Source organism: bacterium (assembly GCA_016124905.1).
In the GTDB taxonomy this organism is placed as follows: domain Bacteria; phylum Pseudomonadota; class Alphaproteobacteria; order Rickettsiales; family RI-342; genus RI-342.
This window is the reverse complement of sequence record WGMV01000018.1, coordinates 1-49,991: the sequence shown is the minus strand read 5'-3', so window position 1 is coordinate 49,991 and position 49,991 is coordinate 1. Positions and strand designations below refer to the sequence as shown.

Genomic DNA, 49,991 nt, shown 5'->3' with positions numbered 1-49,991 from the left:
GGAGCAGGTTGAAGCCGATGCCCAGGACGGCGGAAAAGATGAGCGGGTTGCCCGCTACCGCCCTGGCCACCTTTAGCGCACTCAGGGGGGTTCTGGCGGAATAACGCGCCATGACGATGACGGTGAGCATGTTGGAAAGCGGGATGGCCAGCGCGATCATGATGGCATAGGTCGCCACGCCCCTGGTATCGAACATGGACATGATGATGGGCAGGCCCACGTAATTGTTGAAGCGGATGGAGCCTTGAAAAAAGCTGGCGAAGCTTGGGCCGTCGAGCTCAAGCAACGGGCGCAGGGCAAAGGCGACGCCCCCCAGCAGGAGCATAGCCAAACCAAGTGCGGCCACCAGATGCATGACCATGGCGACATCGGTAAAATCGGCATCGGCAATGCTGTAGAAAAACAGGCTTGGCAGCAGGATGTAGTAGGTCAGCTTTTCCGATCGTTCCCAGAACTGGCCGCCGGGAAAATCGATACGCTTGAAATAAGCCCCGAGCGCAACGATGGAGATAACGGGCAGCAGCGCCGAGAGTATCGCCTGCATCCTAGCCGAAGACCTTCATGGTCTTGGGGCGCACCAGCACTTCCTCCCCCTTTTCAGGGCTGAGGGTTTCGGCCTCTGATTGAGGAATTTCCGCCTGCAGGAGGTTGCCGTTCTTACGTTCCAGCTCGATTTTCACCATCGGCCCGGCAGGGTTTAAGTGAATGATGCGGGCGGCGATGTATTCCTGCCCGGCTTCGGGGGTTTTGGTGACTTCCATTTCATGCGGGCGGGCGAATAGCGTCACCGGCGTGCCCTTGCCGCGCATGGGGCGGCGCTTGAAGGTGACCTGCGGACCTACGGGCGGAAATTCCGGCTGGCGGGCGGGCATGATGCGGCGAACAATGCTGCCGATTTCCGGATAACGGGCCAGAAGGCCGGCGGGGGTTTCCTCGGGGCGCTCCTCGATTTTGTGCATGTCGTATTCGGTGAGATGGAGGGCCCCTTTTTCGTCCTTCCATCCCTCGAACTCATTGTAGTTGCCGAGAAAATCATAAACAAAGGCGTTGGCGGGCTTGCCGTAGACTTCGCCCGGGGAGCCGACCTGCTCGATACGGCCCTGCCCCATCACCACCACGCGGTCGGCCACTTCCATCGCCTCCTCCTGGTCATGCGTGACGAAGACGGAGGTGATGTGGATCTCGTCATGCAGGCGACGCATCCAGCGGCGAAGCTCTTTACGCACTTTGGCATCCAGCGCGCCGAAGGGCTCGTCGAGCAGCAGTACCTTGGGTTCCACGGCCAGGGCACGGGCGAGCGCGACGCGCTGGCGCTGGCCGCCGGAAAGCTGGGCGGGGTAGCGGTCGAAGAAGCTTTCCAGATGCACCAGCTTGAGCAGCTCCATGACGCGGGCATGGATGGCGGCATCGGACGGGCGTGTTTCCTGGGGGCGGACGCGAAGGCCGAAGGCCACATTTTCAAACACGGTCATGTGCTTGAAGAGCGCGTAATGCTGAAAGACAAAGCCGACATTGCGCTTGCGGGCTTCCACCGTGCCGGCGTTGACGCCGTCGATGATCACCGTACCGCTATCGGCCTGATCAAGACCTGCAATGATGCGAAGAAGCGTTGTTTTGCCGGAGCCGGAGGGGCCAAGCAGGGCCACCAGCTCGCCGGAGGCGATTTCCAGATCAACCCCGCGCAGGGCGTGGAAATCCCGGTAGCTTTTTTTGACGTTCTGTACCTGAATGCCCATGTTTTGTTCCCCTTTAATGTCCGCGCCCGCGGCGGTTCATGCGCGCCTCGAGCAGGCATTTGAGCAGCAGCGTCACCAGCGCCAGCATGGTCAATACCGATGCCACCGCGAATGCCGCGACGAAATTATACTCGTTGTACAAAATTTCCACATGAAGCGGGATGGTGTTGGTCTCTCCCTTGATGTGGCCGGAGACGACCGAGACGGCGCCGAACTCACCCATCGCACGGGCATTGCAGAGCAGCACGCCGTAGAGCAAGCCCCATTTGATGTTGGGCAGCGTGACACGGGTGAAGCACTGCCAGCCGGATGCGCCGAGGAGGATCGCGGCCTCTTCCTCCTCCCTGCCCTGCTCCTGCATGAGGGGAATGAGCTCCCGCGCGATGAAGGGAAAGGTGACGAAGATGGTGGCGATCACGATGCCGGGCACGGCGAACATGACCTGTATATCGTGGTCGATCAGCCAGCGGCCGAGCATGGCGTGGCTGCCGAAGAGCAGCAGGTAGATCATGCCCGAGATAACGGGGGAAACAGAGAAAGGCAGGTCAATGAGCGTGATGAGAAAGCTTTTGCCGCGAAACTCGAACTTGGCGATGGACCAGCTGGCGGCCAGGCCGAAGACCAGGTTCATGGGCACCGCGATGGCGGCGACCAGCAGCGTGAGGCGGATGGCGGCAAGGGCATCGGGGTCCGCCAGGCTATCGATATACGTGTTCCAGCCTTTGCTGAAGGCCTCCAGAAAAACGGCCGCCAGCGGCACGCCGATGAGCAGAAGCACAAAACTCGCCGATACCAGAATCAACAGGGTTTTCACCCACCATGCTTCCTCGGTTACGCGGCTGACATTCAACATGGATCAGGCGTCCTTGCGCAACTGGTTGCGGCGTTGAAGCCAGTTGATAAGCATCAGCATGATGAAAGACGCCACCAGCATGACGCAGGCTACGGCGGTGGCGCCCGCATAGTCATATTGCTCAAGCTTGATGATGATGACGAGCGGGACGATTTCCGACACGCCGGGCATGTTGCCGGAAATGAAAACGACCGAGCCATATTCCCCCAGGCCGCGGGCAAATGCCATGGCAAAGCCGGTGACCAGCGCGGGAGCCATGTTGGGCAGCAGAATCTGAAAAAACACGCGCAGGCGGGATGCGCCGAGGGAGCTGGCGGCTTCTTCCACCTCGCGGTCCATATCCGCCAATACAGGCTGAAGCGTGCGCACGACGAAAGGCAGACCGATAAACATCAGCGCAATCGTGATGCCAAGCGGCGTGAAGGCAACCTTGATGCCCAGCGGATCCAGATACTGCCCAATCCACCCACCAGGCGCATAAAGCGTGGTGAGCGCAATGCCCGCCACGGCGGTGGGCAGCGCAAAGGGAATATCCACCATCGCATCCAGCAGCTGCTTGCCGGGAAAGCGGTAGCGCACCAGCACCCAGGCCAGAATCAGGCCAAAAAAAGCATCCACCATGGCCGCCAGCAGCGCGGTGCCGAAGCTGACCTTGTAAGCATGCAGCACGCGGGGCGAGGCTACGGCATGCCAGAATTCCGCCCAGTTAAGCGAGGCGGTTTTGATGAAGAGCCCGGCCAGGGGAACCAGAACGATCAGCAGCAGGTAAAAAAGCGTGAAGCCCAGGGTAAGGCCGAAACCGGGAAGGACATTCGGGCTGCGTTTGAGCGCGGCTTTGGGTGAGAGGGCTAGGCTGGTCACTGGGCGCCATAGATCTGATCAAACACCCCGCCATCGGCGAAGTGTTTCTGGTGGGCTGCCTTCCACCCGCCAAAATCGGCGATGCTCATCATGGGAATGGCGGGCATGGATTTATCCTCGGCTTCCGGCAGGCTGGGGCGGTAATGGTGTTTGGCGATGAGGAGCTGGGCATCTTTTTCATACAGGCCCTTCAGGTAGGTTTGGGCCAGCTCGGTGGTGCCCTTTTTCGCGGCGTTTTTTTCCACCACGGCCACGGGCGGCTCCGCCTTGATGCTGATGGAGGGGCTCACGATGTCGAACTTGTCCTTGCCCATCTGGTCCTGTGCGAGGTAGGCCTCGTTCTCCCAGGAAATGAGCACATCGCCCATGCCGCGCTGCACGAAGCTGGTGGTGGCGCCGCGCGCGCCGGTATCCAGCACGGGGACGTTTTTATAGAGTTTGGTGATGAATACGCGGGCCTTGGCTTCGTCGTTGTTATTCTGCTTCAAGGCATAGCCCCAGGCGGCCAGATAGTTCCAGCGCGCGCCGCCGGAGGTTTTGGGGTTGGGGGTGATGACCTTGACATCCGGACGGATGAGGTCGTTCCAGTCCTTGATGGATTTGGGGTTGCCCTTGCGCACCAGGAACACGATGGTGGAGGTATAGGGGCAGCTGTTATTGGGCAGTTTGGCCTGCCAGTCCGCCGGCAGGGCCTGTGATTTTTCGGCGATGGCGTCGATATCGTATGCCAGGGCGAGCGTAACCACGTCGGCGGAGAGGCCATCGATCACCGAGCGGGCCTGTTTGCCCGAACCGCCATGCGACTGACGGATATCAAGCTTGCCGCCCGGATGGGCCGCTTCCCACTTTTTGGTGAAAAGCCTGTTGTAGTCGTTATAGAGCTCACGCGTGGGGTCGTAGGAGACGTTCATCAGCTCCGCTTTTTCCGCGGCAGACGCGGCATGCGCGCAAAGGGCGATAAACCCAAGGCAGAATGCCGAAAAAACTCCCCGTATATGGCGCATAACATCCCCTTGCGGCGCGTGGCTTGCGTGTGACCAAGGTATGTTTAGGGGCTAAGTGCGCTGCTGTAAATGTACTTGCTGCTCGGGCATCGCCGAAGTGACCACATCGGGATGGTTAAGCGATTTATACTGCTGAATAAACTGGCTCAGCGCATCGGCCATGGAGGCGATGTCGCCGCAGGCGGTTTCGCTGGCCTGCCACATGTCGCCCGCGAATTTTCTGTTGCCCTCGGCCAGCACGCGCCGTGCCTCGCCGGTGGCGATCAGCGTGGCCGTCATGGCCGGGCCGAAAATGGGGATGATGTTCATCAGCACCGAGAAGCCGAATGCCTTGGCAGCCACGCCGGGATGCTCGCCAATGGCATCGGCGGCATTGTCCATGTTGCGCTTGAGGAAGGGTTCGTCGCGGTTGGCGTTCAGGCGCTCCTTATCCGCTTCGGCAAAAACACCGGCGATATAGCGCCAGATGATTTCCTGCTCGCTTGGTAAAAACAACAGCTGGCCATCGGGGCGCTTGTTCTGCGAACGCTCGACGAATGCCAAAAGGCCGTCGCCTTCCTTGATATTCTGCTTCATTTCCATCGCCAGCAGGATGGTGAGGAACGCCTTGGCCGCGCCTTCGGGCTGGGTATCGAGAAAGTCGCCGATGGCCTGCAGCATCTTTTGCTGGGGGTGGGGCTTCTGGATGATATTGCCGATAGCCTGCTGGAACTGCTGCAACATGGGGCTTCTCCTCAGGAAAGCAGCATATTAGCAGATAATGACAGCTCTGTGAATATCGGCGCTTCCCTGGGCTTCAGGCATGCAGAAGCTGATAGGCCTCATGCAGCGGCAGGCCGATGATGGCGCTTGGCGAGCCTGACATGCTGCGGATAAACGCCCCTGCCGCGCCCTGAAGGGCATAACCGCCTGCTTTTCCCTGCCATTCACCGGTGGCGATGTAGGCTTCGATTTCCTGTTTTGTCAGACGTTTGAAGCTCACGATGCTGGTGACGGTACGCTGGCGGAGCTTCCGGCCGGGCCATTGCACGCACATGGCGGTGGTGACACGGTGGCGTCGGCCGGACATGAGTTCCAGGCACAGGCGGGCATCGGCTTCGGTCTCGGCCTTGGGCAGAATGCGGCGGCCCATATGGACGACGGTATCGGCTGAAAGGATGACGGCATCGGGCCTTCGGGTGGCGATGGCCTCGCATTTTTCACGCGCCACACGTACGGCGTAAGGCACGGGCAGTTCATCTTTTTTCGGGGTTTCGTCAATATCGGCCGGCATGACGGCGGCAGGCACGATGCCGAGCTGCTTCAACAGCTCAAGCCGCCGGGGAGATGCGGATGCGAGGATGAGACTGCCTGCAAGAGGCGGCAGCATGTTACTGGGTCTGAGTCTGCTGGCCCGGCTTTTCCACATGGCGGAACATCACGCGGCCCTTGGTCAGGTCGTACGGGGACATTTCGATGGTCACCTTGTCGCCCGCCAGAACGCGGATGCGGTTTTTGCGCATTTTGCCGGAGGTATGCGCCAGAATCTCATGTCCATTCTCGAGCTTTACACGGAACATGGCGTTAGGCAGCTGTTCCATCACGGTGCCGGTAAATTCGAGCAGTTCTTCTTTAGCCATGGGATTCCTGAGAGGTGGTGATATTGATGCAGCGCTATAGCGCTTTTATCCACAGCTTGTCCAGAAGTTTTGGCACTCTTGGCTAGCTCGGTACGCTTGTGTCAGAACATATAGGCAACGGTGCTGCCGATACGGTGGTTCTGGTATTCGTAATTGATGATGTTGGAATCCACCATGCGGTACTGGTAGCTGAGGGTCCAGAGCAGGTTCCAGTCAGGAAACTGGCGGGCCAGGGTGGCGCCGAAGGTTTTTTCCACATCCTGACGGCTTTTGATGGGGTCGATGGTGAGTTCGGGCGCTTCGTAATTATATTCGCGGTAGCCGAAGGCCAGATTGCCCGACCATTCCGGCGTGATGATGCGCGTGTAGCCCAGGCTGTAGCCGATTTGCGTGTTCTCATAATAATCCACGCGGGCGCCTTCGTTACGCAGGGTTACGTCGGCGGTGACGATGTCGTTTTCGCTCCCGGCCCAGTTGATGCCGAATTTCATCTGCTGGGCATTGCCGTCGCGCAGGTCATAGATGGTGGTGGTTTCGGTGTTCTGGAAATTGCGGTTTTCCACCGTGGCATCGGCCGTGGCCTGCAGGGTGGGGGTGAGCATGTATTTGGCGTGGCCGTTGAGGCTGGCCACGCGCATGTAGGGGTGGTCGGCCAGGGTGATGTAGTTATACCCCACATCCGCCCCAAGAATGAGGCCGAGGTTCAGCTTCTGCCATTCCAGGCCGGAATTGAACCCATATAGTCTCAAATCCAGCGCATCCACGTCGCGCTGTTCGGCCATGTAGGCAATGCCGGAATTTTTCCAGAGCAGCTTGCTGCTACCGTCATCCGAACTCCAGGCGCGGTAATCGTAATTCAGGTTGGCAGCCGTGACGGTTTGCACATCATGCTGGGCGCTGGTGCTGCCATCGAGCGGAATGTTGACGTTGGTGCCGCCTGCATTCAGCTGGATCTGCCCGCCTGCGGGGGAGGCATTGGCGTTGGTGTCGAAATTCAAGCCCGCGATAAGCGCGCCGCTGATTTTGTGCGGGCTTTTTTCATCGTCGATACGGCGGATCATGCCATCGATATTGGCCGCAACGGCAGGAGGCGGATTGCTGGCCTTCACTTGCTCCAGCATGGATTTGGCCTCTTCGTATTGATGCCGCTGCAGTTGGAGCATGGCAAGGTCCAATTTCACACGCGGCAGGTCGTTGTTGACGGAAAGCATGTGGCGGTAGGCGGCTTCGGCTTCGTCCTGCCTGCCGAGCGCCAGCGATACGCGAGCATAGTCATACCACACATCCAGGTTGCGCGGATGCAGGCGGGATTCATTGCGAAGGCGGGAAAGGGACGCATCATCCACTTCCGGGTCCGCCGTGCGGGATGCCTCAGGCTGCTCGGATGATGATTCCGGGACGGCTGTCGGCATGGGCGCGGGGTCACGCACATCGGGTATGTTATCCGTGGTGACAGATTTTGGTTTGGCGGGCGGCAGGTATTGCTGCGCCCCGGCCATGCATGGAAGCATGACAGCCCCCGCGAGAGAGAGAGCCAGTGCGATGCGATGATTGGACATGTTACCCATGATGAATGGGTAGCGGCCAACGCTTAATAATTGGTTATTATCAACTCGGTTGGAGCAATTAAATCACGCCGAGTTTCTTGCCGACTTTCTCGAATGCGGCGAAAGCGCGCTCCATGTCGGCATCGGTCAGGTCCGCACAGATCTGGATGCGCAGGCGTGCCGTGCCTTCCGGCACCACGGGGTAGCCGAAGCCGGTGATGAAAATCCCCTCTTTCAGCATCTCCTCGCTCATGCGGATGGCGGCGGCGGTTTCGCCGACGATCAACGGAACGATGGCGGCTTCGCCGTCCAGCGGTTTGAAGCCGCGGGCTTTCAGGCCCTGGCGCATTTTTTCCACCAGCTTGTGCAGGCGTTCCACGCGCTCTGGCTCACGCTCCATCACGCGGATGGCTTCCAGCGAGCTGGCGGCCACCGTGGCGGGCAAGGCGTTGGAGAATATCTGCGGGCGGGAAACCTGGTAGAGATAGTCCGTTACTTCCTTGCTTGCGGCGATATAGCCGCCCGCTGCGCCGCCAAGCGCTTTACCGAGCGTGCCGCTGATGATGTCCACCTCGCCTTCCACGCCAAAATGCTCGGCGGTGCCGCGACCGTGCTTGCCCATCACGCCGACGCCGTGGCAGTCATCCATGAAGAGGGTGGCGCCGTATTTACGGCAGAGCTCGATGACATCCGGCAAGGGGGCGATGTCGCCTTCCATGGAGAAGACACCGTCCGTCACCACCAGAATGCGGCGGGCGTCCCTGGCGGCTTCGAGCTTCTCTTTCAAATCCGCCATGTCGGAATGTTTGTAGATGGCGCGTTTAGCCTTGCTCATGCGGCAGCCGTCAATGAGGGAGGCATGGTTCAGCGCATCGGCGATGATGGCGTCGCCCTCCCCCGTGATGGCGGGGATGGAGCCGGTGTTGGCCTGCCAGCAGGATGGGTAGGTGAGCGCGGATGGCGTGCGATGCAGCCTGGCGAGTTCGGCTTCCAGTTCATGATGGATGGAAAAAGTGCCGCAGATGAAACGCACGGATGCCGTGCCCGCGCCATAGGTATCCAGCGCCTTGTGGCCCGCTTTCACCACATCCGGGTGGTTGGCCAGGCCGAGGTAGTTGTTGGCGGAAAGCACCAGCACCTCGCCCTTGCCTTCCATGACCGTGTGCGGCTGCATGGGGGCCTGGAGCGTGCGCACGGCTTTGAAGGTGCCGCCTTGTTTCATTTTTTCCAGCTCAGCGGAAAGCTGGCTGTCCATGGCGGTTTGCGTGGCGCGGGGTTTGGGCTGTGCGGTCATGTGGATTACCTGAGAAAAATGAATCACGGCAAATTACAGCAATTGTGGCAAGGCGCAAGCCGCCTAGAGATTGCGGCTCTGTTCACCCGCCTGGCGAATGACCGCCATCAGGTCCTCCTCCACGGCGGATTTGGCTTCGGGGCTTTCCAGCAGGTTTAGGTCGGCATGCGTCATCCGGCTCCAAAGCGCCTCGACCCCCGCGCCAGCGGCGTATAACACCATGGCGGCGACCATTCCCGCCTGATTGGCGACCAGGTCGCGCAGGCTATCGCCCAGCTGCGTCACATCCCCGGTGAGAAGCTCAAACATTACCGATAACAGCCTGATATTGCCGTTAGATGACGCTCCAGTCGAGGACGACTTTGCCGGACTGTCCGGCTTTCATGGCGGTGAAGCCTTTTTCGAACTCATGATACGGCAGGCGGTGGGTGATGATGGGGTCGATATCCATGCCGTTTTGCAGCAGGGCGGTCATTTTGTACCAGGTCTCGTACATCTCGCGGCCGTAGATGCCTTTGAGCTTGAGGCCCTTGAAGATCACCTTGTCCCAGTCCAGCCCGGTGCCGGACGGCAGGATGCCGAGCAGCGCGATGCTACCGCCGTGGCGCATGTTGGCAACCATGGTCTGAATGCCGGACGGGTGGCCGGACATTTCAAGGCCCACGTCGAAGCCTTCGGTCATGCCGAGTTTGGCCTGCACATCCTCCAGCTTCTCGCTGGTGACGTTGACGGTGGCGGTGGCGCCGAGTTTTTTGGCCAGTTCAAGGCGGTAGGGGTTCACATCGGTGATGACGACGTGGCGGGCGCCGGCTTTGCGGGCAACGGCGGCGGCCATGGCACCGATGGGGCCCGCGCCGGTGATGAGCACATCCTCACCCACCAGATCGTAGGAAAGCGCGGTGTGGGTGGCGTTGCCAAGGGGGTCGAAAATCGCGTAGAGGTCGTCGGGGATGTCGGGGTGGCATTTCCAGACATTGCTTTCCGGCACGGAGACATATTCCGCGAAGCTGCCGGGGCGGTTGACGCCAATGCCCTTGGTGAAAGCGCACAGATGGCGGCTGCCCGCCATGCAGTTGCGGCAACGACCGCATACCACGTGGCCTTCGGCGGAGACGCGGTCCCCCGGTTTGACGGCGGTGACCATTTCGCCGACCTTATCGACGATGCCGACAAATTCATGCCCGACCACCATGGGGGTGGGGATGGTTTTCTGCGCCCATTCATCCCACAGATAGATGTGGAGATCGGTGCCGCAGATACCGGTTTTCTGCACGCGGATGAGCACATCGCCGGGGCCGATTTCGGGTACAGGAACATCCTGCAGCCAGAGGCCGGGTTCGTTTTTGGCTTTGACGAGTGCTTTCATTTTTTATCCTAGCTGAGGAGAAAGATGGTTGCGAGGCCGAGAAAGGCAAAGAACCCCATAGCATCGGTTATCGCCGTTAGGAAGACCCCAGATGAAATGGCCGGGTCCGCCCGCATGCGGCTGAGGAGGTAGGGAATGGACACGCCCGCCAGCCCGGCGCAAAGCAGATTGCCCATGATGGCGATGCCGAGCACCATGCCGAGATACCAGTCGCGCTGCCAGACCATGACGGCGGACATGGCGAGCGCGGCGAACATGGCGCCGTGCATCATGGATACGGCGAGCTCCTTGAACACCACGCGCCAGATGTTGACGCCTGTCAGCTCCCGGTTGGCAAGGGCGCGGACGGTCACGGTCATGGTTTGGGTGCCCGCGTTGCCACCGAGGGAGGCCACCACGGGCATGAGCGCGGCCAAGGCCACCAGATGCTGAATGGCGCCCTGGAAATGGGTGATGACGGTAACGGACATCACGGCGGTGATCATGTTGACGAAGAGCCAGGGGAAGCGGCGTTTCACCGTTTCGGACGCGCCGGTGTTGATGTCCTGCCCGGCGCTGATGCCGCCCATGCTGAGCAGATCCTCGTCGGCCTCTTCCTCGATCACGTCGATGATGTCTTCAATGGTGATCATGCCCAGGATACGCCCGTTGGGGTGCACCACGGGGGCGGAAACGAGATTGTATTTCTGGAAGAGCAGCGCGGCTTCCTCCTGGTCCATGCTGGCGGGGATGACGCGCAGCTCGGTGTTCATGAGGCTGCGTATCTTCTCGTGCCGTTTGGCGCGCAGCACCTTGCTGACCAGCAGCGTGCCGACGGGGCGGTTGCGGGCATCCACCACGAAGACGGAGTAGAACTCATCCGGCAGGTTGGGCTGGCTGCGCATGTAGTCGATGGTGTTGCCCACGGTCCAGAATTCCGGCACCAGCACGATGCGTTTCTGCATCAGACGGCCCACGCTCGAATCCGGGTAGCTGAGACCTTCTTCGACCTTCTGGCGTTTTTCGGCGGGCAGCGCGTCGAGGATGGCGCGCTGCAGGTCGTCCTCCATGTCCTCCAGCACCCAGACGGCCTCGTCGGGCTCGAGTTCGGCCACGAGCTTGCCGGCGCGCTCGGGGCCGAAGAAGGCCAGCACGTCGCAGGCGACGTCATGCTCCAGGTTTTCCAGCGTGGCGGGGTCGAAGTCATCGCCCAGCAGCACCATCATGTGATGGCGGGATTCGGCGGAAAGCATGTCCAGCACATAGGCGATATCGGCCGGGTGGAGGCCGCTGATCTGCTCGCGCACCTGGGCGTCGTGGCCTTCGATCAGCAGGCTGGAAAGGTTGCGGACGAAGCTTTCGTCGGCGATAAGGTTCTCGGAGAATTCGGTGCTGTGGTTGGATTCGGCCTCCAGCGCATAAGAACCGGCGATTTCCAGCTCGATCAATTCCGGCTCGATGGGTTTTTTGCTGGCAAGCTTTTTGGACGGGGCGGCCTTCAGCGCGGTTTTTTGCGCGGGGGTGACCTTGATTTTCTTTTTAGCGGCAAGGGTGGCGGCTTTGATGGGAGCAGGTTTTTTTTCTGGTTTTTTGGTCATTTACCAGCCCCTTTTTTACATCAACATTAACCGATAATCATTTACCCAGTTTCATTCCACATATGGTGCGGTCAAGAAGACTCGAACTTCCACGGGTTGCCCCACAGCGACCTCAACGCTGCGCGTCTACCAATTCCGCCATGACCGCACGCCTTGACAGATAGGAGGTGGGCTCTATCACAGTGTTTATGGCGAAGCAACCCAGATTAATATGCATGTTGCAATCAACCTGTCCGTCATTCCAGCGAAAGCTGGAATCCAGGCTGGCCGGGCAACCGGCATGGGCTGTGGGGGCTCTACGCCTGTTGGATTCCAGCTTTCGCTGGAATGACGGTGGTGGGGTGCCATGCAGGTAGAATACAGGTTCAGTAACGGCCTTGTTCCTTATGAAGAAGCGCTGGCCGCGATGGAAGCGCGGGTGGAAGCGATTGCGGCGGGTGAAAAGCCGCCGCTGCTGTGGTTTCTGGAGCACCCTCCCCTTTATACGGCGGGTACATCCGCCAAGGAGGGGGATTTGCTGGATGCGGGCGGGTTTCCGGTCTATCGCGCGGGGCGCGGGGGGGAATATACTTATCACGGGCCGGGGCAGCGGGTGGGCTATGTGATGATGCCGCTGGCGGACAGGCCGGGGTGCAAGGGCAAGGATATCCGTTGCTATGTGCGGGACCTGGAGCAATGGATCATCCTGGCGCTGAAGGATTTCGGCATTGAGGGGAATGTGCGCGAGGGGCGCGTGGGGGTGTGGGTGGAGACGCCTACCGGCGAAGCTAAGATTGCTGCCCTCGGCGTGCGGGTGCGGAAATGGGTGAGCTTTCACGGCATTGCGCTGAATGTGCAGCCGGAGCTGTCTCATTTCGGCGGTATCGTGCCCTGTGGCATCAAGGAATTCGGCGTGACCTCGCTGCAGGCGCTCGGCATCACGGCCAGCATGGCGGAGGTGGATGAGAGCCTGAAGCGGGCTTTTGCGAAGGTGTTTGACGCCACGCTCATGGGCACATAACCGTCATTCCAGCGAAAGCTGGAATCCAGAGGGCGGAAAGGCTGGATTCCAGCTTTCGCTGGAATGACAGAAATAAGGTTGAACGGACGCAACAAACTGGCTATAGGCGTGCCCTACCAGATGCGCGGGCGATTAGCTCAGCTGGTTAGAGCGCTACGTTGACATCGTAGAGGTCGATGGTTCGAGTCCATTATCGCCCACCATAGTTTTATACAAAATTCACACGCTGCACATATGGCCAATATGCGGTAATCATAAACCGGCAATCATCTAGTTTGAGATTTGGACTGTTCTGTTATTGGCTCCAGTATTTTTATAATATGGTTGTAGTCGTGTATTTTTTGCTCTTGTTCTGCAAGAATTTTAGATTTCGTATAAGCTTTGAGATTATGACGTGCGATATCCAAAGCGGTCAATTTTTGTTCTGGCATATCTTTGCATATATGCTGTTTGCCATTCCAATCGCATGTGCGCGTTGCTTCAATGGTGAGAACGGCATTGGGATTAGCACCTTTTTTAATTAATAAAGCAACCGTTTGCGGCAATGCGTAAGACGTTGCATTCAACAAAGGAGTCTGACCGTCTCGATTGCGCGATTCAATGTCAGCACCATAATCTAAAAGCATCGCAAGCATTTCTGGATTTTTGAGGGTCAAAAAAATAACCCCTTCTTCTTTATGATGAAAACAACCTTTGGATCGATACTTAGTATTCGCCAATTTATTACCTGACTCTTCCAGCAATCTTGAGGCGGTTGCATTGTCTTTTTTTGCCAAAGCTTGTGCAAGCTGCATACCGTCAACTGACTGATATGTTCTTCTTGTTGTAGAAAGGGTTGGCTCGCGAATTGGATATTCATCCTTAGTGGCAGACGTAACGGCAGGCTTGATACTGCACGCGCTAATAAGAAGAAGACTAAACGCTAACATGATGTGCGCTATTTTCATGCTAGCACTATAGCATATGGATTTTGCATATCGCTAAAAAACCACCCTGCTCTACCAGAATCAAATCCAACCTTATTTACTAGGTAAGACTATCCTTCTGCTGGCTATCCACATTATTTTGTCATAAGTCTGGGCATCCACATTACAATTTAGCATTATAATATAGGCATTAGATACAGTATGTTGAAGATTGGCATTACAGGCGCCACGGGGCGTATGGGCAAGGCGTTGGTGGCGGCGCTTTCTGGACAGCGGGATATGCGGCTAGGGGCGGCGATTACGAATAAGGGGGATGCGGCGCTGGGGTTGGATGCGGGGCGTCTGGCGGGGGTGGCGGATGCCGGGGTGTTGATTGGGGATGATGCGGAGGCGTTTGTGGCGGCTTCGGATGTGATCGTGGATTTTACGCGGCCGCAGCCTTCTGTTTATTATGCGACGCTGGCGGCGAAGCATGGGAAGGCAATGGTGTGCGGCACGACGGGGCTGGATGATTCGCAGTTCGCGACGCTGAACCAGCTGGCTAAAGAGGCGCGGCTGTTATGGTCACCTAATATGAGTCTGGGCGTGAATGTGCTGGTGGCGCTGGTGGAGCAGACGGCGCGGCTGCTGGGGCCGGAATATGATATTGAGCTGGTGGAGATGCACCATCGGCATAAGGCGGATGCGCCTTCCGGCACGGCGATGGCGCTGGCAGAGGCGGCGGCGCGCGGGCGCAATGTGAGCCTGAAGGATGAGATGGTGCATAGCCGCCACGGCTTCACCGGGGAGCGCAGGCCAGGGAGCATCGGCATGGCCGTGCTGCGCGGGGGCGACGTGGTGGGCGACCATACGGTGATGTTCGCCGCTGAGGGCGAAAGGCTGGAGCTGACCCATAAGGCCAGCAAGCGGGATGTGTTCGCCCACGGGGCGTTGGCGGCGGCGCGGTGGCTGGCGGGACAGAAGGCCGGGAAGCTGTGGCATATGAAGGATATGGTGGGTAGTTTGGGGCAAAAGTAGACTGGCAGGGTTGGTGCGCAGGATTTGCCTCTATTATTGTGAGGCCCCCTCACCCGCTATTATTAAGATACCCCCTCACCCCAACCCTCTCCCGCAAGGGGAGAGGGAGTTACAGGCGGCGTGTGGCTCCGCAGATTAAGCAAGCCGGCCTGCCCCCTCTCCCCTTGCGGGAGAGGGTTGGGGTGAGGGGTGGAGCGGAAATCAGGAGCGTTTGCGGGGGCGGGGAATTTGTTAAAAAACTATTCGTTTATCGCTTGACGGTGCGGGGTGTTTGCGTTAAGCAGACACTCCTTTTTTCGTGCAGAGCCGCCCGAGCTGGCAGGTTATGCGCCTAAAATACAACAATAACTATTGTGGTACCCATGCGTAGCTTCATTGCAAAACCCGCCGAGGTTGAGAAAAAATGGCTTGTTATCGATGCCGAAGGTCTGGTGCTGGGTCGCCTTGCCTCGCACGTGGCCAACATCCTGCGCGGTAAAAACAAAGGGATTTTCACCCCGTTCATCGATACCGGTGACAATGTGATCATCGTGAATGCCGAGAAAGTCGTTTTGACCGGCAAAAAACGCGAAGAGAAAATCTATTATCACCACACGGGCCACCCGGGTGGTATCAAGGACACGACCGCCCGCAAGGTGCTGGAAGGCAAATACCCCGAGCGCGTGATCCAGAAAGCCGTTGAGCGCATGATGCCGAAGGAAAGCCCTCTGGCCCGCGCCCAGCTGACCAAGCTGCATGTTTACGCAGGCCCGAGCCATCCGCACGAAGCACAAAAGCCGGTTGCGTATGACTTCGCCTCCCTTAACCCGAAGAATAAAAAGGCTGCCTAATGACGATCGCGCAAGCTACTGAGCGTAAATCCGAAGTGGATAAACTGGGTCGTGCTTACTCCGGCGGTCGCCGTAAAGAGGCATCTGCCCGCGTGTGGATCAAGAGCGGCAGCGGCAAGATCGTCGTCAATGGCCGCCCGATGGAAAAATACTTCGCCCGTCCGGTGCTGCAGATGATCCTGCGCCAGCCGTTCGGCGCGGTGAACCGCGAAAAAGGCTTTGATGTGATGTGCACCGTGATCGGTGGCGGTTTGTCCGGCCAGGCCGGCGCCGTACGTCACGGCATCAGCCGCGCGCTGGACAAGTTCGACCCGTCCTTCCACGTCGTGCTGCGCCAGGGCGGCTTCCTGACCCGCGACAGCCGTGCGGTTGAGCGTAAGAAATACGGCCGTAAGAAAGCCCGTCGTCGCTTCCAGTTCTCGAAGCGCTAGGCTTACGTATATTCTACACAAGTCGGGGCGCTTCTTCGGAAGCGCCCTTTTTTGTTGGTTTTTTTAATCTTCCCCTCACCCCTACCCTCTCCCCGCAAGCGGGGAGAGGGAGATTGGCGGCCAGGGGGTGTTTTACAGGGGGCATTCATGGTTAAAGCAGCCATTATCGGGGCGAGCGGTTATACAGGTGCGGAGCTGGTGCGTTTGCTTTCCGGCCATCCCAACGTCACCCTCACCACACTGTGCGCCGACCGCAAGGCTGGGCAGAGCATGGGCGCGGTGTTTCCGCACCTGGCTTGGCTGAAGCTTCCGGAGCTGATTACGGTGGAGCAGGTGGACTGGAGCCAGGTGGAGGTGGCTTTCTGCGCCCTGCCCCACGGCGCCTCGCAGGAGGTGATTGCGGCCATTCCTGAGCATGTGGTGGTGATCGACCTTTCGGCGGATTTCCGTTTGAACGATGTGGGAAGCTACGCGACCTGGTATGGCCATGCGCACCGGGCGCCGGAACTGCAGAAGCAAGCGGTGTATGCACTGAGCGAACTGGCGCGGGAGGCGATTCGGAATACGCGCATCATCGCCTGCCCGGGTTGCTACCCGACCTCGGTATTGCTGCCGGTGTTGCCACTGCTGCAGGCGGGAGCCATTGAGGTGGACCGCATCATTGCCGACAGCAAGTCCGGCACGTCCGGCGCGGGGCGCGGGGCCAAGGAGAGCAGCCTGTTTTGCGAGGTGAACGAAGGGTTTGCGGCTTATGGCATCGGCGGGCACCGGCATGTGAGCGAGCTGGAACAGGAAGTGAAGAAGGCGGGCGGAGAAAGCGCCGCGCTGGAATTCACGCCGCACCTGGTGCCGATGAACCGGGGGATTCTTTCCACTATTTACGTGAAGCCCAAGGCTGGGCAGACGGCTTCCTCCCTCAGGCAATTGCTGGTTAAGCAGTATGAGGGCGAGGCATTCGTGCATGTGCTGGATGAGGGGATTGCACCGAGCACGCATATGGTGCGCGGCAGCAACCACGCGGCCATCAATGTGTTTGCGGGACGGACAAAAGGCACGGCGATTATCGTGAGTGCGATTGATAATCTGCTGAAGGGTGCTTCCGGCCAGGCGGTTCAGAATTTCAACATCCGCTTCGGGTTTGATGAGATTGCGGGGCTTGCATCGCCGGCTCTGTTTCCGTAGGCTTTCCCCTCACCCTACCCCTCTCCCCGCAAGCGGGGAGAGGGAACTGATGGAGAGTGATCATGCCTGTTTCCGCCTATAACGGCCTGTTGCCGAAAATCGCGACGTCCACCTTCATAGCGCCGAGTGCGGATGTGATCGGCGATGTGGTGATCGGGGCGGAGAGCAATGTCTGGTTTCAGTGCGTGGTGCGGGGGGATGTGAATTACGTCCGTATCGGCGAGCGCACGAATATTCAGGACGGCACGATCATTCATGTAACGCGCGATTATGGCGGGCTGACCAACGGCGCGCCAACCGTCATCGGCAATGGCGTGACGGTGGGGCATAAATGCATTCTGCACGGGTGCACGCTGGAGGATGAATGTTTCATCGGCATGGGGGCCACGGTGATGGACCATGCGGTGGTGGAGACACACGGGTTTCTGGCCGCGGGCAGCCTGCTGACGGAAGGCAAGCGCGTGAAAAGCGGTGAACTCTGGGCGGGAAGCCCGGCGAAATTTCTCCGTCCGCTCAAGCCACAGGAGCTGGCGTTTATCCCGGTTTCAGCCGCTAACTATGTCGCGCTATCCAGGGAATATATGGTATAGGCCATGTCGGTAACCCACCATTAATGGTAGGGTTTTATGCTGCGGCGCATGCATTGTCCGCATAGGTTTTTGCTGGCAATTTCATTGGCACTACGATACTAAGGGCCGTTTTGTAACATGAGAGACCCCATGGCTTTATCCCGTTTTGTGTTTGCGACCACCGTTCTGGCAAGCACCGTCTTCTGGCTTGGCACCGATGCATCGGCCCAGATGCCATCCCCCCAGCTGGATGAAACCGCCGCCAGCAGCATGGCGGATGAAAGCGAAAGCCTGGGTACGTTCAAAAGCATCGAGGTGCATGGCAACCAGCGTGTGGAAGTGGCCACGGTGGAGACCTATATCGGGCTGCGCCGTAATGAACCGGTAACGCAGAACGACCTGAACGACGCGTTGAAAAAACTGTTCGCCACCGAGCTTTTCGCCGATGCCAGCGTGCATATGAGCGGCGATACGCTGGTGGTGGAAGTGAAGGAAAACCCCGTGGTGAACAAGATCGCCTTCGAGGGGAACGACAAGTTCAAGGATGAAGAGCTTCGCAAGGAAATTCAGCTGAAGCCGCGCGGCGTGTACACGCTGAACAAGGTGAACGAGGATGCCGAGCGCCTGACGAACCTCTATCACCGTTCCGGCCGTTTTCAGGGCGTGGTGACACCGAAGATCATCGCGCGTGAGCAAAACCGCGTGGATGTGGTATTTGAGATCGACGAAGGTGCGGTGACGAAGATTCAGGGCATCAATTTCGTCGGCAACCAGGTTTATTCCGACCGTCAGCTGCGCAACCAGCTGCAATCGGAAATCACGCACTGGTATAAATTCTTCACCAATAACGATGCCTACGATCAGGACCGTGTAAATTTCGACAAGGAAAAGCTGCGCCGCTTCTACGTGTCGCACGGGTATGCGGATTTCAAGGTGAACTCGGTGGTGTCGGAATTCTCGCCCGAGGATAACGGCTTTTACCTCACCTTCAATATCGAGGAAGGCCCGCATTACAATTTTGGCGGCATCAAGGCTTCCAGCGCCTTCAGCGATGTGGACGCGGAAGAATTGAAAACGGTGGCCACTACGCTGGAAGGCGAGGAATATAACGCCAACCAGATTGAGGAATCGACCGAGAAAATGTCCGACATGCTGGGCGACAAGGGCTATGCGTTTGCCAAAGTCGAGCCCAAGCTGGAGCGCAATACGGACGACCATACGATCAGCGTGACCTATAGTGCGCTGGAAGCGCCGCGCGTCTATGTGGAGCGCATCAATGTGACGGGTAACGTGCGCACGGAAGACGAAGTGCTGCGCCGCGAATTCCGCCTCAGCGAGGGCGATCCCTTCTCCACCAGCAAGCTCAAGCGCACCGAGCAGCGTTTGAAGAACCTTGGCTATTTCGACAAGGTTGACGTAAATACCGCCCCGGGCAGCGCGCCGGACCGCGCGAATATCGATGTGGATGTGTCGGAAAAATCCACCGGTGAATTGTCGCTGGGCGCCGGTTTCTCGACGCTTGACGGTGCCTTGTTCGATATCGGGCTGCGCGAAGACAACTTCCTCGGTGCGGGTAAAAAGCTGAGCGCGCGCGCGATGATCGCGCAGGAGCGCCAGGATTATACGTTCGGCTATACCGAGCCTTACTTCCTTGACCGTGAGATCGCTGCCGGGGTGGATATTTTCAACACTACGCAGGATTTCCGCACGCAATCGTCGTTCGACCGCCGTACGACCGGTGGCCGCCTGCGCATGGGCTACGCGCTGTCGGAAAATCTTGACCACAGCATCAGCTACACATTGCGCGAGGATGAGGTGAGCAACATCCGCGCCGGTGCTTCGCGTTATATCTGGGCGCAGGAAGGGCAATATTCGACCTCCATGCTGGGCCACAGCCTGCTGTACGACACCCGCGACAGCAAATTCGACCCGAGCAAGGGCTTTTTCGTGCGATTCACGCAGGAAGTCGCCGGGCTTGGCGGCGATGCGAAATATATCCGCCATGAAGGCAAGGCCGGTTGGTTTTACAGCGTGATGCCGCAATGGATTCTTCAGGTTTCCGGCCAGGCGGGCAATATTACCGGCCTGGGCGACGATAATGTGCGCATCAACGACCGTTTCTTCGTCGGTATGCAGCAGGTTCGCGGTTTCGCGGATGCCGGTATCGGCCCGCGTGACCTGGCCACGCGCGATGCGCTGGGCGGCAAAAGCTACTATTCCGGCACGGTGGAACTCGGTTTCCCGCTGCCGGTGGATGACGACCTGGGCCTGCGCGGCGCGGTCTTCACCGATATGGGCAGCCTGTGGGATTCAGACGAAGTCGGCACCGGGCTGATGGACGAAAACGCGCTTCGCCTTTCAGCGGGCGCCGGTCTGGCATGGGCGTCGCCCTTCGGTCCGATACGTCTTGATTTTGGCTTCCCAATCATTAAAGAGTCGTATGACGATGAGCAGCTGGTGCGCTTCTCCTTCGGCACGAAATTCTAATCACTCGCTTTAAACCCCAGGAAAGGGACTTTATGACCATCTTCCAACGTACCCGGGCCGCATTGCTTGCTTTCATGCTCGCTGTTGCGTTCACCTTCTCCGCCGCGCCGGTTCAAGCCGCCGCCCAGCAAGGCGCAGGTGTGGCCGTGCTGAACCTGAAGAAAATCATGGATGAATCCACCGCGACGAAATCCATCCGCTCGCAGATTGAGAAAAAGAGCGACGAGTACAAAAAATCCATCGCTAAAGACGAAGAGCGCCTGCGCGCGCGTGACAAGGAACTGGCTGAGAAGCGCAGCACCATGTCTGCCGAGGCTTTTGAAAAAGAGCGCCGCAACTTCCAGGCCGAACTGCAGAAAGTCCAGCTGGATGTGCAGAAGAAGCGCGTGCAGCTTGACCGCGCTTATGGTGAAGCCCTGGGCAAGGTGAATGACGTGGTTTCCGGCATCGTGAAGGACATGGCCAAAGAAAACGGCTTTGCCATCACCTTCCCCGCCAGCCAGATCATCTTTTATGCTGACTTCCTGGACATCACCAACGAGGTGCTGAAGCGTCTGAACCAGAAGCTGGGTGATGTGAAAGTGGAAATCAAGCCGATCAGCGATGCTGAACTGACGGGTGGCAAACCTGCCGCCGCTCCGGCTGCTGCTCCGGCGAAGAAGTAAGCCCGTGGCGGACCCCCGGTTTTTCAAGAACCACGGTCCGTTCGCGCTTGGCGATATCGCTGAGAAAACAGGTGCAAGATTAAGGCGCGAGGCAGATGCTTCGCGCCTTTTTTATGATGTGGCGCCACTGCATGAAGCGGGTGAACGCGATATCGGGTTTTTTGAGAATAAGAAATACCGCGAGCAGTTTCGTCAGAGCCAGGCGGGCGCCTGCCTGGTGAACCCGGCGGAAGCGGAACATGCGCCGCCCAATGCAAATAATGGGGGCATGGCGCTGCTGCTGCATGATGCGCCCTATACCGCCTATGCAAAAGTGCAGGCGTTGTTTTACCCCGAAAGCCTGATGTCGCCGATGCCGTCGGTCGGCAAGCCGGGGATTGCAAAAAGCGCCAAGATTCACCCCAGCGCTCGCGTGTCGGACTTTGCCTTCGTGGGTGAGAATGCGGAAATCGGCGAAGGGTCGGTGATCGGCCATGGCACGGTGATCGGCCATGGCACGGTGGTGGGCAACCATTGCCTGATCGGCGACCATGCCACGGTGACGCATGCCATCCTGGACGACCATGTGGTGATTTTCCCCGGTGTGCGCATCGGGCAGGACGGGTTCGGCTATGCGCCCTCGCCCACGGGCATGATCAAAGTGCCGCAGCTCGGGCGCGTGCTGATCGGCAAGCATGTGCATGTGGGGGCGAACTGCACCATCGACCGCGGCTCGCTGAACGATACGGTGATCGGTGACGGCTGCAAGCTCGATAATCTCGTCCATATCGCGCATAATGCGGTGGTGGAGCCCTATTGCATCCTGGTGGCGCAGGTGGGGATTTCGGGCAGCACGAAAATCGGCATGGGTAGTATTCTGGGCGGTCAGGTGGGTGTGATCGGCCATGTGACCATTGGCCAGAAGGCGCAGGTGGCCGCTAAAAGTGCCGTGATGGGCAATGTGGGCGACGGACAGGTGGTGGGCGGCATTCCGGCCGTGCCCATCCGCCAATGGCAGCGCCAGGCGGCCGCACTTGCCAAGCTCGTGGGCGGGCGCATCAAAGCGAAGTGACACGCCGCCTTGGTTTTTCGCTATAAAAATACGGGAAATGGGTTAGATAGACTGAATAAGCTGGAGATGAACGTGAGCGTTATTACCATTGAAGAGATCATGCCATTGCTGCCGCACCGCTACCCGTTTCTGCTGGTGGACCGCGTGCTGGAAATCGAACCGGGCGAGCGCATCGTGGCGCTGAAAAACGTGACCTTCAACGAGCCTTTCTTCCCAGGCCATTTTCCGGGCCGCCCGATCATGCCGGGCGTGATGATCATTGAAGCGATGGCCCAGGCCAGCGCCATCATGGTGGGCAAGACATTCGGCGACAAGCACGACAAGCTGGTCTATTTCATGAGCATCGACAGCGCAAAGTTTCGTAAGCCGGTGACTCCTGGCGATTCCATGGAGCTGCATGTATCCAAAGTACAGAACCGCGGCGCGGTATGGAAATGCACCGGTCAGGCCATTGTGGCCGGGCAGAAGGTAGCCGAGGCCGATTTCTCCGCCATGATCGTTGATAAGAAAGACGCGTAACGTGCCCATGATCCATCCCACTGCCGTTGTCGCCCCCGAGGCCAGGATTGCGGATAATGTCCGTATCGGCGCGTTCTGTGTCGTCGGCCCCGAAGTCACACTGGATGAAGGCGTGGAGCTGAAATCCCATGTGGTGGTGGAAGGCAAGAGCCATATCGGCGCGCGTACGGTCATTTACCCGTTCGCGGCCATCGGCCATGCACCGCAGGATCTGAAATATAAGGGCGAGGCCTCCAGCCTTACCGTTGGGGCGGATTGCATGATCCGCGAATATGTCACCATCCATCCCGGCACGTCGGGCGACAAGATGCACACCGAAATCGGCCATCACTGCCTGCTGATGGTGGGCGTGCATGTGGCGCATGACTGCGTGGTGGGCAATTACGTCATCATGGCCAACAATGCCACGCTGGCGGGACATGTGCATGTGGGCGACCATGTGGTGATCGGTGGGCTTTCGGCCATTCACCAGTTCGTGCGCATCGGCGCGCATGCGATGATCGGCGGTATGTCGGGCATTGAGCATGACGTGATCCCTTACGGCTCGGCCATGGGGGAGCGCGCCAACCTGGCGGGGCTGAACCTGGTGGGGCTGAAGCGCCGCGGCTTTTCGCGCGAATCCATCCACCAGCTGCGCCATGCCTACAAGGCGCTGTTTGAAAGCGACGGCACGCTTGGCAGCAGGCTGGAGCGCGCGCAGAAAGAATTCGCCGACCAGCCGGAAGTGATGGAACTGATCCGCTTCATGACGAATGATTCCTCGCGTTCCTATTGCGTTCCCAAACCCCACGCGGCCTGATGGAGATGGCAATGGCATCCGCAAGCACCGCCGTCATCGCACCTGACCTGTCCACCGACATTCCGGTGGGTGTGGTGGCCGGCAGCGGCGAGCTGCCGCGCATGGTGGTGGAGCGATTCCAGCGCGACAAGCGGCCCTTTATGGTGGTGGCATTCCAGAACGAGACGCACCCGGAAACGGTGATCGGCGTGCCGCATGTGTGGCTGACGCCGGACAAGCTCGGCACGGGCATCCGAGAACTGAAGCATCAGGGTTACCGTAATCTGGTGATGGTCGGGCGCGTCGCACGGCCGGAACTCACCAGCCTGACGCCGGATTTTTCCACCGTGCGGCTGCTTTACCGGCTGCTGAAAAGCCGCCGCGCGGGCGACGATGCCGTATTGGCGCAGGTGGTCGGCTTCATGGAAGACCGCGGCTTCACCGTGCACGGCGTGCAGGAAGTGATGCCCGATGTGGTGGCCCCGCAGGGCGTGATGGGCAGCGTGGCGCCGGATGCGCGCGCGCAGGCGGATGTGGCGCTGGGCATTGAGGTGGCCAAGCATATGGGCCCCTATGATATCGGCCAGGCGGTGGTGGTTCAGGGCGCGCGCGTGCTGGCGGTGGAAGCCGCCGAAGGCACGGACCAGATGCTGTCGCGCATCGCGCCGCTTCAGAATAAAACCCCAGGCGGCGTGCTGGTGAAGCTCAGCAAGCCGAGCCAGGATATTCGTGTGGACCTTCCCGCCGTGGGACCGGAGACGGTGCGCAATGCCGCCAAGGCGGGGCTGAGAGGCATCGCGCTGGAAGCGGGCCGCTCCATCATGATCCGCCGCGAGGCGATGATTGCCGAGGCCAACCGGCTTGGGCTGTTTTTGTATGGGGTTAAATCGTGAGCATCACCTGTTACCTGATTGCGGGTGAAAGCTCGGGCGATATCCTGGGCGCCAGGCTGATGGAAGCGCTCCGCTGCAAAGAGCCAAGCATCCAGTTTTACGGCGTGGGCGGCGAGCGCATGAACGAGGCCGGGCTGGTGAGCCTGTTTCCCATCCATGACATCGCCGTGATGGGATTTGTGGAAATCATCCCCGGATTGCCGCGTATTTTCAAACGGCTGAAACAGACGATTGCCGATATCCGTGACAAGAAACCGGATGTGCTGATCACCATCGATGCGCCCGGTTTCAACCGCCGCATTGCCGAAGCCATGCAGCCCGAGCGGCGGCAGGGGAAAATGAAGCTGCTGCATTATGTGGCGCCTTCCGTCTGGGCTTACCGGCCTGAGCGAGCCAAACGGCTAGCGGGGCTTTACGACATGCTGCTGGCGCTGCTGCCGTTTGAGCCGGACTATTTTGAACGGGAAGGATTGAGCACGAAATTTGTCGGGCACCCGGTAGTGGAAGACACATTGCAGGGCAATGGCGCGGCCTTTCGCCGCCGGCATGAGCTGGGCGAAACGCAGCCCCTGCTCTGCCTGCTGCCAGGCAGCCGCCGGGGCGAGCTGAAGCGCCATATGCCGTTGTTTGCTAAAACGGTGGCGCTGCTGAAGCAGCAGATACCCGACCTTGCAGTGGCCATGCTGGCCGCGCCGGGCATGGCGCCGGATGTGAAGAACTGGCCGGTGCGGCCCATTCTGGTAAGCCGCCGTGAAAAGGCCGATCTCTTCGACGCCTGCAACGTAGCACTCGCCAAATCCGGCACGGTGACGATGGAGCTGGCCGTGGCGCGGTTGCCGATGGTGGTGACCTACAAGGTAAGCAGCACCAGCGCGCGCATGATGCGCAAGATGATGAAAATGCCCTGGGTGAACCTGGTGAATATTCTGCTGAAGCAATCCATCATCCCGGAAAAAATCCAGGAAGACGCCACGCCGGAGACACTGGCGCAGGCCGTGCTTACACTCTGGAACGACAAAGATGCGCAGCAGGCGCAGCTGCAGGGGATGCAGCAGGCGCTCGGCATGCTGATGCCGGAAGGTGCGACGCCCAGCGAAGCCGCCGCCGATGCGGTGTTAGCGAAGGTAGCACCCGTTGTTGATGTCAAGCACCGTGCCCGTGCAGTGACGCGCTGAGGGCGACAATAAGTACAGCACCGATTCCGCCACGGCCTGGGCCGTCAGGGGTTTCTGGATGAGTTCCGTTTCACGGTAATGTTGAATACGCTCCGGCGGCACCTGCGCGAGCATGCGGGTTTCCACCAGGGTTGGCGCGACGGCGTTGACACGGATGTTGGGCGCAAAGGTGAGCGCGCAGCTTTTGGTGAGGCCCACCAGCCCGGCCTTGCTGGCGCCGTAGACGATATCTGAACTTCCGCCGAAGGCGGTGACGGAGGCCATGTTGACGATGACGGCCTCGCCCTGCTGATCTTGCATGTGGGCGAAGAATCTCTGGCTGAAATGGATGGCGCCGGCAAGGTTGACCGACAGCACACGCTGGATTTCCTCTGGGGTGTAATCAAGCGGTTTTTTGGCGGGATAGATGCCCGCGTTATTGACCAACGCATACAGCTCCCTGCCCTTCAGGCCTTCAAACAGCCCGGCGACCTGGGCGGCGTCGGCCACATCCAGCGGGTAGACGGAATGCGGGGCATCGCCCAGCAGGGATGCGGATTCGCGCAGGCCTACCTCGTCCAGATCACAGAGGATGAGGTTCCAGGATGCCTGGCGGGCGAGTAAGTGCGCAATGGCGCGGCCGATGCCGCCCGCTGCGCCGGTGATGATGACGCCCTTCACCGCCGGGCTTTCGGCAATGCGCGGACGCGCACGCCGGCGCGGCCGGTCTCCACGATGCTGCGCACCTGCGGGTCGTCCATCAATTGATCGAAATTGTCGCGGATGAGTTCGTTGATGGCATCCACGGGGTTGGAGAATTTGCTGTAATATTTATCGCTGCGGATGTGGGTGCCGTAGATGGGCTGGCGGCCGTTGAAAAATTCATAGTCCACTTCCAGGATCCATTTTACGCCGAGGGAAACCTGATCGGACAGGAGGCGTGCGACCGCACCGCGAACCGATGCGCCGCCCGGCTGGTTGCGGATGCCGACACGGTCCATCTCGGCCTCGAAGGCCTGCTCCATGTGCTGCTGCACGGGGATGTCGAGATAGATGTGGGAGATGGGAATGCCTTCCACCTGGTTGGCGCTGAGGCCCTTGCGCTGGGCGCCGGTGTAGTCGAAACGGATGACTTCCAGCTGGCCGTTGTAGTGCGCCTCGCTTTTCGCCCGGTAATGCGGGGCGAATTTGCCGACGCAGCCTCCCAGAAGGCAAGGCAGCAGGAACGGCAGCAGAAGAAAGGCGAGGTGTTTCTTTTTGTTTTGCATGGGTGGCTCCACCGCATTATCTGTGACTCATAGTTTACCGTGCGCTGTAAATCGCCGCAAGCCAAGGTTTTCATGGATTTATTTCAAACTTTACTCATCAAGCTCATTCCCCTCTACATCCTTATGGGTCTGGGCTTTGTGGCCGGGCGGTTTTTGAAGGTGGACAGCCACTCCATCGCGCGGCTGATGATGTATGTGATCGTGCCGTTCGTGTTTTTCACGGGTATCAGCCGCATGGAGATGTCTCCCTCGCTCATGCTGGTGCCGGTGGTAGGCTATGCGATTGCCAGCACGATGGGGTTGGGTGCGTATGCGGTGGCGAAGCGGATTTATGGCGACAACAGGGCCAATATCATCGGGCTGGCATCGGGCACGGCGAATATCGGCTATTTCGGGCTGCCGGTGGCGATGATGCTGTTCGATAAGCAGGGTGTGGGGATTTACCTGCTCGGCATCATCGGCAACGTGCTTTATGAGAACAGCTTCGGATTTTACCTGACGGCGCGCGGGGCGCATGATGCGCGCGAGGCATTGCGGCGCACGGTGCGTATGCCCTCGCTGCATGCGGCGATCCTCGGCATCCTTGCCAGTGCGTTGCATTGGCAGCCGTGGGGAGTGATTACGGATACGGCCAGTTATTTCACGGGAACCTACACGGTGCTGGGCATGATGATGATCGGGCTTGGGCTGGCGGGGCTGGAGCATTTCCGCGTGGATGTGAGGTTCACGGGGTTGCTGTTCCTCATCAAATTCGCCGGGTGGCCGCTGTTGACCAGTGCGGTGATCCTGCTCGACAACAGCGTGCTGCATCTGTTTGACGAGGCGGTGCATCATGCGATGCTGCTCGTTTCCTTCATGCCGCTTTCGGCCAACAGCGTGGCCATTGCCAGCCTGCTTAACTGCCAGCCGCAGCGCATGGCGACCGCGGTGCTTATCAGCACATTTGTGGCGCTGGTGTATGTGCCGTTGATGGTGGGGCTGTTCATCCAATGAGAACCTGCCCATGCTCTCTACTGCGACGGGCTGCAAACAGCATTCTTTCTGCGCTTCGATGCTCACGTAGCGCTGCTACGCTCCGCTTCGATGCTCAAAGAAATCCTGTTTTCGCCTCGTCGCAGCGAGAGCATGGGCAGGTTCTACGGGCGCATGTATTGAATGTGCTGTTCAATACCGGGCTGGGCGGGGTGGAACAGGCGTTTCTCGATACATGCGTGGCGCTAAAGGCAGAGGACATCCATGTGACGGCACTGGCACGGCCGGATGCGGCCATGCTGCCGGTGCTGAAGGAAGCGGGGGTGGATATGATCACCTCGCGCTGGATAGGCCATCGCTGGGCGGCGCGGGTGCCGTTTTTGCCGTGCTGGCTGGCGGGAAAATGGAAGCGCTTCGGGTTTACGCATGTGCTGGCGCATAATGCGCGGGCGTTGCCGTTGCTGAAACGGCTATTCGGTAGTTTGCCGCTGGTTGCCATGAGCCATGGGAGCGACAAAGGGTTTGGCGCGGCCACGCGGGTGCTGGCAGTAAATGGCAGGCTGGCGGAGCGGTTGCGTGCCGCCCTGCCGGGGATGAAGGTGGATGTGCTGCCGAATATGATTGTGGAGGTGCCGCCGCTGGTGGCGCACAGGCCGAACATGCCCCCTGTTATCGGTACGCTGGCAAGGTTGAGCGCACGCGGGGAAAAAGGCGTGGACATGCTGCTGCAGGCTTTAGGTCTGCTGGCGGCGCGCGGGGTGGGGTTCAAGGCTGTCATCGGCGGTGACGGGCCGGACAGGGACGCGCTGGAGGCAGAGGCCGCGCGGCTTGGGCTGGCGGGGAAGCTGGAATTTGTAGGATGGGTGAAGGACCGGGACGCGTTTTACCGGCAGGTGGATGTCTATTGTCTGCCGTCGCATCACGAGGCGTTCGGGCTGGTGTTGCTGGAATCGATGGCGCATGGGGTACCGATAGCGGCAACCATGTGTGACGGGCCGCTGGATATTCTGCATGATGGCAAGAGCGCCCTGCTCTGTCCCGTTGGTGATGCGACGGCCATGGCGGATGCATTGGAACGGCTGGTGGCGGATGAAGCGCTGCGCAGGCAATTGGCGGCGGCGGCGCATGCGGATGTTCAGCAGTATCGGATGGATGTGGTTGGGAAGAAACTTGCGGCGTTTGTTGCGGAGGCCTGACTGGATTCCCGCCTTCGCGGGAATGACGGATGTTTAGCTCTTGATCCAGTTGCGTTCGTTTTCCGGCATGCAACTATGTTGCGGCCTTCGGCCTGATACGCGGCAATAAGCCGCGACGCGCTGGCGCGCTCCGGCATGCCTAGCTGCTGGATTTGATCCAGTTGCGTTCGTTTTCCGGCATGCCGAAATAATAGCCCTGCATGTATTCCACGCCGAGATCCATGAGGATTTTGGCGGTTTCGCCGTTTTCGACCATCTCCGCTACGGCTTCGAGGCCGAAGCCCTGGGTGAAATCCAGCAGGGTTTTGACGAAAAAGCGGTTATCGGCGTTGCCGGGAAGTTCGCGGATGAAGGAGCCGTCAATTTTTATCATGTCGCAGGAGAGGCCCTTGAGCTGGCGGAACGACGTGTAGCCGGAGCCGAAATCATCCAGCGCCACGCGGCAACCCATGGCCTGAATGGCGGCGACGAAATAGGCGGTTTCGCCCAGGTCGCGCTGGGCGGCGGTTTCGGTGATCTCCACAATCATGCGGTGGGCGATTTCAGGTGAGGCTTCCAGCACCTTGGTGAAGCTGTCGAGCCATTCGGAATCATTGGTGGTGAGGTTGGAGATGTTGAAGGCCAGCACCACGCTCGGGTCGCGCATCATGTCTTCCACCACCATTTCCAGCACGAGCTGGTCGATGATGTTGATGATGCCCATGCGCTCCGCCACCGGGATGAGCGCACCGGCGGAAGTGACGCGGCCATCCTCCCCGCGCAGGCGGAGCAGGCATTCGTAATGGGCGATCTTACCCGTTTTGGCATGGATCACGGGCTGATAGGCAAGTTGCAAGCGGTCGGAATGGATGGCGCTGTGCACGTAGGTGGCCATTTCCATCTGCTTGATGGAGGCGGCGCGGTTCTCGGAGGCATCCTCGGGGAAGCCCATCGCCTCGCCATGGCTGGCTTTGAGCGTGATGTAAGCATGATCGATGACATCGAGCACGCTGGCCTGGCCACCTTCGCAGACTTCCGCCAGCATGACGCAGCCAACCGCAGGCACCACATGCAGTGGCTGAATGCTGGAGGACATGCCAAAGCGCTTGAGCATCAGGTTGATCTCACGCGTTTTGGCGATCATCGTATTCTTGTCGGATTTGTTGAAGATGATGGCGAACTGGTCGCGCTGGATGCGGAAAAGCTCGTCATGCTTGCCGATGGCGGCGCGCATCTTCTCTTCCAGTTCCAGCACGATCTGCTCGGCGCTCAGGTGACCGTAGCCGCTGATGATCATCGGCATGTTCTCGATAGAGACGACCAATAGGGCGCCCTTTTGGGTTTTCATGCTGGATTGCAGGGCCTTCTGCAGTGCTTCCATGAAGACCAGCGGGTAATGGTAGGCTTCCTGCAGGGCGCTTTGGATGAGGGCGCTGGAGGAAACATCGATATCCGACACGAGGCGGGGCGTGAGGGTGGCGATGATTTTGAGGACATTGCCTTTGCCGTCGCACACGCGGGTGCCGTTTTCATGCACATAGGCATGGCGGCCGTTGGGCAGCTTGAGGCTGTATTCGCAGGTATAATGGGCGGAGGGCTTTTTCTTGCCCCTCCCCATAGCTGGGGTTTTGGGCGGCACGAAGCGTTTGCCCTGCACGGCGGGAAGGCGTTCATCGCCGATCATGGCCTCGAACTGGGAGGCTTTCTGCACGGCGAGCATGTTGGGGAGGCTGAGGACATCGGCGGCATTTTCGGACCAGTGAAGCTCACCGGTTTTGATATCCCACTCGAATACGGCCATTTGCGCGGCCGTCAGGGCATGGTGCAGCCACGATAATTCCTTGCTGGCGCTGATATTCGCGGCGGGTTTCACGGAAACGGCATTTCCTGCAGGCGGTTAGCCCCGGCACCATGCCGGAAGCTCGCACATTATGGCGCAGGAATGGTTAAACTCTGCCTAAGCATTGCTTTGCAAAGCGTTTACGGCTGTTGGATTCAAGAGGTTTTTTGCTTGATGAAGGCACAAAAAAGGCCGCTGTTTCCAGCGGCCTTCTCTGTTTATGCCTTTAAGGCTTACGCAACGGCGGCGTTATTGGCCTTTTTCAGCACGCCGATCACCTTTTCGGCGGCGGCGGTGTGGTCCATGTTCTCAGCCGCGGCGACTTCGTAGGTCAGGCGGTTGAGGGCGGATTCATAGATCATGCGTTCGCTGTAGGAACGGTCCGGCTGCTCGATGTTTTTGTGCAGGTCGCGAACCACTTCGGCGATGGAGACGATGTTGCCAGAGTTGATTTTTGCCTCATACTCCTGGGCGCGGCGGCTCCACATGCCTTTGGCAGCCTTGGCCTTGCCCTGCAGGGTGGTCATGGCTTTGGTGATATCGTTGCCACTGGAGAGCGGGCGCAGACCGGCTTTGGCGGCGCGATTAACGGGCACGCGAAGGGTCATGCGGTCTTTTTCGAAATAAATAACAAAGACTTCCAGCTTCATTCCGCCAATTTCCTGGTTTTCGATGGCGGTGATGCGACCTACGCCATGGGCCGGGTAAACGACGTACTGATTGACGACGAACGTAACGTCCTGACTTTTCTTTTCGGCGGCAGGTTTAGCCATCGTGACGCTCCATTTGGTTGGAAGGGGCAAGGCAACCTGAGTCACCAGGGTGTGAAATGGGGGGCTAATGCAAGCTAAAGGAGAGTAGCGCGCAGGGGCATCCGTACCACACAGTCAGAGTGTAGCACAAACGGATGCTTAAATAAATGTTAAAATTTTAGACAAATGCGTGCCTTATATTTGCTGCATTGTGACAGCAGTATTACGGCAGTCCAAGCATGTTGACAAGCCGCATAATGTAGGGGTCGGGCCGCATTCGCCTTTCCATATCTGGTATTTATATCGATCGCCCGACAAAAAGACATGGGCCGGATGCTGTTTATTCATGGCGCGCAGCAGGATTGTGATTTGTTTGTGACAGGGTTTTGTAGTGGTCAATTTACTTGCCTCTTTTTGATTCCCGTCATTGTGAGGAGGCGAAGTGCACTGATAGCTGGATTGCCACACTCGCGTTGCTCGCCCGCAATGACGAACCATCAAACAGGGCATGACCAACTACCAGTTTTTGGTGTCATTCCAGCGAAAGCTGCAATCCAAACAAGCTTGGCCTTCCCGGGGTGTCTGCAATAATGGCATGGTCGGCTGGATTCCAGCTTTCGCTGGAATGGCGGATGGAGAATTCAACCCAGTTTTGCACCGTTCTGAACCGGCTTGTCCGGCACGGCCAGCACCACGTCGCCATTTTCGCGGTAGAGGCCGGTGACGAGGAACTCCGACGTGAAGGGGCCGATCTTCTTGGGGGGGAAGTTGACCACGCCGATGATCTGCTTGCCGACGAGCTCTTCCACCCCATAAAGCTGGGTGATCTGGACGCTGGAGCATTTCACGCCCAGTTCCGGCCCGAAATCGACCCAGAGTTTGTAGGCAGGCTTTTTGGCTTCCGGAAACGGCTCGGCCTTCACCACCGTGCCTGCGCGGAGGGCGACCTTCTCGAAATCGGACCAGGAAATGGTGTTAATCATGGAAACGGACTTTCCTACGCCGCTCTCCCGCTTGTGGGAAGAGGGTTGGGGTAAGGGGCTGGTATGCGTGAGAGGCACTTAGATTTCAGCCATCCCCCTCACCCAGCTACGGCTAGGCTCGCGTTGCTTGCCAAGCCTTCGCAGCCCTCTCCCCCCTGTAGGGTGGAGAGGGGTATTATGGATTAGACCAGCAGCTTGGCGAGCTTGCGCTGCGGGCGCTTTTTCCAGGCGCCGCGATGGTAGGCATCGCTGGCGAGCAGCGGCAGCACGCTGGTGGCTTCGGCATAGACCATCTGTTCATAGGTCACGTCCACCTTGCCCCAGGAGCAGGCTTCCTTCAGCGTGGAGGAGCTGCAGGCACCGTCGCGCACGTCGGCCACCGTGATCTGGATGGCGTATTTGTGCATGGGGGAATCATGGCCCAGCAGCTCGGCGCACACCACCGTGTCCTGCACGAAGTTTTTGGGCACGCCGCCGCCGATCATCAGCAGGCCGGATTCGCCGGACTTGATCTTCAGCTCGGTCAGCTCGCGAAAGTCCTTGATGGAATCAATGGACATGTGGCTTTTGGGGTTCTTCACCTGGTGCATCACCAGGCCGAAACCGGCGCTGGAATCGGTGAATGCAGGGCAGAAGATGGGCACGTCATACTCATAGGCGAGCTTGACGAGGGAGTTTTCCTTCTTGCCCTTCTGCGTCAGGTATTTGCCCATTTCGCGGATGAATTCGCGCGAGGAATAGGGGCGCGGCTCGAGGCTGTCGGCGATTTCGAGGATCGTGCCATCGCAGGCCTGCAGGTCTTCCTCATCGATGTAGGTATCATAAATACGGTCGATGTAGAGGTCACGCAGTTCGCGGTCGTCAATGGCCGGGGAGCCTTGATAATGCTTGAAGCCCAGGCCTTCGAAGAAGTCCATGTCCACAATGGTGGCACCGGTGGCGATGATGCCGTCGATCATGTTGTGTTTGATCAGGTCGGCATAAAGGTCCATGCAGCCGCCGGCGGAGGTGGAACCCGCCACGGACAGGAAGATGGTGCAATCCTTTTCTTCCAGCATCATGTTATAGATGTCGGCAGCACGGGCCAGATCACGCGAGGTGAAGGACATTTTGCGATAGCTGTCGATGATGGGGCGCGCATCAAAGCTTTTGATGTCGATATGCTCCACCACGTTAGCGAGCAGCTCGCTTTTGCGTTTTGCCTCCGGGCCAACCTTACTTGATTGGGGGGCGTTCTTTTTTTGTACAGCAGTCATCAGGCAACTTCCTTGGTCAGTACGGTTTTTTCTTGTTGAGTGAAGCGCCCGGTGTTGAGCGACATCACGGGCTCGTCTTCCAGCACCACGGTGTGGTCGGAATAAAAGCCATTAAAGCGGGTTTGCAGCGTGGAGCCATAGGCGCCGAGCTGGCCGATTTCGATCCAGTCGCCTTCCACGACATCGTCCGGAAGGGCGAAGGGGCCGTTCATCGTGTCCAGGCTGTCGCAGGTCGGGCCGAAGAATTTGTAACCGGTCATGCCTGCATGGCCGCTGCCGCCTTCTTCGTTATCAATGTGCCCTTCGCGCACCAGGCGCGTGGGGAACACCATGCCGGGAGAGCCTGCATCAAACAGCGTGCCGTAGGTGCCGTCGTTAATGTAGAGCGCGTTTTTCTTACGCAGTTCCACACGCACCACGACGGAGCCGCCTTCAGCGACCAGCGCGCGGCCTGGCTCGCACCAGAGTTCCGGCTGCCCCATTCCTTTTTTATTGGCACCGAAATGGGCATGCACGGAGGCACGGATGGTGTTGATGTAGACGCTCAGATCCGGCGGGGTGAGGCCCGGATAGATGGACGGGAAACCGCCACCGACATCCAGCACATCCAGCTTGATGCCGCTTTTCTTCACCAGTTCGGCAGCCTTGGCGATGGCCGTGTCGTAGGCGGTGGGGTCCATGCACTGGGAGCCGACGTGGAAACAGATGCCCACGCGCTTGCCCACCTTGCGGGCCAGGCGCAGCAGCTCCTCGGCTTCATCCATGTTGGCGCCGAATTTGCCCGACAGATCATGCGCGGCGGAGCCTTTGGGCAGCGCCAGACGGATGTGCAGGCCCAGATCGGGCGCGGTGCCATCGACTTCACCGGTGGTGGTCATTTCCAGGATTTTGTGCAGTTCCTCGAAGGAATCGAGCGAGAAATCACGCACGCCATATTGGTGATAGGCCTCGCTGATCGCCTCGCGGCTTTTCACCGGGTGCATGTAATACATGGTCGCATCCGGGAACATGGAATGCACCTGCTGGATCTCCGGCAGGGAGGCGACATCGAAATGGCGCACGCCCGCCTGATACAGCACGGCAAGCGCGTGCGGCGTCGGGTTGGTCTTCACAGCGTAAAGGGTTTTACCGGGGAATGTTTGGATAAACCAGCTGGTAACGCGCTTCACCGCATGGGGACGGAAAATGTGGACCGGAAAGGAAGGCTGAATGGCTTTCACCATGGCTTTCACGTTCGGGTAGGTCTGATGTGCTAATTGCTCCGATGGAACGGCCTGGTTAGCGATGTTAGTAGTAGTAGGCGTTGCCACAGCGGGCATTGCAACATCATGTTTCATTTCACCGATTCCTTGCGGTGGTGCTTCTGCCTTCCCTAAGTGGCTAGGAGTGCAAAAGCGGTTGGTCCATCAAGAGTGTCTCCGTGTCTCTCTAAAGTTTTCCCACTGAGTTCAACGAGTTGTTGGGCAACCCGCCTTCCTCTAAACGTTATATAACGTAAATGGTCGGCTTAAGTAATAAAAAATTGTGCCTCACGCCAGTATTTTTTCACCTTAACGAAAAAAAAATTATTCACTGGAAATATCTAGTCCCTTCAATGGGATGCCATCCCCATCCACAGCCGGTCCTAAGTGCTTATTTTTGGCTGTTTTTTGGGCCAAGCGGGGTGGCTTTTAGCACGAAAAACAAAAAAGCGGGAGAGAGGTTTCCCTCTCTCCCGCTTTGAGTGCGCTCGCGGGCCTTATTCGTCGGAAGAAGCTCCAGGCTGACCGGCATCGTCGCCCGCTGGCGTTTCGGCCCGCGGCTGGCGCGGCGCGCGGGGCTGGCGAGGCTGATCGCCCTCGGCACCCTCGCGGCGGCGGCCATAAAGGCCACGGCCGCGTGGCTGGCGGGGCTGCTCTTCCTCAGCGGGGCCACTGTCGTCGCCCTCGCCTGCGGCGGCGTCACCGCCCAGGGTTTCCGGCGCGCGGAAGGAAGGGAACGCAGGCGGGAGCGGAAGCCCCATGGCCGGAACGCCCATGGAAGGCGCCGCAGCAGGCTGCTGGCCGCCATTCTCGTCATCACCCTCGCCCTGAGCCTGGCTATGCTGGCGCTGGTGGCGCGGCTGGTGCTGGCCGTGCTGACGGTTTTGCTGGCGCTGCTGATGCCCCTGACGGACCGGCTCACCTTCGGCCGCATCCTCGCCCTCGGTCTGGGCATCATTTTCGGCATCGCCTTCGCCTTCCGCGCCCTCGCCTTCAAATTCATCGCTGAAGGCGGCAGCCGCTTCGCGTTCCTCTGCTTCAAAGAAATCCACGATGCGGGTATAGTGGTCGGCATATTGCAGATAATATTCCATCTGCACCCGATCCCCCACCATTTGCGCGTCGCGCGCGAGGTTCTGGAATTTCTCGCGCATCTGCAGGGCCTGCATCTTGGTTTTGCCCTCGTGCGTGCGGGCGCCCTGGCGCTGGCCGTTATTGTTGAAACGGCGGTGACGGTTGCGGTTATTGTTGTTGAAGGGGCGTTTGCCGCCGCCGTTGTTATTGCCGCGCTGGAAATTCATCGGGCGGTTTTTGTTGCGCATCATGTTCACGGCTATTGCCTTTCTACAGAGTGAATAGGAGGGTTCGGGTAATGCCCGCCAGGTCGCGGCGGGCTTCAAGCAGGCCAAAGCCGTTTGCAGCGGCGATGGCGGTAATGTCGGCTTCCTGCCCCTGGCCGATTTCGACGGCGAGCAGGCCGTTTCCGGCCAGCCAGGCATGGGTGCGGGAGAAAATCACGCGGTAGGCATCCAGCCCGTCCGCTCCGCCAATCAGGGCGCTCATCGGCTCGTGGTCTTTGACGTCCGATGCCAGGGTGGCAATGTCGGCAGCAGGGATGTAAGGCGGGTTGGCGATGATGATATCAGCAGCTTCGGCCAATTGGAAGTAATCCCACCGGCAATGGTGGAGGGCGGCGCGGCTGGAAAGGCCGTGCGCGCGGGCATTGCGGCGGGCGAGAGCGACGGCTGCGCTGATGGCCTCGATACCCGTGCCTTTGGCATTGGGGTATTCCGCCAGCAGGGTCAGCAGCAGGCAGCCGGTGCCGGTGCCGAGATCGAGCAGTTGATACGGTTTTTGTGTATCGGGGCGGTGATGGAGGATGGCTTCGATCAGGGTTTCACTGTCCGGGCGCGGAATGAGCGTAGCGGGAGAGACGGCGAAATCACGGCCCCAGAATTCACGGCTGCCGGTGATGTAGGCTATGGGCTCGTGGTTGAGGCGGCGGGTGAGCCAGGTTTGTACCAATGCAAGGGCATCGGCCGAAATGGTGGTTTGCGGGTGGGCGATGATGAAGGCGTCGTTCACCCCCATGGCCTCACGCAGCAGCAGGCGGGCTTCCATGCCGGGGTTGGGGATGGCGGCGCTGGCAAGTGCTGTACGCAATTCATCCAGCACCGTGGCGACAGTAATTTGCCTGACCTGCCCTTTGGGCAGGGCTACGCGCGCATTAGCGCGCGGGGCCTCAATGGCCCAGTCGCTTCGCTCCGATTCATGCCTGCAATCCAGGTAGCTCATACTTCCTCTTGCATGCGGTTGGCCTGATCCTCGGCGGTAAGGGCGTCGACGAATTCATCCAGGTCGGTGCCGTCGAGCACGTCCTGAATGCGATAGAGAGTCATGTTGATGCGGTGGTCGGTGACGCGCCCTTGTGGGAAATTGTACGTGCGGATGCGTTCGGAGCGGTCGCCGGAGCCTACCTGGGATTTGCGGTTGGCGGCGCGTTCGGCATCGCGCTTGGAGCGCTCCATCTCATAGAGGCGCGCACGGAGGACCTTGAGGGCTTTCGCCTTGTTCTTGTGCTGGGATTTCTCATCCTGCTGGCTGACCACCAGGCCCGTGGGAAGGTGGGTGACGCGCACGGCGGAATCGGTGGTGTTGACGCTCTGCCCGCCGGGGCCGGAGGCGCGGAACACGTCAATGCGGAGGTCTTTTTCCTCGATATGGACGTCGACCTCTTCTACCTCGGGCAATACGGCCACGGTGGCGGCGGAGGTGTGGACGCGCCCGCCGGATTCCGTCTCGGGCACGCGCTGGACGCGGTGCACGCCGGATTCGTATTTAAGGCGGGCGAACACGCCCTTGCCGGTAATGGTGGCCGAGGCCTCCTTGCAGCCGCCCTTCCCTGCTTCGGACAGGGAGAGGAGTTCGAACTTCCAGCCTTTCAGAGCGGCATAGCGCTCATACATGCGGAGCAGATCGCCGCCAAAGAGCGCTGCCTCGTCGCCGCCGGTGCCAGCGCGGATTTCGAGGATGGCGTTACGCTCATCATCCTCGTCCTTAGGCAGCAGGGCTATGCGCACGGCGTGGTCGAGCGCGGGGATCTCTTTTTCCAGCTCGGCCAGTTCCTCCTCGGCCATCGCTTTCATGTCGGCATCGAGGCCGGGTTCCTTCAGCAGGGCTTCGGCATCCTTCAACTGCTTGCGGGCTTCCTCCAGCGCGTGGATATGGGCGACGATGGGGGTGAGATCGGCATATTCCTTGGAGGCCTGCGCGAAATCCTGCGAGCTCATGTTGGCGGAATCGATCAGCGTCTGCTGCAATTGGTGGTGGCGCTTGACGATACCGGCGAGTTTATTCTCAAGTGACATGCGTTATTTCCATTCGTTCAGCTTGGCGGCAAGCTGTGCCAGCGGCACTTCATGCTGTTCGCTTTTTTGCATCAGTTTCACCGTGGCGGCGCCACGTGCGGCTTCATCACCGCCGATAACGACCATGGCCCAGGCGCCGACCTTGTCGGCACGGGCGAAGCGTTTTTTCAGCTGGCCCTGATTGTCGAAGAGCGTGGCGATGCGTTGACCACGAAGCTGGTCGGCGATGGCCAGGGCATCGGCGGCATGTTCGTCGCCGAGCGGAGTAACGACCACGGGGGCGGCCAAAGGCGCTTTAAGGCTTTCCATCACCTCCACCAGGGCTTCCAGGCGCTCAATGCCCGCGCCCCAGCCGGTGGCAGGGGTTTCGGGGCCGCCCATCATGCCGATGAGGCCGTCGTAACGGCCGCCGGAAAGCACCGCACCTTGCGAGCCGAGCTTGTCGGTGGTGAATTCGAACACGCTGTGGCAGTAGTAATCCATACCGCGAACAAGGCGGCTGTTGACCTTGTAGGGAATGTTGAGCTTGTCCAGCGCGTGGCGGAGTTTCTTGAAGAAATCGGCGGCCTCGGGCGTGTAGGAATCTTCCAGACGCGGGGCATCCAGCAGCAGGCGCTTGTCGTTTTCGTCCTTGGAATCGAGGATGCGCAGCGGGTTGCGCTCCAGGCGGAGTTTGCTTTCGTCGGAAAGCTTGTCCTTTACCTTGGTGAGATGGGCGACCAGGGATTCGCGGTACTGGGCGCGGCTGGCAGGGTCGCCGAGGGAGTTTATCTCCAGCATCACGGCATCTTTGAGGCCGAGGGCGCTAAGGAGGTTCCAGCCGGCGGCGATGATGTCGGCATCGTTGAGCGGATCGCAGATGCCCAAGGATTCGGCATCGATCTGGTGGAACTGGCGGAGGCGGCCTTTTTGCGGGCGCTCGTAGCGGAAGGCGGGGCCGGAGGCATAGAGCTTCAGCGGCAGCTTGTGCGCCATGCCGCCCGCGATGAAGGCACGCGCGATGCCTGCGGTGAATTCCGGCCGCAGCGTCAGGCTTTCGCCACCACGGTCGGTGAAGGTGTACATCTCCTTGGAGACGATGTCCGACGTTTCGCCCAGCGTGCGGGCGAAGACTTCGGTGAATTCGAAAATCGGCACATCGACCGGGCCGAAGCCGTGGGCTTCCAGCACCTCGCGCGCGATGGTGACGATGCGCTGGCGCAATGCAGCCTGCTCGGGCCAGGCATCGTGCGTGCCGCGGACGGATTGCAGTTTGGGTGTGTGCGTGGAGGGCTGGGCTTGGCTCAACGTAAGGCCTAAATCTATGGTTTGCGGTGCGCTCGCGGCGCTTATGCCTTCTTATTCCGGCACATCGGCTGGGTCGGCACCGGGGCTTGCCGGTGTGGCTTCAGGGATGGCTGCAGGAACTTGCTGGGGTACAGCCGGATTGGTCACCGCAGGCGTAGCCCCCATCGTGCCGGATGGAGCCGCTGCGGGCTGGGCTGGCGGAACCGCCTGCGCCGGTGCATTCCCTTGCATAGGGGCGTTATCCACGGGTTTTGGGGCTGTGTCAACTGCTGTATTGGCGGCAGCCGCGGCGGCCGCGGCCGCCGCTGGCGTGTTCAGCACGGGGGCGGCGCCCGGCACGGCATTGGGGCCGGCACCCGTCACCTGGCCGTTCACCGGCGTGGTGGCGGGCGCGGGGCTGGCCGCTTCTTCATCCGGCAGGGGGCCGTTTTCGATGGCGGGCTTGAACTGCTCGAAATAGGTCTGCATTTCATCGGGCATGGGCACGGGGGAATTGGCAGTGACTTCCGCCTGCTGGGTGCCCTGCCACATCATCCATGCCAGGTAGAAAGCCACGAACAGCGCCAGCGAGATAGAGACGATGACGTATTTGGGAAGATTTTCCTGCTGCACGGGCTGGGGCGTCATGCAGGTGGTGCGCACATCGGCCTTGCGGGCACGGCCGGTCTGTTCCTCGTAACGGCTAAGGATGGCATCGTGATCCAGATTCAGAAACTGCGCGTAGGTTTTGATGTAGCCCTGCACGAAGGCGCCGGGAGGAAGCTCCTGGAACTGATCGTTCTCAATGGCTTCGAGATAGTTCAGACGGATTTTCAGGTAGGCAGCAATGTCGGAAAGGTCGTAACCCTGCTGGCTGCGCGACGTCCACAAGATGGTACCGACCGATTGCTCGGTCTGTTTGGGGGCATGCTTTGCCGATTTTGCCGATTTTTTGCTCATTGCCGTTTGCCAATCACGCTAAAGCCCAATCACACGAAAGCAAGGGGTTGAACCTCATAACTCTTATTCAAAAACTGTGTGGCCTGACCGACCAGCTCGGCGATAATGGCGGCAACTGGTTGAATAGTCGTTACCATGCCGACACTTTGCCCCGCCATAACGGAACCACGCTCCACATCGCCTTCCACCACCGCACGGCGGAGCGAACCGGCCCAGAAATGCTCGATATCCAGCTGGGCCTGTTCTTTCGTCACTTCGCCATGCTGCCAGCGTTCAATGGTTTTGCGCTGGTATTCGTTGAACTCTTTTTTGCCGTCATTTTCAAGCGCGCGAACGGGGATGACGGTAAATTCCGGATGGAGCTGCACGGTGACGGTGGCATCGCGCGCGCTTGCACGGATGAAGGCCTCCTTGAAGCGCGGATGCGCCACGCATTCCTCGGCGCAGACGAAGCGCGTGCCCATTTGTACACCGGCGGCGCCCATTTCCAGAAAAGCGGCCATGGTCTCGCCACGGCCGATGCCGCCGGCGACAAAGACGGGGACCTCGGTGATGTTGGGCAGAATTTCCTGCGCCAGAACCGCGGTGGAAACCGGGCCGATATGACCGCCCGCCTCCGAGCCTTCGATCACCAGCGCATCCACGCCCATTTTGACCAGGCGCTTGGCAATGATCAGGGCGGGAGCAAAGGCGATGCTTTTGACGCCCGCTTCCTTCAGCTGATCGATATGCGGCTTCTTCGGCAAACCACCGGCAAACACCACATGGGTGACTTTCTCTTCGATGCAGACCTGCACCAGCTCATCGAGCTGGGGATGCAGGACGATGAGGTTGACGCCGAAAGGTTTGGAAGTGAGTTTGCGCGTTTCGCGGATTTCCGTGCGCAATAATTCCGGCGGCATGGAGCCGCTGGCAATCACGCCGAAACCACCTGCGTTGGAAATGGCGGAAACAAGGTTGCGTTCGGATACCCATGTCATCGCACCGCAGAGGATGGCCTGTTCGCAGCCGAGCAACTTTAGACCGCGCTTCGACAGCGCCGCCAGCCGCTTTCTTCCCTGTTCGCTCTCTCCCTGCCCTGCAGATGCAGCCACTAGCCCATCACCTCTTCCTTGGCGTCCAGCCCGTGCGCACTATGCAGCGCGCGCAGGGCCAACTCGGTGTATTCTGATTCAATCAATACACTGATTTTGATTTCCGAGGTGGAAATAGCAAGAATATTCACGCCCTTTTCATGCAGGGTGGCAAACATCTTGCCTGCTACGCCCGCGTGGCTCTTCATGCCCACCCCAACGACCGAAAGCTTGGTGACGTTCTTGTCGGTCACCATTTCGGTGAAGCCGATCTTGTCCTTGATGGCGTTGAGGATGTCCTTGGCGCGCTCCAGGTCGGTCTTGCCGACGGTGAAGGTCATGGCGGTGTCCTTGCCGTCTTCGCAGATGTTCTGGATGATCATGTCCACGTTGATGGCGGCATCGGCCAGGGGGCCGAAGATGCCCGCGGCCATGCCGGGAACGTTGGGGACCTTGAACAGCGTGACGCGGGCTTCGTCGCGGTTGTAGGTGATGCCTGTGATGATGCGGCGTTCCATGACTTCCTCCTCTCCGACCACTTCCGTGCCGGGTACATCTTCAAAACTGGACAATACGCGGACGCGTACATTGTATTTCATTGCAAACTCAACGGAGCGTGTTTGCAGCACCTTGGCGCCGAGGGATGCCATCTCGAGCATTTCCTCGTAGGCGACCTTCTTCAATTTGCGCGCGCGCTGCACGATGCGCGGGTCGGCGGTGTAGACGCCGTCGACATCGGTGAAAATATCGCAGCGGTCGGCATCCAGACCCGCGGCCAGCGCCACGGCGGAAGTATCCGACCCGCCACGGCCAAGCGTGGTGATGCGGCCATCGGGCGCGATGCCCTGAAACCCGGCAACGACGGCGACCTGGTTTTTCAGGCTGCTTTTGAAGGCCTCGTTCTCGATGCCTTCGATGCGGGCCTTGCCGTGGTCGTTATCGGTCTGAAGCGGAATCTGCCAGCCGAGCCAGGAGCGCGCGGGGATGCCCATGGATTGCAGGGCCAGCGCAAGAAGGCCGGAAGTGACCTGCTCGCCGGAGGCAACGACGGAATCATATTCCATCCATGCTTCATCCGCCATGAGGTTGGAAAGCTCGTTCACCCAGCCGACCAGCTGGTTGGTGACGCCGGACATGGCGGAGACCACCACGGCTACCTGGTTGCCCTGGTCCACCTCGCGTTTGACGAGGGTGGCGCAATGACGGATCCGTTCGATGTTCGCAACGGACGTGCCGCCAAATTTCTGTACGATAAGGGCCATTTGCTATGGAATGCCGTCTAAAAAGCTAGACGCTTCCTATAATCAATTTGTTTGCAAAGTGAAACGGCTTGTTGCACAGCCGTGAATTTTTCTTAGCGGATGCGTACGGACTGGGTATTGGCCTCGGCAAAGGCCGCCGCGATCAAATCCGGCTCTGTATGCCTGGCCTGGGCGATCAGATCCGTTACGGATTCGATGTGATCGGTTGCGCCATTGGTCGTGAACGGACGGGCCAGATCATGGGCCTGATAATATTCACTCTCCAGATGCAGGCTCAGGCCACTTTCATATATTGCTTCGAAAAAGCGGCTTAAATCCACGGGTATGCGGGCGCTGTTGCCCAGCAATACCGTCTGGCCGTCACGGGGCGTGTCCGTTTTCAAGACGTGCTGCAGAAGATCGGGGTCAGTCGTGCTTTGCCCCAACACCCATTCAAGTGCTTTGCGCACGTTGATTTCCAGGGGTTCGGCCTCGGGCGCACCTTGCCATCTGATGACGGCATGAATGTCCACGTTCAGGAGAATATTGCCATATTCACCGGCCTCATCCAGATGGTTCAATTCGCTTAGAACCCAACCATCCTGCTTCATGAGCGCATTGGCCTGACGGCTATATTCATGGCCGCCGCGAAATTTGTTTGATCCGTGCATCATGCCTCCATTCAAAGGCATTTTCAGGGAAATAGGTTGTATTATTATGACATTCTCATGGTGGGGAGGGATTTTTTCATCAGCAGGCCGTCTTCGATGCCGTCATAATATTTCGGGCGCCTGGCCTGGTGCAGGTAACCAAGCGATTCGTAGAGGGAAATGGCGATGCGGTTGCTGGCGCGGACTTCCAGGAAGACGTGATGCACGCCCATGGCGGCCAGGCCTTTTTCAAGCGTTTCCATCAGCGCACGGCCCATGCCCTGCCCGCGCATGGACGGATGCACGGCGATGGTGATGATGTCGGCCTGGTCCAGCACGGCATGGGCGAATGCCATGCCAAGCGCCTGCTCGCCTTCGATATGGACATAGCCCAGCATGCCGGGCTGGGCGAGCATGCGGGTGAATTCATCCGCTTTCCAGGAGGTATCGAAGCTGGCTTCGTGCAGCTCCGCCAGCAGGGGCGAATCCTCAGGCTGGACGGGCCGCATGGATCAGGCGGGTTTGGTGAACATGCAGAAATAACCCGGCGCACCCGCATAGAGCATGATATCGTCCACACGGTAAAGCTTCAGGCCCGCATGCTGGCAGATTTCCTTGATATAGGGCAGCGCATGGGCGAAGGTGCCGCGCTCGGGCTGCCACTCGAAAGGCGCGGTTTGCACGGGCATGTTGGCCTCGGGCACCTGCACGCGCTCCACGGTGAAGGCGAAAAGCCCGCCGGGGCGCAGCAGGCTGGCGGAATGGGTGGCCGCCTCCGTTATATCGCCCACATAGTTAAACACCCCGACGGCGGCGACAATATCGGCCGTGGAACCCGGCTGGCGGGCAAGGTATTCGTGCAACTCCTCATGCAGCAGGCGGTCGTAGAGCGGAGCCATGCCTTCCGGCGGCTCGGGAATTTGTTCCAGCATGGGTTTGGACATGTCCACCCCCGTCATCATGCGCGCATAGGGGCGAAGACGCTCGCCGGTGATGCCGCAGCCGCAGCCGAGCTCTACCACCTCGTAACGCTGGATGACGCGGTCCTTCAACTTGGTAAGCTGCTCGCCCACCCAGTCGCTGATGCCTTTTTCAGCGGCCATGTGGCCCGTATAGCCGGTACGGTCCACATAAAAGGGACGGTAATAGGGGGCCAGACGGTCGAACTGTTCCAGCACGAGGGATTTTGGCAGGCGCGCGCCGGGGGCCTTGCCGTGCTTCATGATGGAAAGCATAAAGGCGGCCTCGGGGAAATTGGGGCGGAGTTTCAGCGCAAGCTGATAATGGGTGACGGCCTTTTTAGGGCTGCCGAGGATCTGGAAACAGCGCGCCAGGCGGTAATGCGCCGGGGCATAAGCTGGCGCCAGCCACACGGTGAGGCGGTAGCGGATGAGGGCGTTGGAGAAATCGCCCTTGAAGTAATATTCCTCACCCAGGCGAAAATTGGTGCCGGGAAGATCGTGAAACTTGGCCTTGGCATCTTCCCATTTTGTGGGGAGGCTTTTGAGCCATTGCCAGAAATCAATAAAAAGCTGGTCGATATCCTTGCGATATTGCTGGCGGTCCAGATAAGGACGTCGTTTTTTGCGTCGCAGTAGTGCCATGGGATGACCGTTTGATGTATGGACCTGAATGTCGTACATTTATGGGCCGATTGTAAAGGAAATATGTATGTCCGCAGCCGCACGCACCCTGCCCGCCACCAGCACGGTGGACCCGGAGGAAGTCGCCAAATTCTCCGCCATCGCCGATGAATGGTGGGACCCGAAGGGGAAATTCGCCCCGCTGCACAAGCTCGGGCCCGCGCGGATCGGGTATGTGAAGGCCCAGATCGAGAAGCATTTTGGTGGAATTGAAGGGCTGGCATTGCTGGATATCGGTTGTGGCGGTGGGTTGATGTGCGAGCCGATGGCGCGGCTGGGAGCGGCGGTGACGGGTATTGATGCATCCGAAAAGAACATCGCCATGGCCGGGCTGCATGCCGAACAGCAAGGACTGAACATTGATTACCGCGCCACAACGGCGGAGGAGCTGGCGGCATCCAAAAAGCAGTATGACGTGGTGATGGCGCTGGAGATCATCGAGCATGTGGCCTCGCCCGAATTATTCATGCAACATGTGTGCGGCCTGGTGAAACCGGGTGGGCTGCTGTTCCTTTCCACCATCAACCGCACGGCCAAATCCTTCGCGCTGGCAATTGTGGGGGCGGAGTATATTTTGCGCTGGCTGCCACGCGGCACGCATGACTGGAAGAAATTCCTCACGCCCGGAGAAATGGCGGCGATGGTGGCGCAACATGGTATGAAGGCACGGCACACGGCGGGGGTGACATTCAACCCGCTTAACGGGGAATGGTCGCTGCATCCAACGGATGTTGCCGTGAATTACATGATGACGGTAAGTTCAGTTATTAAATATCTGTGAGGTAGAGATGAGCGATAAAAAAGAAGTGAAACAATCCACTACATCCGCATTGGTTACTCTCGTTGGCATGGGAGCTTTGGCTTATTGGTTTTTTGGAGGCGGATTAGAACATCAAGCGAATAACACCTTACTGGACATACAAAACCAAGTCGCCGAGGATGCCGTAACTCAATATGGAATTGCCAGCCGTAATGGCAATAAAATGGATAAATGCGTGCAAGCCGGATTGGTTACTGCGGCCTTCCTTCAAGCCAAGAATGAAGCTTAATACGCGCAATGGAAGGACATACAAGAACATGATTGCGAACTGGCGGGTTTACATTCCCGATAACAAGTAGGTATGAACCCGCTGGAGGCCGAGGGCGGAATCGAACCGCCGATCAGGGATTTGCAGTCCCGTGCATTACCACTTTGCTACTCGGCCTGAGTGCGCTTTCAGCGAAGGGACATCTGCTATAGCCACAGCGATGTCAGCGGTCAAGCCGGATAGAGGGCCGCATTCATCTTTTGTTTACCATGGTGGTTGTCATTTGCCGCAAGCTGAAGTAAGAGGGTATATTGTGGCCCAACCGATATTTAGGACAATATATTGTGGGTGAGTGGGGAGTGGTGAAAAACTGGCGTCGCGGCGCATTGTTGTGTGCGCTGCTGGCAGCGGTGAGTCATGGCGCGCTGGTTCAGGCGGCCGAGAAGAAACCCGCGGAACTCCCCTCTGAGAAGAAGGCCGTTGGGCTGACCAGCTTCAATTTCGGCGACACGCTGGTGGATGCGGCCGACCAGGGCAATGCAAGCGCGGTGAAGAGCATGGTCTCTTCCGGCAAGGCGGTGGACAGCAAGGGGCGCTTTGACGCCACGCCGCTGATGCGGGCCTCGTTCAAAGGCCATGGCGATATCGTCAAATACCTGATTTCCGTCGGCGCCAATATCAACGCGCGTGACGTGGGCGGCGCCACGGCACTGCACATGGCCGCACGGCGCGGCAATGACGAGGTGGTGAAGCAGCTGCTCGCCGCCGGGGCCAACACCAACCAGACAGACCATGAAGGCTGGACGCCGCTGATGCGCGCCGCGCTGCAGGGCCACACCAAGGTGGTGGAACTGCTGGTGAAAGGCGGAGCGAATGTGAACGCCGCCAACACGCAAAGCGAAACGGCGCTGATGATGGCCGCCTTTACCGGTAATGCCGAGATCACCAAAATCCTGGTGCAAAATGGCGCCCAAAAAGGCATGACCGACAGCAACGGCCTGACGGCCGCCGAGATCGCCTTTCAGCGCGGATACACGGGCGTGCAGGAAGCGCTTGCCGACCAGAGCACGCACGGCACCTTGCAGGATGCGCCGGTGAAAGCGGCGGAGAACGGGGTGAGCAAACCACGCGCGACCGATAACGGCACGAACGCGCGCGGCATCGATGCCATGAATAATGGCAATGGCGGCGACATACGCGCCAAGCTGGATGACCGCGACAGCGGCACCAATGCGGTGGGCATCGGCGCCAATGGCAGCGCATCCGGCGATATACGCACGAAACTGGATGATCCGGACGCGGGCACCAACGCCGTGGGCGTTGGCCAGACCAGCCTGCAGAAGGATGTGAGCGGGATTTTCGATAGCGGCTCGGCCGATGCGCCGGGCATGAAAAAGCCGGTCGACCTTGGCGGTGAAGAAACACGCAAGCCCTGGACCGACCTGGACAGCGACAAGGGCAGCACGCCCAAAACCAGCGGGTTGTTCGACGATGAAAACCCCTCGCTGAAGAATGCATCGGATGTACCCGCGCTGAAGATGTCCAAGGCATCCACCGCCGGGGCATCCGGAGCATCCATGCCCGCCTCGCTGGATGATGGCGGCGACAAGGTGGGCGGCGGCATGCTGAATTTCGGCCAGGCCCCCATCAAGGGCGGCGAGAGCACGCCCGAGAAGGACAAGAAGTCCAAAAAAGATGCCAAGGCAAAGCCGGAACTTGCGAGCAGCAGCGGCTTTCTGGATGCGCCGGCAACCAGCGACAAGGCCCCTGCCGCGGCCGTTAAGCCCGCCGAGGGTAAGCTGCAATATCTGGTGCAGCTCGGCACCACGGACAGCGCCACCGATGCCGCGCGATACTGGAACCGCATCAAGAAAGAATATCCCGACGAGCTCGGCAGGCTGACACCGGTGATGTCGCAGGTGACGCTGCGCGCCGAACAGCGCGACGTGTACCGCACGCAGGCCGGGTATTTCGACAAGAAGACCGATGCCGAGAAATTGTGCGACAAGCTTTCGGCGCATAATATGGATTGTTTCGTGGTGGAAGTTTCCGCCCGTGATGTGAGCGGCATCCCCATGGCCAATGCCGGGGCGGATTCGGACGCGCCTGCGCGGCCGGTGGAAGATGCCGCCAAGAAGCTGGATTTTCCGCCTGAAGATAAGCCTGTTGTCGCCAACCTGACCGGCGGCAAAGGTAGTACGGGCGATAAAGCCGCCCTTGACAAGGCGCTGGATAGCGACCCGCAAACGAACAAGGCCACCTTCGCCAGCAGTGAGGAGCTCGCCGCCAACAAGCCCAAAGTCACCCGCATGTTCTCCGAGGCGAAGCCCGATAAGGACGAAGCGAAGCCAATGGAGCTGGCCGCCAAGGGCGCCGAGCCGTCCGACAATGCGGCCATCACCCGGTTGGATGAATCCACCGCGCCGAAGCTGCCCAGTGTGGCGGAAGTGAAAGCCGACCGCTTCACCCCCCTGCCCGAAAACCTGGATGAACCCGCCAGCGCGGAAAAAAGCAAACCGGCGAAAAAAGACCTGACGCCGGTGTCGGACCGTTTTGCACCTTCCTCGCCAAAGGTGGTGGCCATTCCCAAACAGGATACACCTTCCTTTCCTCACCCAGGGCCCGCCATGACGACCTGGAGCGAGGCCGAAAAACCCGCACCGGCTGCCGCGCCCGTGGACACCGAGCCCAAGCAGGCCGGAAAACCGATGGAATTGGCCGATCTTCCGCCTGATTCCACCTTTTCCAGCGACGTGGCCCCGAATGACGCGGAACCCTATGCCGCCGCCACGCCGATGACGGAAGACGGCAAACCGAAAGAGGGTTTCTCTGTCGGCGAGGCGGTGCGTGTGCCGCTGGAAGAAACCGCCCCCGCCACCATGGCGGAAGCCACCCCCATCGCCCCCAATCTGCTGCCAAGCCGCAGCAGCAAGCAGGTGACAGAATGGCTACGCATGGGACCGTTTGAAAGCAGCGATAAGGCCAAGGAATTCTGGAACAAAGCGGCTAAGGAACAGACCAAGCTGATTTCGGGGCTGCGTTTCCGCGTGACGGAACCGTTCAACCAGCGTTCGGGCAAGGTTTCCGCCTGGGCAGAGGTAGGGCCCGTGGCGCAGCAGGAAACGGCGGATAAACTGTGCGAATATGCGGTGGATAACGAGCTTGAATGCAAAATGCGCGAGGATCTCGGGCTTTCCATGGCATCGACCAATAAACGCGGGGATGCCACCCCGCGCGCCACGGATGCCAAGCTGGGCATGACCGGCGGCACGCACCCAGTGGTGATGCTGCCCCCGGCCAGCGACAAGGAGCCGCCCGCTTACTGGGTGCAGCTCGGTAGTTTCAGTTCCAAACAGGATGCCGAGCAGCATTGGGGTGGTGTGCTGAACCAGGCGCAGGACGTGCTGGGCAGCTATACGGCCTATGCGATGCCGCCGCGCTATTCCAGCAGCAAGGACCCGGTGCTGCGCCTGCGGCTTGGGCCGTTTTACCAGCAAAAGGACGCGCTGGAACTGTGCGGGCAATTGCGTTACCGCAATATCCGCTGCCTGAGTTTGCTTGGCACTTAGGAGCTTTATTGGCTCGCTTCGCTCGCTATACGCGCCAATAAGACGCGGGGCGCGGTCGCGTCCAGTCGCTTCGCGGCGGGTTTGGTTGGCTCGCTCCGCTCACTATACGCGCCAATAAGGCGCGGGACGCGGTCGCGTCCAGTCGCTTCGCTCCGGCTTTTGTCGGCTCGCTCCGCTCGCTATACGCGCCAATAAGGCGCGGGACGCGGTCGCGTCCAGTCGCTTCGCTCCGACGCCCCATTATTAAGGCGTTGGCAAGCATCTGTTGCTAGAGTGCTTTCATGCAGAACCGTTCGTCCCTTGATCACCCCTACCCCATGCCCAACAGCCATGTGTTTGGCCTGTTC

At 59.4% G+C, this 49,991-nt stretch carries 48 protein-coding genes and 3 tRNA genes; 19 read left to right on the top strand and 32 right to left on the bottom strand.

Translation table 11 applies throughout. The annotated features are described in order from the left end of the window. The 14 genes from GC177_05720 to GC177_05655 form a co-directional block, all read right to left on the bottom strand. A partial coding sequence (locus GC177_05720) for an AEC family transporter (protein ID MBI1275451.1) occupies positions 1 to 544 on the bottom strand: 544 nt, incomplete at its 3' end. 1 nt (position 545) lies between these two features. Next, entirely contained in the window at positions 546 to 1,736 is a 1,191-nt protein-coding gene (gene cysA, locus GC177_05715) for a sulfate ABC transporter ATP-binding protein (GenBank protein ID MBI1275450.1), read from the bottom strand. A gap of 13 nt (positions 1,737 to 1,749) precedes the next feature. Further along, the gene (gene cysW, locus GC177_05710; protein MBI1275449.1) at positions 1,750 to 2,589 is read right to left on the bottom strand and encodes a sulfate ABC transporter permease subunit CysW; all 840 of its coding nucleotides are present in this window, start codon (positions 2,587 to 2,589) and stop codon (positions 1,750 to 1,752) included. A gap of 3 nt (positions 2,590 to 2,592) precedes the next feature. Continuing rightward, a complete protein-coding gene (gene cysT, locus GC177_05705) occupies positions 2,593 to 3,450 on the bottom strand; it encodes a sulfate ABC transporter permease subunit CysT (GenBank protein ID MBI1275448.1) in 858 nt (285 codons plus the stop codon). Next, positions 3,447 to 4,454 carry a sulfate ABC transporter substrate-binding protein gene (locus tag GC177_05700; protein ID MBI1275447.1) on the bottom strand — a complete coding sequence of 336 codons (1,008 nt, stop codon included), beginning with the start codon at positions 4,452 to 4,454 and terminating at the stop codon, positions 3,447 to 3,449. Before GC177_05700 ends, cysT begins: the two co-directional genes overlap by 4 nt. A gap of 51 nt (positions 4,455 to 4,505) precedes the next feature. After that, positions 4,506 to 5,177 carry a hypothetical protein gene (locus GC177_05695; protein MBI1275446.1) on the bottom strand — a complete coding sequence of 224 codons (672 nt, stop codon included), beginning with the start codon at positions 5,175 to 5,177 and terminating at the stop codon, positions 4,506 to 4,508. A 73-nt stretch (positions 5,178 to 5,250) separates the two neighbouring features. Beyond that, a complete protein-coding gene (gene maf, locus GC177_05690) occupies positions 5,251 to 5,823 on the bottom strand; it encodes a septum formation protein Maf (protein MBI1275445.1) in 573 nt (190 codons plus the stop codon). A gap of 1 nt (position 5,824) precedes the next feature. Next, positions 5,825 to 6,073, bottom strand: a complete 249-nt coding sequence (gene infA / locus GC177_05685) for a translation initiation factor IF-1 (protein MBI1275444.1) — start codon at positions 6,071 to 6,073, stop codon at positions 5,825 to 5,827. A 101-nt stretch (positions 6,074 to 6,174) separates the two neighbouring features. After that, positions 6,175 to 7,641, bottom strand: a complete 1,467-nt coding sequence (locus GC177_05680) for a tetratricopeptide repeat protein (protein MBI1275443.1) — start codon at positions 7,639 to 7,641, stop codon at positions 6,175 to 6,177. 58 nt (positions 7,642 to 7,699) lie between these two features. Next, positions 7,700 to 8,914: a glycine C-acetyltransferase gene (locus GC177_05675; GenBank protein ID MBI1275442.1), complete on the bottom strand. Its 1,215-nt coding sequence runs from the start codon at positions 8,912 to 8,914 to the stop codon at positions 7,700 to 7,702. A gap of 63 nt (positions 8,915 to 8,977) precedes the next feature. Next, the gene (locus GC177_05670; protein ID MBI1275441.1) at positions 8,978 to 9,223 is read right to left on the bottom strand and encodes a hypothetical protein; all 246 of its coding nucleotides are present in this window, start codon (positions 9,221 to 9,223) and stop codon (positions 8,978 to 8,980) included. Between the two features lie 25 nt (positions 9,224 to 9,248). Further along, positions 9,249 to 10,280 (bottom strand): L-threonine 3-dehydrogenase, encoded by a 1,032-nt coding sequence (locus GC177_05665; GenBank protein ID MBI1275440.1) that lies wholly within the window; start codon positions 10,278 to 10,280, stop codon positions 9,249 to 9,251. Between the two features lie 8 nt (positions 10,281 to 10,288). After that, positions 10,289 to 11,857, bottom strand: a complete 1,569-nt coding sequence (mgtE, locus tag GC177_05660) for a magnesium transporter (protein ID MBI1275439.1) — start codon at positions 11,855 to 11,857, stop codon at positions 10,289 to 10,291. Positions 11,858 to 11,920: 63 nt separating this feature from the next. Next, positions 11,921 to 12,005, bottom strand: a tRNA-Leu gene (locus GC177_05655). A 198-nt stretch (positions 12,006 to 12,203) separates the two neighbouring features. On the opposite strand from GC177_05655, the gene lipB reads away from it, so the two are divergent. Both lipB and GC177_05645 read left to right on the top strand, forming a co-directional pair. Continuing rightward, the gene (gene lipB / locus GC177_05650) at positions 12,204 to 12,857 is read left to right on the top strand and encodes a lipoyl(octanoyl) transferase LipB (protein ID MBI1275438.1); all 654 of its coding nucleotides are present in this window, start codon (positions 12,204 to 12,206) and stop codon (positions 12,855 to 12,857) included. 126 nt (positions 12,858 to 12,983) lie between these two features. After that, positions 12,984 to 13,060 (top strand) — tRNA-Val (locus GC177_05645). 63 nt (positions 13,061 to 13,123) lie between these two features. Here the strand turns inward: GC177_05645 and GC177_05640 are convergent. Next, the gene (locus GC177_05640) at positions 13,124 to 13,804 is read right to left on the bottom strand and encodes a hypothetical protein (protein ID MBI1275437.1); all 681 of its coding nucleotides are present in this window, start codon (positions 13,802 to 13,804) and stop codon (positions 13,124 to 13,126) included. A 183-nt stretch (positions 13,805 to 13,987) separates the two neighbouring features. Here GC177_05640 and GC177_05635 point away from each other — a divergent pair, with 183 nt between their 5' ends. The 12 genes from GC177_05635 (at position 13,988) to lpxB (ending at position 25,380) form a co-directional block, all read left to right on the top strand. Continuing rightward, on the top strand, positions 13,988 to 14,800 hold the full coding sequence (locus GC177_05635) for a 4-hydroxy-tetrahydrodipicolinate reductase (protein MBI1275436.1): 813 nt from the start codon (positions 13,988 to 13,990) through the stop codon (positions 14,798 to 14,800). 362 nt (positions 14,801 to 15,162) lie between these two features. Continuing rightward, positions 15,163 to 15,630, top strand: a complete 468-nt coding sequence (rplM, locus tag GC177_05630) for a 50S ribosomal protein L13 (GenBank protein MBI1275435.1) — start codon at positions 15,163 to 15,165, stop codon at positions 15,628 to 15,630. After that, entirely contained in the window at positions 15,630 to 16,061 is a 432-nt protein-coding gene (gene rpsI / locus GC177_05625; protein ID MBI1275434.1) for a 30S ribosomal protein S9, read from the top strand. Before rplM ends, rpsI begins: the two co-directional genes overlap by 1 nt. Positions 16,062 to 16,208: 147 nt before the next feature. Then, positions 16,209 to 17,243: an N-acetyl-gamma-glutamyl-phosphate reductase gene (locus GC177_05620; protein MBI1275433.1), complete on the top strand. Its 1,035-nt coding sequence runs from the start codon at positions 16,209 to 16,211 to the stop codon at positions 17,241 to 17,243. A 62-nt stretch (positions 17,244 to 17,305) separates the two neighbouring features. After that, positions 17,306 to 17,833 carry a gamma carbonic anhydrase family protein gene (locus GC177_05615; GenBank protein ID MBI1275432.1) on the top strand — a complete coding sequence of 176 codons (528 nt, stop codon included), beginning with the start codon at positions 17,306 to 17,308 and terminating at the stop codon, positions 17,831 to 17,833. Positions 17,834 to 17,950: 117 nt separating this feature from the next. After that, a complete protein-coding gene (bamA, locus tag GC177_05610) occupies positions 17,951 to 20,299 on the top strand; it encodes an outer membrane protein assembly factor BamA (GenBank protein MBI1275431.1) in 2,349 nt (782 codons plus the stop codon). 32 nt (positions 20,300 to 20,331) lie between these two features. Continuing rightward, positions 20,332 to 20,964, top strand: a complete 633-nt coding sequence (locus GC177_05605) for a hypothetical protein (protein ID MBI1275430.1) — start codon at positions 20,332 to 20,334, stop codon at positions 20,962 to 20,964. A gap of 4 nt (positions 20,965 to 20,968) precedes the next feature. Beyond that, positions 20,969 to 22,015, top strand: coding sequence for a UDP-3-O-(3-hydroxymyristoyl)glucosamine N-acyltransferase (lpxD, locus tag GC177_05600; GenBank protein MBI1275429.1), 1,047 nt, complete (start codon positions 20,969 to 20,971; stop codon positions 22,013 to 22,015). A 66-nt stretch (positions 22,016 to 22,081) separates the two neighbouring features. Further along, positions 22,082 to 22,534, top strand: coding sequence for a 3-hydroxyacyl-ACP dehydratase FabZ (fabZ, locus tag GC177_05595; GenBank protein ID MBI1275428.1), 453 nt, complete (start codon positions 22,082 to 22,084; stop codon positions 22,532 to 22,534). Between the two features lies 1 nt (position 22,535). Then, complete coding sequence (gene lpxA / locus GC177_05590; protein ID MBI1275427.1) at positions 22,536 to 23,333, top strand: acyl-ACP--UDP-N-acetylglucosamine O-acyltransferase; 798 nt, start codon at positions 22,536 to 22,538, stop codon at positions 23,331 to 23,333. Beyond that, complete coding sequence (locus GC177_05585; GenBank protein ID MBI1275426.1) at positions 23,333 to 24,205, top strand: DUF1009 domain-containing protein; 873 nt, start codon at positions 23,333 to 23,335, stop codon at positions 24,203 to 24,205. The genes lpxA and GC177_05585 overlap by 1 nt, the downstream gene beginning before the upstream one ends. Positions 24,206 to 24,207: 2 nt before the next feature. Continuing rightward, positions 24,208 to 25,380: a lipid-A-disaccharide synthase gene (lpxB, locus tag GC177_05580; protein MBI1275425.1), complete on the top strand. Its 1,173-nt coding sequence runs from the start codon at positions 24,208 to 24,210 to the stop codon at positions 25,378 to 25,380. Here lpxB and GC177_05575 read toward each other — a convergent pair. Next, a complete protein-coding gene (locus GC177_05575; protein ID MBI1275424.1) occupies positions 25,321 to 26,190 on the bottom strand; it encodes an SDR family oxidoreductase in 870 nt (289 codons plus the stop codon). The genes lpxB and GC177_05575 overlap by 60 nt on opposite strands. Before the next feature lie 509 nt (positions 26,191 to 26,699). On the opposite strand from GC177_05575, the gene GC177_05570 reads away from it, so the two are divergent. After that, entirely contained in the window at positions 26,700 to 27,620 is a 921-nt protein-coding gene (locus GC177_05570; protein MBI1275423.1) for an AEC family transporter, read from the top strand. After that, positions 27,617 to 28,795, top strand: a complete 1,179-nt coding sequence (locus tag GC177_05565; GenBank protein ID MBI1275422.1) for a glycosyltransferase — start codon at positions 27,617 to 27,619, stop codon at positions 28,793 to 28,795. The genes GC177_05570 and GC177_05565 overlap by 4 nt, the downstream gene beginning before the upstream one ends. 139 nt (positions 28,796 to 28,934) lie before the next feature. Here the strand turns inward: GC177_05565 and GC177_05560 are convergent, their stop codons facing one another. The 15 genes from GC177_05560 to GC177_05490 form a co-directional block, all read right to left on the bottom strand. Continuing rightward, entirely contained in the window at positions 28,935 to 30,647 is a 1,713-nt protein-coding gene (locus tag GC177_05560; GenBank protein ID MBI1275421.1) for an EAL domain-containing protein, read from the bottom strand. Between the two features lie 200 nt (positions 30,648 to 30,847). Then, positions 30,848 to 31,387 carry a CarD family transcriptional regulator gene (locus tag GC177_05555; protein ID MBI1275420.1) on the bottom strand — a complete coding sequence of 180 codons (540 nt, stop codon included), beginning with the start codon at positions 31,385 to 31,387 and terminating at the stop codon, positions 30,848 to 30,850. 620 nt (positions 31,388 to 32,007) lie between these two features. After that, complete coding sequence (locus GC177_05550; GenBank protein MBI1275419.1) at positions 32,008 to 32,346, bottom strand: tRNA-binding protein; 339 nt, start codon at positions 32,344 to 32,346, stop codon at positions 32,008 to 32,010. 185 nt (positions 32,347 to 32,531) lie between these two features. Continuing rightward, positions 32,532 to 33,605, bottom strand: a complete 1,074-nt coding sequence (locus GC177_05545; protein MBI1275418.1) for a deoxyhypusine synthase — start codon at positions 33,603 to 33,605, stop codon at positions 32,532 to 32,534. Then, complete coding sequence (locus tag GC177_05540; protein MBI1275417.1) at positions 33,605 to 34,942, bottom strand: type III PLP-dependent enzyme; 1,338 nt, start codon at positions 34,940 to 34,942, stop codon at positions 33,605 to 33,607. The genes GC177_05545 and GC177_05540 overlap by 1 nt, the downstream gene beginning before the upstream one ends. Positions 34,943 to 35,343: 401 nt before the next feature. Next, a complete protein-coding gene (locus GC177_05535; GenBank protein ID MBI1275416.1) occupies positions 35,344 to 36,171 on the bottom strand; it encodes a DUF4167 domain-containing protein in 828 nt (275 codons plus the stop codon). Positions 36,172 to 36,190: 19 nt separating this feature from the next. After that, a complete protein-coding gene (prmC, locus tag GC177_05530) occupies positions 36,191 to 37,141 on the bottom strand; it encodes a peptide chain release factor N(5)-glutamine methyltransferase (protein MBI1275415.1) in 951 nt (316 codons plus the stop codon). Continuing rightward, positions 37,138 to 38,214 carry a peptide chain release factor 1 gene (gene prfA, locus GC177_05525; protein MBI1275414.1) on the bottom strand — a complete coding sequence of 359 codons (1,077 nt, stop codon included), beginning with the start codon at positions 38,212 to 38,214 and terminating at the stop codon, positions 37,138 to 37,140. The genes prmC and prfA overlap by 4 nt, the downstream gene beginning before the upstream one ends. A gap of 3 nt (positions 38,215 to 38,217) precedes the next feature. Next, the gene (locus GC177_05520) at positions 38,218 to 39,465 is read right to left on the bottom strand and encodes a histidine--tRNA ligase (GenBank protein MBI1275413.1); all 1,248 of its coding nucleotides are present in this window, start codon (positions 39,463 to 39,465) and stop codon (positions 38,218 to 38,220) included. An 87-nt stretch (positions 39,466 to 39,552) separates the two neighbouring features. Next, positions 39,553 to 40,440 (bottom strand): hypothetical protein, encoded by an 888-nt coding sequence (locus GC177_05515; protein ID MBI1275412.1) that lies wholly within the window; start codon positions 40,438 to 40,440, stop codon positions 39,553 to 39,555. A 29-nt stretch (positions 40,441 to 40,469) separates the two neighbouring features. Beyond that, positions 40,470 to 41,420 (bottom strand): 2-nitropropane dioxygenase, encoded by a 951-nt coding sequence (locus GC177_05510; protein MBI1275411.1) that lies wholly within the window; start codon positions 41,418 to 41,420, stop codon positions 40,470 to 40,472. Positions 41,421 to 41,533: 113 nt separating this feature from the next. Continuing rightward, positions 41,534 to 42,775: an aspartate kinase gene (locus GC177_05505; GenBank protein ID MBI1275410.1), complete on the bottom strand. Its 1,242-nt coding sequence runs from the start codon at positions 42,773 to 42,775 to the stop codon at positions 41,534 to 41,536. Positions 42,776 to 42,867: 92 nt separating this feature from the next. Further along, complete coding sequence (locus tag GC177_05500) at positions 42,868 to 43,428, bottom strand: hypothetical protein (GenBank protein MBI1275409.1); 561 nt, start codon at positions 43,426 to 43,428, stop codon at positions 42,868 to 42,870. Between the two features lie 41 nt (positions 43,429 to 43,469). Then, positions 43,470 to 43,913 (bottom strand): ribosomal-protein-alanine N-acetyltransferase, encoded by a 444-nt coding sequence (gene rimI / locus GC177_05495; GenBank protein ID MBI1275408.1) that lies wholly within the window; start codon positions 43,911 to 43,913, stop codon positions 43,470 to 43,472. A 3-nt stretch (positions 43,914 to 43,916) separates the two neighbouring features. Continuing rightward, positions 43,917 to 45,047, bottom strand: a complete 1,131-nt coding sequence (locus GC177_05490) for a methyltransferase domain-containing protein (protein ID MBI1275407.1) — start codon at positions 45,045 to 45,047, stop codon at positions 43,917 to 43,919. Between the two features lie 28 nt (positions 45,048 to 45,075). Here GC177_05490 and ubiG point away from each other — a divergent pair, with 28 nt between their 5' ends. After that, on the top strand, positions 45,076 to 45,828 hold the full coding sequence (gene ubiG / locus GC177_05485; protein MBI1275406.1) for a bifunctional 2-polyprenyl-6-hydroxyphenol methylase/3-demethylubiquinol 3-O-methyltransferase UbiG: 753 nt from the start codon (positions 45,076 to 45,078) through the stop codon (positions 45,826 to 45,828). Positions 45,829 to 45,835: 7 nt separating this feature from the next. Beyond that, positions 45,836 to 46,096: a hypothetical protein gene (locus GC177_05480; protein MBI1275405.1), complete on the top strand. Its 261-nt coding sequence runs from the start codon at positions 45,836 to 45,838 to the stop codon at positions 46,094 to 46,096. Between the two features lie 82 nt (positions 46,097 to 46,178). Here GC177_05480 and GC177_05475 read toward each other — a convergent pair. Beyond that, a tRNA-Cys gene (locus GC177_05475) sits at positions 46,179 to 46,252 on the bottom strand. A gap of 167 nt (positions 46,253 to 46,419) precedes the next feature. On the opposite strand from GC177_05475, the gene GC177_05470 reads away from it, so the two are divergent. Continuing rightward, positions 46,420 to 49,644, top strand: coding sequence for a hypothetical protein (locus tag GC177_05470; protein MBI1275404.1), 3,225 nt, complete (start codon positions 46,420 to 46,422; stop codon positions 49,642 to 49,644). Positions 49,645 to 49,991 lie beyond the last annotated feature (347 nt).

Bases quoted from the DNA above. Each gene is read 5' to 3' on its own strand.
- lipB (MBI1275438.1), top strand. From the start codon at position 12,204: ATGCAGGTAGAATACAGGTTCAGTAACGGCCTTGTTCCTTATGAAGAA.
- GC177_05620 (MBI1275433.1), top strand. From the start codon at position 16,209: ATGGTTAAAGCAGCCATTATCGGGGCGAGCGGTTATACAGGTGCGGAG.
- rpsI (MBI1275434.1), top strand. From the start codon at position 15,630: ATGACGATCGCGCAAGCTACTGAGCGTAAATCCGAAGTGGATAAACTG.
- rimI (MBI1275408.1), bottom strand. From the start codon at position 43,913: ATGCGGCCCGTCCAGCCTGAGGATTCGCCCCTGCTGGCGGAGCTGCAC.
- GC177_05675 (MBI1275442.1), bottom strand. From the start codon at position 8,914: ATGACCGCACAGCCCAAACCCCGCGCCACGCAAACCGCCATGGACAGC.
- GC177_05505 (MBI1275410.1), bottom strand. From the start codon at position 42,775: ATGGCCCTTATCGTACAGAAATTTGGCGGCACGTCCGTTGCGAACATC.
- maf (MBI1275445.1), bottom strand. From the start codon at position 5,823: ATGCTGCCGCCTCTTGCAGGCAGTCTCATCCTCGCATCCGCATCTCCC.
- GC177_05500 (MBI1275409.1), bottom strand. From the start codon at position 43,428: ATGATGCACGGATCAAACAAATTTCGCGGCGGCCATGAATATAGCCGT.
- fabZ (MBI1275428.1), top strand. From the start codon at position 22,082: ATGAACGTGAGCGTTATTACCATTGAAGAGATCATGCCATTGCTGCCG.
- GC177_05700 (MBI1275447.1), bottom strand. From the start codon at position 4,454: ATGCGCCATATACGGGGAGTTTTTTCGGCATTCTGCCTTGGGTTTATC.
- GC177_05585 (MBI1275426.1), top strand. From the start codon at position 23,333: ATGGAGATGGCAATGGCATCCGCAAGCACCGCCGTCATCGCACCTGAC.
- GC177_05515 (MBI1275412.1), bottom strand. From the start codon at position 40,440: ATGAGCAAAAAATCGGCAAAATCGGCAAAGCATGCCCCCAAACAGACC.
- GC177_05695 (MBI1275446.1), bottom strand. From the start codon at position 5,177: ATGTTGCAGCAGTTCCAGCAGGCTATCGGCAATATCATCCAGAAGCCC.
- rplM (MBI1275435.1), top strand. From the start codon at position 15,163: ATGCGTAGCTTCATTGCAAAACCCGCCGAGGTTGAGAAAAAATGGCTT.
- GC177_05680 (MBI1275443.1), bottom strand. From the start codon at position 7,641: ATGGGTAACATGTCCAATCATCGCATCGCACTGGCTCTCTCTCTCGCG.
- GC177_05605 (MBI1275430.1), top strand. From the start codon at position 20,332: ATGACCATCTTCCAACGTACCCGGGCCGCATTGCTTGCTTTCATGCTC.
- GC177_05535 (MBI1275416.1), bottom strand. From the start codon at position 36,171: ATGATGCGCAACAAAAACCGCCCGATGAATTTCCAGCGCGGCAATAAC.
- GC177_05555 (MBI1275420.1), bottom strand. From the start codon at position 31,387: ATGGCTAAACCTGCCGCCGAAAAGAAAAGTCAGGACGTTACGTTCGTC.
- infA (MBI1275444.1), bottom strand. From the start codon at position 6,073: ATGGCTAAAGAAGAACTGCTCGAATTTACCGGCACCGTGATGGAACAG.
- GC177_05545 (MBI1275418.1), bottom strand. From the start codon at position 33,605: ATGACTGCTGTACAAAAAAAGAACGCCCCCCAATCAAGTAAGGTTGGC.
- GC177_05565 (MBI1275422.1), top strand. From the start codon at position 27,617: ATGAGAACCTGCCCATGCTCTCTACTGCGACGGGCTGCAAACAGCATT.
- mgtE (MBI1275439.1), bottom strand. From the start codon at position 11,857: ATGACCAAAAAACCAGAAAAAAAACCTGCTCCCATCAAAGCCGCCACC.
- GC177_05670 (MBI1275441.1), bottom strand. From the start codon at position 9,223: ATGTTTGAGCTTCTCACCGGGGATGTGACGCAGCTGGGCGATAGCCTG.
- prfA (MBI1275414.1), bottom strand. From the start codon at position 38,214: ATGTCACTTGAGAATAAACTCGCCGGTATCGTCAAGCGCCACCACCAA.
- GC177_05480 (MBI1275405.1), top strand. From the start codon at position 45,836: ATGAGCGATAAAAAAGAAGTGAAACAATCCACTACATCCGCATTGGTT.
- GC177_05540 (MBI1275417.1), bottom strand. From the start codon at position 34,942: ATGAAACATGATGTTGCAATGCCCGCTGTGGCAACGCCTACTACTACT.
- GC177_05510 (MBI1275411.1), bottom strand. From the start codon at position 41,420: ATGACATGGGTATCCGAACGCAACCTTGTTTCCGCCATTTCCAACGCA.
- GC177_05665 (MBI1275440.1), bottom strand. From the start codon at position 10,280: ATGAAAGCACTCGTCAAAGCCAAAAACGAACCCGGCCTCTGGCTGCAG.
- GC177_05490 (MBI1275407.1), bottom strand. From the start codon at position 45,047: ATGTACGACATTCAGGTCCATACATCAAACGGTCATCCCATGGCACTA.
- bamA (MBI1275431.1), top strand. From the start codon at position 17,951: ATGAGAGACCCCATGGCTTTATCCCGTTTTGTGTTTGCGACCACCGTT.
- cysW (MBI1275449.1), bottom strand. From the start codon at position 2,589: ATGTTGAATGTCAGCCGCGTAACCGAGGAAGCATGGTGGGTGAAAACC.
- ubiG (MBI1275406.1), top strand. From the start codon at position 45,076: ATGTCCGCAGCCGCACGCACCCTGCCCGCCACCAGCACGGTGGACCCG.
- GC177_05615 (MBI1275432.1), top strand. From the start codon at position 17,306: ATGCCTGTTTCCGCCTATAACGGCCTGTTGCCGAAAATCGCGACGTCC.
- GC177_05640 (MBI1275437.1), bottom strand. From the start codon at position 13,804: ATGAAAATAGCGCACATCATGTTAGCGTTTAGTCTTCTTCTTATTAGC.
- cysA (MBI1275450.1), bottom strand. From the start codon at position 1,736: ATGGGCATTCAGGTACAGAACGTCAAAAAAAGCTACCGGGATTTCCAC.
- prmC (MBI1275415.1), bottom strand. From the start codon at position 37,141: ATGAGCTACCTGGATTGCAGGCATGAATCGGAGCGAAGCGACTGGGCC.
- GC177_05570 (MBI1275423.1), top strand. From the start codon at position 26,700: ATGGATTTATTTCAAACTTTACTCATCAAGCTCATTCCCCTCTACATC.